The 56822-nt window shown below is 71.2% G+C and carries 50 protein-coding genes (2 of these 50 only partly in view); 14 read left to right on the top strand and 36 right to left on the bottom strand.

What is annotated here, in order from left to right:
* The 7 genes from HNR30_RS33205 to HNR30_RS33175 form a co-directional block, all read right to left on the bottom strand.
* Positions 1 to 430, bottom strand: the 5' end (the start) of a protein-coding gene (locus tag HNR30_RS33205) for an ABC transporter permease (RefSeq protein WP_181614068.1). The gene continues 575 nt to the left of window position 1, outside the view; the window shows 430 of its 1005 coding nt (coding positions 1-430); the start codon lies at positions 428 to 430; the stop codon falls past the left edge of the window.
* Positions 431 to 2128: an ABC transporter substrate-binding protein gene (locus tag HNR30_RS33200; protein ID WP_181614067.1), complete on the bottom strand. Its 1698-nt coding sequence runs from the start codon at positions 2126 to 2128 to the stop codon at positions 431 to 433.
* Positions 2129 to 2156: 28 nt separating this feature from the next.
* The gene (locus HNR30_RS33195) at positions 2157 to 3332 is read right to left on the bottom strand and encodes a Gfo/Idh/MocA family protein (protein ID WP_181614066.1); all 1176 of its coding nucleotides are present in this window, start codon (positions 3330 to 3332) and stop codon (positions 2157 to 2159) included.
* A 20-nt stretch (positions 3333 to 3352) separates the two neighbouring features.
* Entirely contained in the window at positions 3353 to 4969 is a 1617-nt protein-coding gene (locus HNR30_RS33190) for a type 2 periplasmic-binding domain-containing protein (protein WP_181614065.1), read from the bottom strand.
* Positions 4970 to 5025: 56 nt separating this feature from the next.
* Positions 5026 to 5907: a carbohydrate ABC transporter permease gene (locus HNR30_RS33185; protein ID WP_181614064.1), complete on the bottom strand. Its 882-nt coding sequence runs from the start codon at positions 5905 to 5907 to the stop codon at positions 5026 to 5028.
* Positions 5904 to 6866: an ABC transporter permease gene (locus HNR30_RS33180; protein ID WP_220134288.1), complete on the bottom strand. Its 963-nt coding sequence runs from the start codon at positions 6864 to 6866 to the stop codon at positions 5904 to 5906. Before HNR30_RS33180 ends, HNR30_RS33185 begins: the two co-directional genes overlap by 4 nt.
* A gap of 111 nt (positions 6867 to 6977) precedes the next feature.
* The gene (locus HNR30_RS33175) at positions 6978 to 8132 is read right to left on the bottom strand and encodes an ROK family transcriptional regulator (RefSeq protein WP_181614063.1); all 1155 of its coding nucleotides are present in this window, start codon (positions 8130 to 8132) and stop codon (positions 6978 to 6980) included.
* 122 nt (positions 8133 to 8254) lie between these two features.
* Between HNR30_RS33175 and tdh the strand changes: the two genes are divergently transcribed.
* Genes tdh through HNR30_RS33155 form a run of 4 tightly spaced genes read left to right on the top strand, consistent with a single transcriptional unit; the run spans position 8255 to position 13890 of the window.
* The gene (gene tdh / locus HNR30_RS33170) at positions 8255 to 9283 is read left to right on the top strand and encodes an L-threonine 3-dehydrogenase (RefSeq protein ID WP_181614062.1); all 1029 of its coding nucleotides are present in this window, start codon (positions 8255 to 8257) and stop codon (positions 9281 to 9283) included.
* A complete protein-coding gene (locus HNR30_RS33165) occupies positions 9283 to 10452 on the top strand; it encodes a glycine C-acetyltransferase (protein WP_181614061.1) in 1170 nt (389 codons plus the stop codon). The genes tdh and HNR30_RS33165 overlap by 1 nt, the downstream gene beginning before the upstream one ends.
* A gap of 31 nt (positions 10453 to 10483) precedes the next feature.
* Positions 10484 to 13012, top strand: a complete 2529-nt coding sequence (locus HNR30_RS33160; RefSeq protein ID WP_181614060.1) for a hypothetical protein — start codon at positions 10484 to 10486, stop codon at positions 13010 to 13012.
* The gene (locus HNR30_RS33155; RefSeq protein WP_181614059.1) at positions 13009 to 13890 is read left to right on the top strand and encodes a LysR family transcriptional regulator; all 882 of its coding nucleotides are present in this window, start codon (positions 13009 to 13011) and stop codon (positions 13888 to 13890) included. The genes HNR30_RS33160 and HNR30_RS33155 overlap by 4 nt, the downstream gene beginning before the upstream one ends.
* On the opposite strand, the gene HNR30_RS33150 is transcribed toward HNR30_RS33155, so the two are convergent.
* Genes HNR30_RS33150 through HNR30_RS33135 form a run of 4 tightly spaced genes read right to left on the bottom strand, consistent with a single transcriptional unit; the run spans position 13850 to position 16611 of the window.
* Positions 13850 to 15061, bottom strand: a complete 1212-nt coding sequence (locus HNR30_RS33150; protein WP_181614058.1) for an MFS transporter — start codon at positions 15059 to 15061, stop codon at positions 13850 to 13852. The genes HNR30_RS33155 and HNR30_RS33150 overlap by 41 nt on opposite strands.
* Positions 15042 to 15593, bottom strand: a complete 552-nt coding sequence (locus tag HNR30_RS33145) for a winged helix-turn-helix domain-containing protein (RefSeq protein ID WP_181614057.1) — start codon at positions 15591 to 15593, stop codon at positions 15042 to 15044. The genes HNR30_RS33150 and HNR30_RS33145 overlap by 20 nt, the downstream gene beginning before the upstream one ends.
* Positions 15594 to 15646: 53 nt before the next feature.
* Complete coding sequence (locus HNR30_RS33140; protein WP_181614056.1) at positions 15647 to 16009, bottom strand: hypothetical protein; 363 nt, start codon at positions 16007 to 16009, stop codon at positions 15647 to 15649.
* Entirely contained in the window at positions 16006 to 16611 is a 606-nt protein-coding gene (locus HNR30_RS33135) for a hypothetical protein (protein ID WP_181614055.1), read from the bottom strand. The genes HNR30_RS33140 and HNR30_RS33135 overlap by 4 nt, the downstream gene beginning before the upstream one ends.
* 177 nt (positions 16612 to 16788) lie before the next feature.
* Between HNR30_RS33135 and HNR30_RS33130 the strand changes: the two genes are divergently transcribed.
* The 3 genes from HNR30_RS33130 (at position 16789) to HNR30_RS33120 (ending at position 21448) form a co-directional block, all read left to right on the top strand.
* Positions 16789 to 18807, top strand: a complete 2019-nt coding sequence (locus tag HNR30_RS33130; RefSeq protein WP_181614054.1) for a sensor histidine kinase — start codon at positions 16789 to 16791, stop codon at positions 18805 to 18807.
* A 34-nt stretch (positions 18808 to 18841) separates the two neighbouring features.
* A complete protein-coding gene (locus tag HNR30_RS33125; protein WP_181614053.1) occupies positions 18842 to 19501 on the top strand; it encodes a response regulator transcription factor in 660 nt (219 codons plus the stop codon).
* A 117-nt stretch (positions 19502 to 19618) separates the two neighbouring features.
* Complete coding sequence (locus HNR30_RS33120; RefSeq protein ID WP_181614052.1) at positions 19619 to 21448, top strand: hypothetical protein; 1830 nt, start codon at positions 19619 to 19621, stop codon at positions 21446 to 21448.
* On the opposite strand, the gene HNR30_RS33115 is transcribed toward HNR30_RS33120, so the two are convergent.
* Genes HNR30_RS33115 through HNR30_RS33085 form a run of 7 tightly spaced genes read right to left on the bottom strand, consistent with a single transcriptional unit; the run spans position 21445 to position 29879 of the window.
* A complete protein-coding gene (locus HNR30_RS33115) occupies positions 21445 to 23187 on the bottom strand; it encodes a GTPase (protein ID WP_181614051.1) in 1743 nt (580 codons plus the stop codon). The two genes, HNR30_RS33120 and HNR30_RS33115, sit on opposite strands and share 4 nt — an antisense overlap.
* Positions 23184 to 24938, bottom strand: a complete 1755-nt coding sequence (locus HNR30_RS33110) for an ABC transporter (protein ID WP_181614050.1) — start codon at positions 24936 to 24938, stop codon at positions 23184 to 23186. Before HNR30_RS33110 ends, HNR30_RS33115 begins: the two co-directional genes overlap by 4 nt.
* A 10-nt stretch (positions 24939 to 24948) precedes the next feature.
* On the bottom strand, positions 24949 to 25620 hold the full coding sequence (locus tag HNR30_RS33105) for a response regulator transcription factor (RefSeq protein WP_181614049.1): 672 nt from the start codon (positions 25618 to 25620) through the stop codon (positions 24949 to 24951).
* A gap of 41 nt (positions 25621 to 25661) precedes the next feature.
* Positions 25662 to 27050: a sensor histidine kinase gene (locus HNR30_RS33100; protein ID WP_181614048.1), complete on the bottom strand. Its 1389-nt coding sequence runs from the start codon at positions 27048 to 27050 to the stop codon at positions 25662 to 25664.
* Positions 27050 to 27742: a response regulator transcription factor gene (locus tag HNR30_RS33095; protein ID WP_181614047.1), complete on the bottom strand. Its 693-nt coding sequence runs from the start codon at positions 27740 to 27742 to the stop codon at positions 27050 to 27052. The genes HNR30_RS33100 and HNR30_RS33095 overlap by 1 nt, the downstream gene beginning before the upstream one ends.
* 17 nt (positions 27743 to 27759) lie before the next feature.
* Positions 27760 to 28908, bottom strand: coding sequence for an L-2-hydroxyglutarate dehydrogenase (gene lhgD, locus HNR30_RS33090; protein WP_181614046.1), 1149 nt, complete (start codon positions 28906 to 28908; stop codon positions 27760 to 27762).
* Positions 28905 to 29879, bottom strand: coding sequence for an NAD-dependent epimerase/dehydratase family protein (locus tag HNR30_RS33085; protein WP_181614045.1), 975 nt, complete (start codon positions 29877 to 29879; stop codon positions 28905 to 28907). Before HNR30_RS33085 ends, lhgD begins: the two co-directional genes overlap by 4 nt.
* 59 nt (positions 29880 to 29938) lie before the next feature.
* Between HNR30_RS33085 and HNR30_RS33080 the strand changes: the two genes are divergently transcribed.
* Complete coding sequence (locus HNR30_RS33080; RefSeq protein WP_181614044.1) at positions 29939 to 30313, top strand: hypothetical protein; 375 nt, start codon at positions 29939 to 29941, stop codon at positions 30311 to 30313.
* On the opposite strand, the gene HNR30_RS33075 is transcribed toward HNR30_RS33080, so the two are convergent.
* The 9 genes from HNR30_RS33075 to HNR30_RS33035 all read right to left on the bottom strand — a co-directional run bounded on the left by HNR30_RS33075 (position 30285) and on the right by HNR30_RS33035 (position 40173).
* Positions 30285 to 33179, bottom strand: a complete 2895-nt coding sequence (locus HNR30_RS33075) for an SCO7613 C-terminal domain-containing membrane protein (protein WP_181614043.1) — start codon at positions 33177 to 33179, stop codon at positions 30285 to 30287. The genes HNR30_RS33080 and HNR30_RS33075 overlap by 29 nt on opposite strands.
* A 116-nt stretch (positions 33180 to 33295) precedes the next feature.
* Positions 33296 to 34315, bottom strand: a complete 1020-nt coding sequence (locus HNR30_RS33070) for a YjiK family protein (protein WP_246379926.1) — start codon at positions 34313 to 34315, stop codon at positions 33296 to 33298.
* Between the two features lie 428 nt (positions 34316 to 34743).
* Positions 34744 to 35349, bottom strand: coding sequence for a response regulator transcription factor (locus tag HNR30_RS33065; protein WP_181614042.1), 606 nt, complete (start codon positions 35347 to 35349; stop codon positions 34744 to 34746).
* Positions 35346 to 36413: a sensor histidine kinase gene (locus HNR30_RS33060; RefSeq protein ID WP_181614041.1), complete on the bottom strand. Its 1068-nt coding sequence runs from the start codon at positions 36411 to 36413 to the stop codon at positions 35346 to 35348. Before HNR30_RS33060 ends, HNR30_RS33065 begins: the two co-directional genes overlap by 4 nt.
* Positions 36413 to 37126 (bottom strand): ABC transporter permease, encoded by a 714-nt coding sequence (locus tag HNR30_RS33055; protein ID WP_181614040.1) that lies wholly within the window; start codon positions 37124 to 37126, stop codon positions 36413 to 36415. The genes HNR30_RS33060 and HNR30_RS33055 overlap by 1 nt, the downstream gene beginning before the upstream one ends.
* Positions 37126 to 37998 carry an ABC transporter ATP-binding protein gene (locus HNR30_RS33050; RefSeq protein WP_181614039.1) on the bottom strand — a complete coding sequence of 291 codons (873 nt, stop codon included), beginning with the start codon at positions 37996 to 37998 and terminating at the stop codon, positions 37126 to 37128. Before HNR30_RS33050 ends, HNR30_RS33055 begins: the two co-directional genes overlap by 1 nt.
* Positions 37999 to 38069: 71 nt before the next feature.
* The gene (locus HNR30_RS33045) at positions 38070 to 38771 is read right to left on the bottom strand and encodes an ABC transporter permease (RefSeq protein ID WP_181614038.1); all 702 of its coding nucleotides are present in this window, start codon (positions 38769 to 38771) and stop codon (positions 38070 to 38072) included.
* Positions 38768 to 39442 (bottom strand): ABC transporter permease, encoded by a 675-nt coding sequence (locus HNR30_RS33040; RefSeq protein WP_181614037.1) that lies wholly within the window; start codon positions 39440 to 39442, stop codon positions 38768 to 38770. The genes HNR30_RS33045 and HNR30_RS33040 overlap by 4 nt, the downstream gene beginning before the upstream one ends.
* A gap of 5 nt (positions 39443 to 39447) precedes the next feature.
* Positions 39448 to 40173, bottom strand: coding sequence for an ABC transporter ATP-binding protein (locus HNR30_RS33035; protein WP_181614036.1), 726 nt, complete (start codon positions 40171 to 40173; stop codon positions 39448 to 39450).
* Positions 40174 to 40282: 109 nt separating this feature from the next.
* On the opposite strand from HNR30_RS33035, the gene HNR30_RS33030 reads away from it, so the two are divergent.
* Positions 40283 to 41539, top strand: a complete 1257-nt coding sequence (locus HNR30_RS33030) for a sensor histidine kinase (protein ID WP_181614035.1) — start codon at positions 40283 to 40285, stop codon at positions 41537 to 41539.
* A gap of 3 nt (positions 41540 to 41542) precedes the next feature.
* Here HNR30_RS33030 and HNR30_RS33025 read toward each other — a convergent pair whose 3' ends face one another.
* Both HNR30_RS33025 and HNR30_RS33020 read right to left on the bottom strand, forming a co-directional pair.
* Positions 41543 to 42196 carry a response regulator gene (locus HNR30_RS33025; protein ID WP_181614034.1) on the bottom strand — a complete coding sequence of 218 codons (654 nt, stop codon included), beginning with the start codon at positions 42194 to 42196 and terminating at the stop codon, positions 41543 to 41545.
* Positions 42197 to 42205: 9 nt separating this feature from the next.
* Positions 42206 to 43525, bottom strand: a complete 1320-nt coding sequence (locus HNR30_RS33020; RefSeq protein WP_181614033.1) for an MATE family efflux transporter — start codon at positions 43523 to 43525, stop codon at positions 42206 to 42208.
* Between the two features lie 76 nt (positions 43526 to 43601).
* On the opposite strand from HNR30_RS33020, the gene HNR30_RS33015 reads away from it, so the two are divergent.
* On the top strand, positions 43602 to 44570 hold the full coding sequence (locus tag HNR30_RS33015; RefSeq protein ID WP_181614032.1) for an aldo/keto reductase: 969 nt from the start codon (positions 43602 to 43604) through the stop codon (positions 44568 to 44570).
* Positions 44571 to 44872: 302 nt separating this feature from the next.
* On the opposite strand, the gene thpR is transcribed toward HNR30_RS33015, so the two are convergent.
* The 3 genes from thpR to HNR30_RS33000 are packed head-to-tail and all read right to left on the bottom strand — an operon-like array spanning position 44873 to position 47143.
* Positions 44873 to 45415, bottom strand: coding sequence for an RNA 2',3'-cyclic phosphodiesterase (gene thpR, locus HNR30_RS33010; protein WP_181614031.1), 543 nt, complete (start codon positions 45413 to 45415; stop codon positions 44873 to 44875).
* A gap of 31 nt (positions 45416 to 45446) precedes the next feature.
* The gene (locus HNR30_RS33005) at positions 45447 to 46673 is read right to left on the bottom strand and encodes an MFS transporter (RefSeq protein ID WP_181614030.1); all 1227 of its coding nucleotides are present in this window, start codon (positions 46671 to 46673) and stop codon (positions 45447 to 45449) included.
* 20 nt (positions 46674 to 46693) lie between these two features.
* Positions 46694 to 47143 carry a MarR family winged helix-turn-helix transcriptional regulator gene (locus HNR30_RS33000; RefSeq protein ID WP_181614029.1) on the bottom strand — a complete coding sequence of 150 codons (450 nt, stop codon included), beginning with the start codon at positions 47141 to 47143 and terminating at the stop codon, positions 46694 to 46696.
* A 151-nt stretch (positions 47144 to 47294) separates the two neighbouring features.
* Between HNR30_RS33000 and HNR30_RS32995 the strand changes: the two genes are divergently transcribed.
* Positions 47295 to 47831 (top strand): DM13 domain-containing protein, encoded by a 537-nt coding sequence (locus HNR30_RS32995; RefSeq protein ID WP_181614028.1) that lies wholly within the window; start codon positions 47295 to 47297, stop codon positions 47829 to 47831.
* On the opposite strand, the gene HNR30_RS32990 is transcribed toward HNR30_RS32995, so the two are convergent.
* Both HNR30_RS32990 and HNR30_RS32985 read right to left on the bottom strand, forming a co-directional pair.
* Complete coding sequence (locus HNR30_RS32990) at positions 47821 to 48837, bottom strand: fatty acid desaturase family protein (protein WP_181614027.1); 1017 nt, start codon at positions 48835 to 48837, stop codon at positions 47821 to 47823. The two genes, HNR30_RS32995 and HNR30_RS32990, sit on opposite strands and share 11 nt — an antisense overlap.
* A gap of 70 nt (positions 48838 to 48907) precedes the next feature.
* Positions 48908 to 50347 carry an NCS2 family permease gene (locus HNR30_RS32985; protein ID WP_312894808.1) on the bottom strand — a complete coding sequence of 480 codons (1440 nt, stop codon included), beginning with the start codon at positions 50345 to 50347 and terminating at the stop codon, positions 48908 to 48910.
* Positions 50348 to 50416: 69 nt separating this feature from the next.
* On the opposite strand from HNR30_RS32985, the gene HNR30_RS48440 reads away from it, so the two are divergent.
* Both HNR30_RS48440 and HNR30_RS32975 read left to right on the top strand, forming a co-directional pair.
* Positions 50417 to 50629 carry a DUF2530 domain-containing protein gene (locus tag HNR30_RS48440; RefSeq protein WP_181614026.1) on the top strand — a complete coding sequence of 71 codons (213 nt, stop codon included), beginning with the start codon at positions 50417 to 50419 and terminating at the stop codon, positions 50627 to 50629.
* Between the two features lie 69 nt (positions 50630 to 50698).
* Complete coding sequence (locus tag HNR30_RS32975; RefSeq protein WP_181614025.1) at positions 50699 to 52168, top strand: alpha/beta hydrolase; 1470 nt, start codon at positions 50699 to 50701, stop codon at positions 52166 to 52168.
* 46 nt (positions 52169 to 52214) lie between these two features.
* Here HNR30_RS32975 and HNR30_RS32970 read toward each other — a convergent pair whose 3' ends face one another.
* Both HNR30_RS32970 and HNR30_RS32965 read right to left on the bottom strand, forming a co-directional pair.
* On the bottom strand, positions 52215 to 55289 hold the full coding sequence (locus HNR30_RS32970; RefSeq protein ID WP_181614024.1) for a sacsin N-terminal ATP-binding-like domain-containing protein: 3075 nt from the start codon (positions 55287 to 55289) through the stop codon (positions 52215 to 52217).
* A gap of 31 nt (positions 55290 to 55320) precedes the next feature.
* Positions 55321 to 56115: a DUF3027 domain-containing protein gene (locus HNR30_RS32965; protein ID WP_181614587.1), complete on the bottom strand. Its 795-nt coding sequence runs from the start codon at positions 56113 to 56115 to the stop codon at positions 55321 to 55323.
* A gap of 56 nt (positions 56116 to 56171) precedes the next feature.
* Here HNR30_RS32965 and HNR30_RS32960 point away from each other — a divergent pair, with 56 nt between their 5' ends.
* Positions 56172 to 56822: the 5' portion of an MFS transporter gene (locus tag HNR30_RS32960; protein ID WP_181614023.1), read on the top strand. 903 nt of this gene lie beyond the right edge of the window; the window shows 651 of its 1554 coding nt (coding positions 1-651); it begins with the start codon at positions 56172 to 56174; its stop codon lies beyond the right edge, outside the window.

Genomic DNA, 56822 nt, shown 5'->3' with positions numbered 1-56822 from the left:
ACCCGTCGAGCCGCCCGCCCGGCTTCCACCCGGCGGCGATGCCCAGCCCGGTCCCGATGGCGAACGCCAGCAGCGTGGTCGTGCCCACCAGCAGCAGCGTCCAGGGCAGTCCGGCCCCGAGCAGCTCTCCGACCGGGGTCGGGAAGCGGCTGATGGACAGCCCGAAGTCCAGGCGGGCGACGCTGCCGAGATAGTCCCAGTACTGCTGGAGCAGCCCGGCGCGCGGATCGCCGAACAACTTCTGGATCGCCTCGACCGCCTCGGGCGGGATCGACTCGCCCGACTGTTTCTGCAGCTGCCTGACGATGACCGAGGTGGGATCCCCCGGCATGAGCCGGGGGATGAGGAAGTTCAACGTGATCGCCGACCAGGCGGTGGCCACGTAGAAGGCCACCCTCCTGGTCAGGAACCGCCCCTTGCCCTGCTTCATCTACTGGCCCGCGGGCTTGAGGTTCTTGAGCGTGAGGATGAAGTCCGGTCCGAGCGCGCTGTGCGGCACGTGCGAGGCCGCGTCCGCCTCCGGCCAGCCGGTCCAGCGGGCGTTGTTCATCTCGATGAACCAGTCGGCGGTGAACATCGGGGAGTAGGGCACCTGTTCCAGCAGGATCTTCTGGAGCTGGTGACCCGCTTCCTTCTGCTTGGCGGGGTCGCCGACGTTGGTGCGGATCGTGTCGAGGAGCGGGGCGGTCGACTGGTCCTTCCACCGGCCCTGGTTCTGGTACTGCGCGTCCTTGCCGACGGGCACGTAGGTCTCGGGGTCGAGCTGGTCGGTGAAGACCGAGTAGAGGCCGTTGGAGCCGCCGGTCCAGTAGAGGGCCATGTCGAAGTCGCCCTCGTTGAGCTGCGGGTCGTAGTTCTCCTCCGGAGTCGCCACGACCTTCACGTCCAGGCCGAGGTTGGTCTTCCACTGGTCCTGCATGCCCTTGCCCCAGGCCATCCAGTTGGAGTACTCCTGCACGACCTTGACGCTCAGCGGGTAGGTCTTGCCGCCCTTGGAGAGCAGGCCGCCCTCGACGGTCCAGCCGCCGTCGGCGAGCGCCTTCTTGGCGCCCTCGACGTCGAGCGCCTGCGGCTTGCACTCGGGTGCCATGAAGTCGGCGTAGACCTGCGGCTCCAGGCCGCACGCGTTGGCGGGTTCCTGGCCGGTCGGAGCGAGTTTCAGCAGGGAGGAACGATCCACGCTCATCGCCAGCGCCTTGCGCACACCCGCGTCGGCGAAGGGCTCCTTGTCCAGGTTGAACAGCAGGGACTCCTCGCCGCCGGTGTGGAAGGTCCGGTAGACGTTGGCCTGGGGATTGCGGGCCATGTACTCCTGCTCGGCGTTCGGCCAGGACATGGTCGCGAAGTCGAGGTCGCCCTTGAGCAGGCGGGCCTTGGTCTGGTCGTCACCGCCCGCCGCGACGATCTTGATCGCCTTCATCGGGAACTGGCCGCCCCAGTAGTCGGCGCGGGTCTCCAGCGTGAACTGCTGCGGGGTGAACTGGGTGAGCTTGCCCACGCCCGTGCCGACCGGGTCGGGGTTGGTCCAGGTCTTCAGATCCTGGTCCTTCCACAGGTGCTCGGGCACGATCCGGGGCGCGTTGCTGGTGGCGCCGAGGGCGAAGCGGTAGAAGTCGAGCTGGCCGGGCTTCTTCCAGGTGACGACCACGGTGTGCTCGTCGGTGGCCTCGGCCGAGACGTAGGTCTGGCCGCCGGTGTTGAGCTCCGGGTACTTCAGCGGGATGTTCAGCGTGAACGCGACGTCCTTGCTGGTCATCGGCGTGCCGTCGGAGAACTTCACGTCGGTGCGGAGCTTGATGGTGACCGTCTTGTCGCCGTCGCTCCACTCCCACGACTCCGCCAGCCACGGCTCCAGCTGGCCGCCCTTGAAGACGTTGCGCCGCACCAGCGGCTCGTAGATCAGGCTCGCCTGGGGGGCGATGTCGGTGGAGGGCGAGTAGATGTTGAAGTTGCGCGAGTAGGTGGTGGCGTTGTTGACCCGCAGGCTGATCGCGTCGGACGCGCCGGCGGCGGCGCCGCCCGACGTGCCCGTCTGCGGGGCGCCGCCCGCGGTGCCCGGCGAGCACGCGGTGAGCAACAGCGCCAGACCCAGCGCGCCGACTGCGGCGGATTGCCTGACCATCTTCATGGGGGACGTTCCTTTCAGATACCGCTGTTCAGATGCTTTGCTGGCCGCCGTCGAAGTAGGCCACCAGGTCCGGGTCCAGGGGCGGCACGTCGTAGGGGGTGCCGCCGTCACGCAGCGACATCGTGGCCATGTAGCCGGCGGCGACGCTCATCCGGGCCGCGACCGGCGAGGTGTCGGTGACACCGCCCTCGCGTACGAAGCGGAAGAACTCGCCGAGGATGCCCGAGTCGGCACCGCCGTGCCCGCCCTTGGCGTCGGGCACCCGGTAGGAGATGTCGCTGTCGGAGCGGTAGCCCGTGGGGCCGGTGTTCCACACCTTGACCGTGTCGCCAGGCCCGTCGCCGAAGTTCTCCAGCCGGCCCTCGCTGCCGATGACCGTGTAGTTGCGGATGTAGTCGGGCGAGAAGTGGCACTGCTGGTAGGCGGCGATGACGCCGTTGTCGAGGCGCATGTTCATCACCGACACGTCCTCGACGTCGATGACGTGGTGCAGGTCCTTGCGGGCCGTCGGCGGCCAGTCGAACTCGCGCAGCCAGCCGTCGGGCCTGGGTGTGCCCGCCTCGCGGCGCGGCAGGTCGCCGTAGAGCATCAGGTCGCCCATGGCGTTGACCCTGGTGGTGTAGCCGCCCGCGAGCCAATGGATCACATCGAGGTCGTGCGCGGCCTTCTGCAGCAGCAGCCCCGTGGTCCTGTCGCGGTCGGCGTGCCAGTCCTTGAAGTAGTAGTCACCGCCGTAGGAGACGAAGTGACGTACCCACACGGTCTTGGGCTCGCCGATGTCGCCGCGCTGGATGATGTCGCGCATGGTGCGGACCACGCCCATGTGGCGCATGTTGTGCCCCACGTAGAGGCGGGTGCCGGTCCGCTTGGCCGTACGAAGGATGTTGTCGCAGCCCTCGACGGTGATGTGCATGGGCTTTTCCAGGTAGACGGCCTTGCCCGCCTCCAGGCAGTCGACCGCGATGCGCTCGTGCGTGTCGTCGGGGGTCATGACGATGATCGCGTCGAGGTCGTCACGGTCGAGCAGTTCGCGATAGTCCTCGGTCAGGAACGGGTCGTCGAACCGCTCGGCGCGCTTCTTGAGCACCTCCGGGTCGGAGTCGCAGATCGCGGCCACCACGGCGCCCCTGCCCGGCCGGTGCGCGTCCAGGGCGAGGTTGAGCCGAAGGCCGAGGCCCAGGACTCCGATACGCAGGTCTTCCACTAGCTTTCCTTCCGGTTCTTTCAGCCCTTGGCGAGAGAGGCTTCGTACTCCGCCTTCATCGCGGCGCCGCCCTTGGCCATCCACGACTTCACGAACTCCGGCCACTCGGACATGGACTTACGGCCCGAAACGATGTCGACGATCATCTCCGAGCCCATCGTCGACAGCTCGCCGCCCTTCTCGGTGTTGGTGTCGGAGAAGTGGCCGGTGGTGACACGCTGCTGCACCATCGGCGCGACCTTGGTCTGGAAGTCGTGGATGAGCTTGGTGCGGTCGGGCTGGCCGGGCAGGAACAGCGCCGACGGCGAGCCGACGACGAACGAGATGGGCTGCCACGTGGTCGGCACCTCGGTCTCGCCCTTGGAGGTGTAGACGAGGTCGCCGCCGGACTTGGTGAAGTGGGTGCCCTCGACGCCGTAGTTGATGAGCTGGTTCTCCTCGGTGCCGAACGGGGCGGCCATGAAGTTGAGGACGTTCAGCAGCATCTCGATGCGGCCCTTGTCGACCTTGTTGCTGACGGCGGTGAAGCCGACCGAGCCGAGCGCCATGTTGAAGACGGGCTTGGAGCTGGAGGTCGCGGCGAAGGGGACGATCACGCCGAGGTTGTAGTTCTGGCGGCGGGAGTCGTTGAGGAAGCCGGGGAAGGACTCGACGTAGGCGCCGATCTGGCCGTTGGCGGCCTTGTCCTTGACCGTGGCCAGCGTCGCGTCGGGCCAGAACAGGTCGGCCTTGAACGCCTTGACCGCGAACTCGATCGCGGCCTGGTACTCAGCCGTTTCGTACTGGTGGGTCAGCTTGCCGTTCTCCAGTTTCCAGGTGTTCGGCGCACCGTGCCACTGGCTGAACATGTGGACCATGTTCACGTAGGCGGGTTCGAGCGGGTACTTGTTCTTGCTCTTGTCGACGAGCGAGCCGGCCTTCTGCAGGAAGTCGTCGGCGCTGGTGAACGCGGTGCCGCCGACGGGCTTCCAGAAGTCCTCGTTGGTGAGCATGACCTGGCCGAAGCGGCTGTAGGCCACGGCGACGCCGTAGATCTTGCCGTTGGTGATGGCCGACTTCCAGGCCACGTCGCCGAGGTTGGCCAGGTTCGGGTACTTCTTGACCGCGTCGCCGCTGAGGTAGGAGGTCAGGTCGTGGAACTTGGCCGCCAGCAGTTCCGGCACCCGCTGCAGGCCCTGGTTCGGCGGGAACCACACCAGGTCGGGCAGGTCGTCGGAGGCGATGATGGCGTTGAACTTGTCGGGGTAGCCGTCGCCGACGACGATGTTCATCTCCCACTGGGCGTTGAGCGCCTTGTTGAGCGCCTGCAGATAGGCGCTGTCGGCGGTGCCGGGAGGGGCGACGTCCCAGGTCTGGGTGAGCGAGGTGATCTTGCTGCCGTCGCCGGGCGGGGTGGCGACCGACTTGACCAGGGTGTCCGGGTACTTCAGGTAGGCGGGGTCCTGACCGGCGTCGATGGGCAGGTCGGGGGTGGGGATCTTGGCGGCGGTGAAGGTGGGCAGCAGGAGCTTCTTGGACAGGTCCGCGCCGCCCTTCTTGACGGCGCCCGCCGTACTCGAGGAGCCGGAGCAGGCCGAGAGCCCGGCGACGGTGACTCCGGCCGCGACGAGCCCGAGGAAACCACGACGAGAGAGCACTGGTTCTCCAATAAACACAGCATCCCTTGGGATGACAGGCCGACGAAGGAGGGCTGTTAGCCCTTAATGGCGCCCGTGAGGACGCCCTTGGTGAAGTACTTCTGGAGGAAGGGGTAGACGATGACGATCGGGATCAGTGCGATGATCAGGACCGCCATCTGCACCGAGGCCGCGGGCAGGTTGCTGATCACCGCGATGTCGGCGCCGGCCTGGGCGTTGCCCCGGAAGATGTACTGGCGCAGCACCACCTGGATCGGGTGCTTGGCCTGGTCGTTGAGGTAGAGGATCGCGTTGAAGAAGGTGTTCCAGTAGGAGACGGCGTAGAACAGCCCGACCACCGCGATGACCGCCTTCGACAGCGGCAGCGCGATGCGCCACAACATGCGCCACTCGCCCGCGCCGTCCATGCGGGCGGCCTCGAACAGCTCCTCGGGCAGGTTCTGGAAGAACGCCCTGACCACGACCACGTTGAAGGCGTTGACCAGCACCGGCACGATCAGCGCCTGGTAGGTGTCGATCATCCCGAGTTCCTTGACCATCAGGTAGCTCGGGATCATGCCGGGGGTGAAGAGGAAGGTGGCCAGCACCATCAGCAGGATCGGCTTGCCGAACAACATGCCGCGGCGCGACAGGGCGTAGCCGAGGAAGACGGTGCAGAGCAGGCTGGCCGCGGTGCCGATGACGGTGATGCTGATGCTGATCAGCACCGCCCGGGTGACAGCTCCGCCCGACAGGACGACCTTGTAGGCCTCCAGCGTGGGGTGGAGCGGGAGGAGCACGTAGCTGCCGCCGTTGGCGATGCTCTCCTCTCGGCCGGTCAGGCTGGTGCCCAGGGCCAGGCCGAAGGGGTAGAGCACGGCCAGCGTGATCGCGGTGAGCACGACGAACTTGAGGGTGCGCCCGGCGATCGTGGGGCGCTCCATCCATGGCGGCCTCATCGGTAGATCCCCTGTTCTCCGAACTTGTGGGCGAGCTTGTTGGCGGCGTAGATGAGGGCCGCGCCGATGACGCCCTTCATCAGGCCGGCCGCGGTGCTCGCGCCCCAGTCGCCGTTGATCACGCCGTGGTAGTAGACGTAGGTGTCGATGACCTCGGAGGCCGCGGCTCCGACGGCGTCGCGTTGCAGCACCATCTGCTCGAAGCCGACGCTGAGGATGTCGCCCAGGCGCAAGATCAGCAGCATGAGGACGACCGGGCGGATGCCGGGCAGCGTCACGTGCCAGAGGCGGCGCTTCCAGTCGGCGCCGTCGATGGCGGCGGCCTCGTACTGGTTCATGTCGATCGCGGTGATCGCGGCCAGGAAGATGATCGTTCCCCAGCCGCAGTCCTTCCAGATGACCTGGGCTGTGGCCAGGAGCTTGAAGGTGTCCGGGTTCGACATCAGGTTGCCGATGGTGATCCCGTGCGAGTTGAGGAAGTTCGTGACGGTGCCGGCGCCGCCGATGACCTGCTGGAACATGGCCACCACGACCACCCACGACAGGAAGTGCGGCAGGTAGACGACGCTCTGGATGAAGCGCTTGATGCGGTGGCCGACCAGGGAGTTCAGCAGCAGGGCCAGGGCGATCGGCGCCGGGAAGTAGAGCACCAGTTGCAGCGCGGTGATCTGCAGGGTGTTGCCCACCGCGGTCCAGAACTCCGGTTCCGCCAGCAGCATCGTGAAGTTGTCGAGCCCGACCCAGGGGCTCTCGTTGATGCCGAGGAAGGGCGCGTAGTCCTTGAAGGCGATCACGTTCCCCAGGACGGGGACGTAGAAGAAGATCGCGAAGTACAGCACGCCCGGCAGGCAGAGCGCGAGCAGGGTCCAGTCCCGTCTCAGGCGCTCTCGCAGGCTCCCGCGCTGAGGACGGACCTCGGTCTCGACCTCCAGCGGCGGCGGTGCCGTCGTTGCAACCACGTCCACCTCCAGTGCTATGGCAGTGGCTGGAGGCTAATGCTCATTTATGAAAACAACTAGTGTTAATCGAGCAGAATCTACCGATTTGTGATGACTCTGTGACAGATCCTGCTAGGAAAACAGCAGCTTGTCTGCGTTATTCAGCGCCAGCTTGAGCGCTCCCACCACGATCGACTCCACCCCGAGCCGCGAGGCCACGACCTCGGGCGGGTAGAGGCAGACGCGGTTCAGGTAGGCCTGGATCGGCCCGGTCAGCAGCTCGCCGCCGCGCGACAACGCGCCGCCGATCACGACCATCTCGGGGTCGAGCGGGTTGACCACGGTGACCAGGCCCTCGGCCAGGCCCGTCGCGAACGCCTCGACGGTCTTGACCGCCCTCGGATCACCCTCCAGAGCACGCGTGAAGGCGAACTCGGCGGCCTGGCCAGGGGAACGCAACTCACCCGGCTCCACGGACATGGCGTAGTCGACGACGTGGCTCCAGACCTTCCACAACCCGCCCGGCTGCTCGCCGAGCTCCCCTGAGGCGCCGTGAGAGCCCCTGTACGGCACGCCGTCGATGAGCAGGCCCAGCGACATGCGGTTGCCGGTGAACAGGTAGACGACGTCACGGCGTCCGACCGCCACGCCGCGCCAGTGCTCGGCCAGGACGGCCAGGCGCATGTCGTTCTCGACCAGGACGGGGGCGGGGATCATGCGGGAGAGCTCGGCCTGCAGTTCGAGGCCGGTCCAGCCGGGCAGGGCGATGCTCTTGACCACCCGGCCGCGGGCGTCGACCACGCCCGTGGTGCCCACGCCGACCGCGGCGAACCGCCCGGCCCCGCGCCCGGCCAGAGCGTCGGCGTCCCCGAGGTCGGTGGCGGCCTGTTCCACCAGCCCCACGATGGCGGCCATGCGCTCGTCGGCCGGCATCTCCGGGTAGACCGCCATCCGGTGCGTGGCCACGACCCTGCCGCCGAGGTCGGCGACCATCGCGAACAGCCGGTACGCGCCGATGCTCACTCCCACCACGTGACCGGCCGAAGCGCGGAAGCGGAACCGTTTGGCCGGCCGGCCGCGCTGGCGCTCGGCGCTGTCCTCGCCGCACTCCTCGGCCCAGCCCTCGGCCAGCAGCTCCTCGACGACCGCCTCGGCCGTCGGGCGCGAGACGCGGGCGGCCTTGGCCAGCTCGGCGAAGGTCGCGCTCTCCGCGCCACGCAGGTGGCGGAGGATGGCGGCGGTGTTCAGCCGCCGCAGGAGGGAGGCGTCGCCGCTCTGCTGTCGCACCCAAACATCCTACTTATTCAAGCAAGTTGTGAAATATGTTGGCGGCGTGAAGCTGCGCTGTGGGGGCACTTAAGAAACCCTCGATGGACACCGGGCGAGGGTTCTGGAGGAAGATGGTTGGCATGAAAGCGCTGGTCAAGGAGCGAGCCGAAGCGGGACTGTGGCTGGTCGACGTACCCGAGCCCACGGTCGGACCGGGTGAGGTCAAGATCAGGGTGCTACGCACCGGCATCTGCGGCACCGACCTCCACATCCGGAAATTTGATGACTGGGCGAAGAACACCCTGAAGCTCCCGCTCATCGTCGGCCACGAGTTCAGCGGCGAGGTCGTCGAGGTCGCCCCCGGCATCGACGACATCAAGCCCGGCGACCTGGTCAGCGGCGAGGGCCACCTCGTCTGCGGCAAGTGCCGCAACTGCATGGCCGGCCGGCGCCACCTGTGCATCAACACCGTCGGCCTGGGCGTCAACCGCGACGGCGCCTTCGCCGAGTACGTCACGCTTCCCGCGAGCAACGTCTGGGTGCACCGGGTGCCGGTCGACCCCGACATCGCCGCCATCTTCGACCCGTTCGGCAACGCCGTCCACACCGCGCTGTCCTTTCCCATGGTCGGCGAGGACGTCCTGGTCACCGGTGCCGGGCCCATCGGGCTCATGGCCGCCGCCGTCGCCACGCACGTCGGCGCCCGCAACGTCGTCATCACCGACGTCAGCCCCGAGCGTCTCGACCTGGCCGGCAAGCTCGGCGTCAGCCTCGCGCTGAACGTCGCCACCAGCGACCTGCGCGAGGGCATGGGCCAGCTCGGCATGAAGGAGGGCTTCGACGTCGGCCTGGAGATGTCGGGCAACCCGCAGGCCATGCGCTCGATGATCGCCCACATGACCCACGGCGGCCGCATCGCCATGCTCGGCCTGCCCGCCGAGGAATTCGCGATCGACTGGGCGACCGTGGTCACCTCGATGATCACTATCAAGGGCATCTACGGCCGCGAGATGTACGAAACCTGGTACAACATGTCGGTCCTGCTGGAGAAGGGCCTCGACCTCTCCCCCGTGATCACCGACCGCTTCTCGTACCGAGACTTCGACGCCGCCTTCGACACCGCCGCGAGCGGCCGCACGGGCAAGGTCATCATGGACTGGAGCAAGTGATGTTCGACAACGTACGCGGCCAGCTGCGCCAGACGCTCTCCGAGATCACCCAGGCGGGCCTGCTCAAGCCCGAGCGCGTCATCAGCACGCCGCAGAGCGCGTCTGTCGAGGTCGCCGGCCGGAGCGTCCTCAACTTCTGCGCCAACAACTACCTGGGCCTGGCCGACAACCCCGAGGTGATCGAGGCGGCCAAGCAGGCGCTCGACCGCTGGGGCTACGGCATGGCCTCGGTGCGCTTCATCTGCGGCACCCAGGACATCCACAAGGAGCTCGAGCAGCGCCTGTCCGGCTTCCTCGGCCAGGAGGACACGGTCCTCTACAGCTCCTGCTTCGACGCCAACGGCGGCGTCTTCGAGACCCTGCTCGACGCGCAGGACGCGGTCATCTCCGACGCGCTCAACCACGCGAGCATCATCGACGGCATCCGCCTGTCGAAGGCCCAGCGTCTCCGCTACGCCAACCGCGACATGGCCGACCTGGAGGCCCGCCTGAAAGAAGCGGGCACGGCACGCCGCAAGCTGATCGTCACCGACGGCGTCTTCTCCATGGACGGCTACGTCGCCCCGCTCCGCGAGATCTGCGACCTGGCCGAGCAGTACGACGCCATGGTCATGGTCGACGACTCCCACGCCGTCGGCTTCGTCGGGCCCACCGGCCGCGGCACCCCCGAGCTCCACGGCGTGATGGACCGCGTCGACATCATCACCGGCACGCTCGGCAAGGCGCTCGGCGGCGCGTCGGGCGGCTACGTGGCCGCCCGCAAGGAGATCTGCGACCTGCTCCGCCAGCGCAGCAGGCCCTACCTCTTCTCCAACTCGCTCGCCCCGGTGATCGCCGCCTCGTCGCTGAAGGTCCTCGACCTGCTGCAGACCACGAGCGAGGCGCGCGAGCAGCTCAAGGCCAACACGGCCAGGTTCCGCGCGAAGATGACGGAGGCGGGCTTCGACATCCTGCCCGGCGACCACCCGATCGCCCCGGTCATGATCGGCGACGCCGCCCAGGCCGCGGCCATGGCCGATCGCCTGCTCAACCTGGGCATCTACGTGATCGGCTTCTCCTACCCCGTGGTGCCGCAGGGACAGGCCCGCATCCGGGTCCAGCTCTCGGCGGCCCACTCCGCCCACGACGTGGACCGGGCGGTGGAGGCCTTCATCCAAGCGCGGGGCTGAATTGTCGGTTTGATCCACTACGGTCCGGGCCATGACCGACGCCTGGGCCGTAGTACGCGCCGCCATCGACTCCGACGACGCCGAGGCCATCGCCGGCCTCACGCTCGACGACGGGCAGCGCAGGGAGATCGCTCGCGAGTTGCCCCGGTACCTGACAACCGGCCGTGAGCTGGGCCGGCACCGCTGGTGGGAGCAGCAGAACGCGCTGCAGCTCCTCAGGGCCAAGCGGAACGACTGGTGGGCGGTTCCCGACCCGGCCACGCACAGCTGGGCCGAGGCCATGCGTGTGGCCGGAGCCGCCGCGCTGCCCACCGCCGCGTCCATCGTCACCTGGCTCGGCAGGCGCGACTGGTGGTCCTCGGTGTGGGGCCCGGCCGACGATGTCGCGCTCCTCCTGCATGTTCTCGCCGACCGCCCAGCCGCTCTGCGCGAGGAGCTGGCCGTACGGCTGAGCCTGCGCCTGCGCGGTGCCCGCCCCGACCCCGACGACCGCATGACGCGCCTGGCACTGGCCCTGCTGGGCCAGACCGGCGTCACCCCGCCCGCCCACGAGCCCCTGACGCTCGCCTGGGTCGCCTCGAACGACGCGTCGGACCTCTACGACGACCCGCTACTGAACGTCATGGTGCCGCGACTGTTCACCGACCAGGGTGTGGGCCGGTTGCTGCGTGAGGGCGATCGCTGGCCCGGCGTCTTGAAGGAGCTGGCCGACCAGGGGCGCCTCGACCGTGCCCAGTTGCTCGCGGGCTGCCGCTCCCGCTTCCTGTACGGCGGCGACGCCGGCGGCCAGCGTTTCTTCGTCCTCCTCCACCAGTACCTCGCCCCGTCCGACGAGGAGGTCGCGCCGCACCTGCGCGACTACCTCGTCCTGCTTCCGGGCGCCCCCTCCAACGTCGCCGACCTGGCCGTAACGCTGATCCGCCGCTCCGGCCAGTCGCCGCCCTCCGACTCCGTCGAGGCGCTGCTCTACCGCACCGAGGGCAAGCTGGTCATGGCCGGGCTCACCTGGCTGCGTGACCTGATCGCGGCCGATCCCGACACCTATGCCCCGGCGCTGGCCGCCGCCCTCACCTGCCGGTCAGGCCAGGCCCGCGAGCGGGCCGTCAAGCTGGCGCTGAAGCACGCCGACCGCTTCGGCCCTGACGCGGCTCTGACCATCGCCGAGTGTGTGGCCCTGCTCCCCGCCGATCAGGGCGCCCGGCTGGCGGCATGCTTCGGAGGCGAGGTCGCCGAGGCGGCGCCCGGCCCCGAGACGACGCCGTTCGTCCCTGTGCCGCTGCCCCGTGCGGAGGAGCCTCCGCCGATGTGGGGGCTCGCTCGCGCTCCGGAGGACCTTCTCAGGATCGAGCCCTCGGAGTTCGACTGGCTCAACACCGAACGCTGGCTCGACGGCTTCGTCAAGCTCGTGGCCACCGATCGCGGCGAGGTGGCGCGGGTGCTCGCTCCCCGGACGCTCACCGACGACCGCTACCCGTGGCGGCCCTGGTGGCACCCCACGGAGTGGGCGGCCGCCATGGCCCGCGAGCTGGCCGACCCTGGAGCCGAGCTCCGGGTCCTGGGCGGGGTCTGGGTCGGCGAGCGGCTCCCCGAGATGACCCACGGGCCGCTGAACAGGCTGATGCCGCTCATGCGCTATGCCGAGGTCTACCGGGCGCTCGTCGAGGACCGGCTGCCGCCGTACCTCCTGGCCACACCGACACGCGGCAACGGCCTGATCGACACCGAGGTCCTGGTCAGCCGCCTCGAGGATTACCGACGCCGTGGGATCAGCCCCCTGCCGCTCGACCTGCGCCAGGCCCTGCTGCGCGTGCGCCGCGCGAAGGTCGGGACCGCGCTCACCGGCGAGGTCGCACGCTGGCTCACCGACCGCCCCGCCGACCCGCGGGTGACCCTGACCTGGAGCGAACACCAGGGTGACACCCGGATCTGGTCGGAGTTCGACCTCGGCCCCGAATACGGTGACCTCCTCGGAGATCTGCTCGTCCACCGCCTGCACGACGAGTCGTGCGCCCGCCTGACCGCGGTGCTGGCCGGGCACCGCGACCTGGCCGCGGCCCGGGCGGCCACCACCCTCTACTCCTCCTGGCCTCTGAACAAGCCGTCGATCGACGACCTGGAGTTGCTGGTCTCAGCCGAAGGGCCGGTCGGGCCGGGGCTCAGCGTGATTCTCGCCCGGTTCCTGCTCGTCGGTGAGGGTGTTCCTTCGTTGCTGCAGCTGGCGGCCCAGGGCGAGCTCAACGCGCCCGAGCTCGGCAGGCAGCTCGCCCGACGGCTCGATCCTCGATCGATGGGTGCGCTGATCACCGCGTTGCGCTCGGCGGCCGAGCAGGGCGCGCACAATGAGGTCTGGCAGGTGATGACCGGCTTGCTGCCCGCCTACCTGCCGGGCCGGGCGAGCGTCGCGATCACCCGGCTGGTGACCTTCGCCGCCGACGTCGCGGGCTGGGCAGGCGCACGTGGCGAGTTGTCCGTGATCAGCGATCTCGCCGCGCGCACGCGCGAGTCCGAGCTGGTACGCCAGGCACGGCGTCTGCACTCAAGGCTAAGCTCGGCCGCGTGATAGACACGCGCCGCCTGCGGACCCTGCGCGCGGTGGCCGACCACGGCACGGTGACGGCGGCCGCGGCGGCGCTGCACCTGACGCCGAGCGCCGTCTCCCAGCAACTGGCCGCGCTGGAGCACGAGGTGGGACACCGGCTGCTGACGCGCGACGGCCGAGGGGTGCGCCTGACCGCGGTCGGCAGGATCCTGCTGGAGCACACCAACGAGGTGCTCGCCCAGCTCGAACGGGCCCAGGCCGAGGTGGCCGCCTACGCCTCCGGTCAGGAGGGCGAGATCACGGTGGCGTCGTTCGCCACCGCGATCAGCGTCGTGCTGGCTCCGGCGATCAGGGAGCTGCGCGACAAGGCGCCCGACATCACGATCAGGGTGCGCGACGCCGAGGGCGACCAGGCCCTGACGCTGCTCCTCGACGAGGAGGCCGACATCGCGATCGCCGTGGAGTATCGCGGCGCGCCCGCCACGGGCGACCCCCGGCTCACCAGGATCCCGCTCTACGCCGAGCCGTTCGACCTGGTGCTGCCGCACGACCACGCGCCGGTGGCCAGGCTGTCGGACCTCCGGGACGAGCCCTGGATCGGGCCCTATCCCGGCAATCCGGTGCACGACCTGCTGACGGTGGCGTGCGAGCACGAGGGATTCACGCCCGCCTTCACGCACTACTCCGACGACTTCCGGGCGGTGGTGGCGCTGATCGGGGCGGGCGCGGGGGTGGCGCTGGTGCCTCGGCTGGCGCTGCGGCACCTCGACCTGTCGCTGGTGACCGTGCGAGCGGCTCCCGGCCCCGAGCGGCGCGTGTTCGCCGCGGTCAGGCGGGGGGCCGAGCACCATCCGCTGCTCACGCCACTGATTGAGGCTCTCGCGACCCGGACCCCATGACCTCGGGTACGGCAGGCGGCCGGATCAGCATGCCCACGCAGCTGGAGAGCGTGGCGACGGCCACGACGCCGAACATGATCCGCCAGTCGACGAACCCGATGAGCGCCGCCCCCACCGCGTTGGAAACGGTCTGGGCGCCGTTGACCAGCATGCCGGAGGCCGCCGCGACCCTGCCCTGGAGGCGGGCGGGGGCGTAGAGCTGCTGTGCCGTACCCAGAGCGACGAAGACCAGGGGCAGGCCCGCGCCGAACAGGACCGTGCCCAGGGTGTAGAGCGGCCAGAGCGGCACCTGGAAGAGCAGCACGCCGACGCCGGCGACGAGGAAGCCGAGGGCGGCGGTCCTGGCCTCGCCCAGCCGTTTGACGAGCCTGCCCGAGCCCAGTCCGCCGACGACCGAGCCGGCGCCCTGGATGATCATGAGCACGCTGAAGTAGGCGGCCTCGTAGCCCAGGCCCTGCTCGATGGCGGCGAAGGTGCCCGATTCCAGGAGTCCCGCCCCTGCCACGAAGAGCACGCACATCAGGCTGAGCCTGCCGAGCAGGGGCACCTGCCGCAGGTGGCGCATGCCGGCGGTGACCGAGCGGCGGAAGGGCTCGGCCGGTTCCGGCTGCGATTCGACGACCTTGACGGAGGCCACGCAGGCGATGGCCACCACGAAGGTCAGCGCGTCGGCGACGGCCAGGACCCAGCCGCCGAAGGCCAGGTAGATGCCGGCTCCCGCCGCGGGCGAGACGATCCTGAGCCCTTGGTGCACGGTGACCAGGAGGCCGCGGGCGGCGGCGGCGTTCTCCTCGGGCAGCAGGTCCTTGAGCAACGCGCTGAAGGCGGGGGTGGAGAAGAGCACGCCGTAGCAGAAGGCGACCAGGTAGATGATCCACACGTCGTGGGCGGTGCGCACGAGCAGCAGCGCCAGCACGATCACCGCCATCGCCGCCATCATGCCCATGAAGAGCTTCTTGCGGCTGACCCGGTCGACGAGGTGGCCGAGCAGGGGCGAGAGTAAGCCGGGCGCGTTGATGAACAGGAAGACCAGCCCCGCGGCGGCGTCGGAACCGGTCAGGTCCTTGGCCCAGACGGCCAGCGACAGGAAGAGCATGCTGTCGCCGAAGCTGGAGACCGCGTCGCCGAGGAGGATCCGGCGGAAGCGGGCGTCACGGAGCAAGAGGTTCATTGGGCGCTCCGTGCATGAAGATCCGGACGGCCTTGGCGTCGTCGGGGATCAGCGAGTGGTCCTTGATGCGGGCGATGTACGGCGCCAGCAGCTCCGAGAACTGCTTGCCGACCAGTTCGAGCTCCTGCGGGGTCATCGGGGCGGTCACGCCGCCCAGGAACGCCGCCCTCTGCCATTCCTCGGGTGTCGTGGTCCTGATGTCGGACCAGGCGGCCATGCGGGAGGCCTCGCGCTCGACGAAGACCTTCTCCAGTTCCAGCGCGGCCGGGTCGCCGTCGGCGCTCGACCACTGCTGTTCGTGGTCGGTGACCTGCCACAGGCGCTCGCGTTTGTCCTGCGACGGCTCGGCCTCCTCCACGTAGCCGTACTTGGCCAGCTGGCGCAGGTGGAAGGAGCAGGAGGCCTGCGAGGTGTCGAGGTGCCTGGCGCAGGTCGCCGCGGTGGCGGGGCCGATGCGGCCGAGCAGGTCGAGCAGGTCGATACGCAAGGGGTGGGCCATGGCTCGCAAGGCCTTGGGGTCGGTGATGCGCACGAAGCCAAAGATAGCTTTGACATCCCGAAGATGTCAAAGCATTCTTTGGCTTCTCAGCCCTTGAGGACCGACCGGGGCAGCACCCCCGAGACCGTCACCCCTCCTCCGGCCACGCCGTTGACCGACACGCGCCCGCCCGCCCGGCGGAAGGCCTCCTTCACCGCCTTCAGCCGTTCGACCGGCCACGACTCCCCGACGTCGTCATGGCTCACGGTCAGGCGCGCCCCGCTGACACCCGTCGTGAGCGCGACGCAGACCGCCGGCGGCGGCGTGCCCTCCTCCACCGCCGCCAGGACCGCGCCCAGCGCCTCCCGCATGCCGTCGGCGCCCGGCTCCCCGGCCATCCGGGTCCAGACCTCGACGGCGATCCCCGTACGCTCGCTCCACTCCGCGAGCAGCTTCTCCGCGATCGTCATGCCTGGACGCTGGGGCGGCCCGTGCTGAGGTCGTGCCGAGGCCGCGTTGACACGGCCAGGAGCACGCCGATGACCGCGTAGGTGCCGATCAGCCAGGCGGCGCTGACGAAGGTCGACGCCGTCGATCCGGCGACGATCGTGGTGAGCATGGTGACGGGGAACCACATCCCCGCCACCAGCGGCAGCCAGCGCAGCACGCCCTGGAACCTGCCGGTGACGGCGATCGCGATGCCCAGCACCAGCGTGCCGAGCTGGCTCAGCGGCCAGCAGGCGTCGAGGACCAGCAGCCACATCGGGAAGTCGTCGTAGGTCACGTAGCCGAACGACAGGGCGTTGACCAGGAAGGCGCCCGGCAGCAGCACCAGCAGGCCGAGCGGGACGATCCTGCCGATGCGCGTGCCTGCGGCCCCCGCGGCGTACACCCGCCACACGAAAGCCCACAAGCCCGTCACGTACATCATGCCGGTGATGGTGTCGAGGGTCTGGATGCCGAGCAGGACGTCCTCGCCCACGATGATGGTGGCCACGCCCCAGGCGGTCGCGCCGAGGGCGAGCAGGACGCCGGCGATCCGGTCGGCCGGGCTGGACAGGCTCTCTGCCATGAATGTCTCCTTCGTCGAGAGTGCGCGTCCACGGTCTCCGCCACGGGTCCCGGGCCGCCAGGGAGCGCCGCCACGGGCCGGGCTCGGCGAGGTCCCTGGCACCCGGGACAGGTGTCCCGGGTGCGATCGGGATACCGGTCACCTGCAACAACAAGCCGGACATGTCACCCTGGAGCCGTGTTCCGGTCCCCTCCGCGCCCCCACACCGGGCCCGCCACCGTCGTGGCGGTGCTCACGGTCGTCACCGCGCTGACCTCCACCTGGCTCGACCTCTCCTCCGGCGCCACCGCCCGGCCGGAGCCGCTCGACTGGGCGATCTGGTCGTCCACGGTGCCCGCCCTCGCGCTGGCGGCCGCCGGATACGTGCTGTCGACCCGCCTGCCACGCCACCTGATGACCTGGCTCCTGCTCGGCAGCGGCGCCGTCGCCGCGGCCAACGGCCTGGGCGCCGCCTACGCCGTGTGGTCGCTGGAGGCGCACGGCGGCACCCTCCCGCTGACCGCCGCCGCGCTGTTCGTCGGCGCGCGGCTCGGACCGCTGCTCAACCTGGTCACGCCCCTGGTCCTGCTCTACTTCCCCGACGGCAGGCTGCCCGGCCGAGGCTGGCGCGTCCCCGCCGGGCTGACGCTGGCCGCCGCGGGGCTGAGCGTCGCCGTCTTCATGACCATGCCGTGGCGGCTGCTGTCCGAACAGGGCACCGCCTGGCCCGGCGTCGACCTGCCCCTGCCCGACCTGCCCGACTCGCTGTGGCTGGGCGTGATGCCCGCCGTACCCGTGCTCCTGGCCGCCGGTACGGCCCTGCCGGTCGTGGCGTTCGTCAGCCGCTTCCGCGGATCCACCGGAGTGCTGCGCGCCCAGCTGCGGTGGATGGCGCTGGCCGCGGTGATCAACGGCCTGCTCATCCTGCTCCCGCTGGCCTGGGACGGGCTGCCGCAGGACCTGACCTTCGTGCTGTCGCTGGCGGCCATCGCCGCCGCCGTCCTCATCGCGGTGGGGCGCTACCGGCTCTACGACATCGACCCGCTGCTCGGCTGGACCCTCCTGTACGGCGGGCTGGCCCTCGTGGTCGTCGCCATCGACGTGCCCATCTTCGTGGTGCTCGGCGCCCTCATCGACGAACCGGCCGCCGCCGTGCTCGCCGCCGTGGCGGTCGCCGTGATCTACACGCCGGTGCGGGAGCGGGCCAGGCGATGGGTCAACCGGGTGGTGACCGGCCGCGCCGAGCCGTACGAGGTGGTGTCGGCGCTGGCCAGGCGGCTGGAGGAGGCCACCAGCCCCGACGGGCCCCTGCACGAGACGGCGCGCGCCGTCTCCCTCGCCTACGGCTCGTCGTACGCCAGGGTCGAGCTGGACACCGCCGACGGGACCACGCTGGCCGCCGAGTGCGGGGTCCCGCGCGACGACGCCGTCGTGCTGCCCATCACCTACCGCGGCGAGTCCATCGGCAGGCTGTCGCTGGTGCCGCGCGGCCGGCTCGCCGAGGCCGACCAGCGGCTCCTGGCCGACGTCGTACGGCAGACCGCGGCGGCCGTCAGGGCGATCGCGCTCACCGAGGAACTGCAGTCCAGCAGGACCAGGCTCGTCTCGGGCGTCGCCGAGGAGCGGCGCAGGCTGCGGCGCGACCTGCACGACGGCCTCGGCCCCTCGCTCGCCGCCGCCGCGCTGAAGGTCGAAGCCGCCTCCAACCTGCTCGGCCGCGACCCCGCCACCGCCCGGGACGTGCTCGGCCAGGTCCGCTCCGACCTGGGGTCGGTCATCGACGACGTGCGCCGGCTCGTGCACGACCTGCGCCCGCCCGCGCTCGACCGCTGGGGACTCGTCGAGGCCGTGCGCCAGGAGGCCGCCAGGTTCGGCGACGGAGGGCTGGAGGTGCGGGTCCACGCGCGCGGAGAGGCGGCGGGGCTGCCCGCGGCGGCCGAGGTCGCCGCCTACCGGATCGTGTGCGAGGCTCTGGTGAACGTCGTCAGGCACGCGAACGCCTCGACGTGCGAGGTACACCTCGCCATGACGGGCATGAGGCTGGAGGTCGAGGTGATCGACGACGGCCGCGGCATCACGCCGGGGTCGGCGCCGGGCGTGGGGCTGATCGCGATGCGCGAGCGGGCACGCGAGCTGGGCGGCGACTGCGTCATCGCGCGCCGCGCCGACGGCGGCACCCGCGTGCACGCCACGCTCCCGCTGGGGGTGACGGTATGAGCACGCGAGGGCCCGTGCCGCTGGGGGTGGCGCGATGAGCGGCGTCCCCAGGGTGCTGCTGGCCGACGATCACCCCGTCTACCGCGACGGCCTGCGCCTGATGCTCTCCTCCACCGGCCAGGTCGACGTCGTCGGCACCGCCGCGGACGGCCACGAAGCCGTCGCCAGGGCACTCGACCTGCGCCCCGACGTGGTCGTGCTCGACCTGCAGATGCCCGGCCTCGACGGCCTCAGCGCGACCGAACGCATCCTGGCCGACGCCCCCGACACCGGCGTCCTCGTCCTCAGCATGCACGAGGACGACGACACCGTGCTCGCCGCCATGCGCGCCGGCGCCCGCGGCTACCTGCTCAAGGGCGCCGACCAGACCGAGATCCTGCGCGCCATCACCGCCGTCGCCGGCGGCGAGATCATCTTCGGTCAGGCCCTCGCGACCCGCGTCAGCGGCTACTTCTCCCGCCTGGCCCACGGCGGCCTCACGCGGGCCGAGCCGTTCCCGCAGCTGACCCCGCGCGAACGCGAGGTCCTGGAGCTGATCGCCGCCGGGCTGAGCAACTCCGAGATCGCCGAGCGGCTGTTCCTGTCGCCCAAGACCGTGCGCAACAACGTGTCCAACGTCTTCGCCAAGCTGCAGGTCAACGACCGGGCCCAGGCGATCGTCCAGGCGCGCGAAGCCGGCCTCGGCAGGCGCTGAGCCCCCGGCTGTCCCTGGTGGCACGGGACATCGAACGGGTCAGCGTGCCCTGGTGACCCGGGACCCGCTGCCCCGATCGTGGGTGTCCCGATCATCGCCTACCAGAAGGAACACCCCGTGAAGAGGACAGCGTTGCTGCTGAGCGCCATGCTCCTCGGCGGGCTGCTGGCCGCCCCGCCCCCGGCGTCGGCCGCGCCCGCCCAACCCGCCGTGGCGAAGGTCAGGGCCACCCCCGCCCGCTACGCCGGCGCCTGCCCCGTCACCGTGGGCTTCTCGGCGACCGTCGCCGCGCGCGGCACCGTACGTTACCGCTGGGTGCGGGAGGACGGGAGCAGGAGTGCCCTCAGGACCGTGCGTCCGGGAGCCTCGGGCAAGGCCGTGGTCAGAGACCGGCGCACGTTCGAGAGCTCCACCTCTGGCTGGCAGGCCGTCCAGATCGCCGGGCGCAAGGGCCTGTCGGCCAAGGCACGCTTCACCGTGGCGTGCGAGGGAGCGCCCGTCGTGTACACCACCGCCAACCCGCTGCCCGCCGACACCGCCGGTCCCGTCGTGGCCTCGGCCGACGTCCAGGTGAGCCACGGCGGCACGGCCTGCCCGGTCACGCTGACCTTCACCGGCACCCTCCAGGTCTCCCGCACTCCCGCGCGGGTCGCCTACCGGTGGGTCGACAGCTCGTACGGCGAGAGCGGCGTGCGCTACCTGGACTTCCCGTCAGGAGGGCCACGGGTGCGCACCGTCACGCTCCCGATGACGGTGGAAACGTCGCGGAGCGGCTGGAAGGCCATCGACATCGTGGGCTCCGGGCAGGATTCCCGCCGCGCCGGCTACGCGGTGACCTGCGGCCCCACGCACACACCATCCCCGACGCCCACGCCGACACCTTCCGGCAGCCCGACACCCTCAGCGAGCCCGACGGCGTCGCCCACCACGTCACCCACCACGTCACCCACCACGTCACCCACCACGTCACCCACCACGTCACCGACGCCCACGTCATCCCCCACGCCCGGTGCCGTGATCCAGGTGTCCACAAGCTTGTGGACACCCGGCGGCGACGCCAACCTCTGCCCGGTCGGCGGCATCACCGCCTACGCCGACCTCGTCTCGGACCGGGCCGCCACCGTCACCTACCGCTGGCTCGTCAACGGCGAGGCGCGCCCCGCCCAGACCGCCGCCTTCGGCGAACCCGGCAGGCGTACCGCCACCGTCGGCCCCCTGAGCGTCGACCGGACCACCGACGTCACCGTCGAACTCCAGGTCCTCGACCACAACCGGCCACGCTCGTCCATGACCAGGCAGGTCACCTGCTACGACGCCGTCGCCACCGGGATGGCGATCTCCCCGCAGAACTACGAGGGCGACTGCACCACCGACGCCGGCAAGCGGATCCGGATGAGCGCCGAGATCGCCGCCCGTGGCCGTACGGTCCGCTACCAGTGGCGCACCCGCGACGGCAAGGTTCTCGACGACAAGACCCACGAGGTGAGCGTCAACGGCGCGGCCACCGTCTCCGTCGTCGCCGAACCCGGCTCGTCGAGCAACGGCTACCGGCTGCACATCGTGGAACCGGCCGCCGCCAAGGACTCGGCGACGGTCGACTTCGTGCACGACTGCTGGAACTCCACCATCGCCTCCGTCCGCGCGACGAAGACCGGCGGCGGCTGGCCCGACTGCGGTCGCAAGCCCGTGGAGTACACGCTGTCGGCGCGATTCCACACCAACCGGGCGGCCCCGACCCGCTACCGGTGGCTGCGCTCCAGCGACGCCACCGCAGGCCGCTGGAGCGCCGAGCCGTGGCAGCGGCTGACACCCGACCATGGCGCCTACACGACGATCGAATACCGCTGGAAGTCGTACCGGAGCGAGTCCGGCTCCTGGTACCTGGAGATCGACCGGCCGTACGCCAAGGTGACCGAGCCCGTGACGTTCGCCCACACCTGCCCCTAGCCGCGGGCCGTCTTCAGGGCCTCCTCGAAGGCGCCGAAGCGCGCCAGCTCCTCCGCGACAGGTTCGAGCACGTAGGCCGCGGACACCTCACCGACCGCGGCCTGCAGCGACCTGGCCGCCCGGCTCGCGCGCCGTCTCCCGCCGAGCCAGGCGGCCAGCCGCGACAGCAGGGCGACCAGCAGCCCCGCGACGGCGCCGCCGAGCAGCAGGACCGTCGGCCAGGGCAACTCGCCCACGGTCGGCGTGGGCGGCTCGGGCAGCTGCAGGTAGCCCATGGCGAACAGCACGCCCAGCCACACCGCGCCCGCCACCATGGTCGCGAAGATCAGCCACTGCAGCAGGCCCACCGCCTTCCACCAGCGGGGTCGGCGCGCGGCCTCGACGGAGGTCCTGCCCACCACCTTGTCGAGGGCGGCGGGCAACTCGCCCGACCTGGCCGCCGCGGCCCGCCGTACGGCCGCGGCCCAGGCCGCGGGCAGTCCCTCGCCCGCCTGGCCCGCGACGTCGCGGATCGCGGTGTCGACCTGCGCGGTCTGTACGGCGGTGGCGGCCGGGATCGAGCTGCGGCCGGGACCCTCGACCCGCAACCGCCGAAGCGGATCGGGACGGAAGCGGCGCAACCACCGCGTGACGGGCCAGCCGGTGGCGGCGATGGCCCGGTGCGTGTGCGCCTTGGCCACGGCGTTGACGACGAGCGGCACCCCGGCGGCCTCGGACAGGGCACGGGTGAGCCGCTTGTCGAGCCCGGCCGTGCGCTTGTCGCCCACCGCCATCCGCTTCGCGCCGGTCTCCACCGCCCGACTGCTCGCCGCACCGGCGCCCGGGGGCAGGGGCAGCGGCGAAGAGCTCGCCCCGGCGCGGGCCTCCTGGGCGGCACCCCTCTCGATGGCGCCTCCGCCCCTCGCCTGCCCGGGGGACGTCACCGGGGCGAGGGTGTGGGCGGAGGCGGCGAGGGCGTCGGCCGCGGTGACCGTGTCGGCGGCCAGGCGCTCCGACCAGGCGCGACGCCGCCCCGTACGGTCGGCGAGCAAGGTGCGGAGCTCGCCGAGCCCGGCCCCGGTGCGGGCCGAGACGCCGAGCACCGGCACCCCCTCCAGCCCGTCGTCGGCGAGCAGGCGCCGCAGGTCGGCCAGGCACCGTTCGACCGCGTCAGGCGGAAGCCGGTCGACCTGGTTGAGCACCACCACCATCACGTCGCGGTGCCGCGCCAGCGGCCGCAGGTAGCGCGAGTGCACAGCGGCGTCGGCGTACTTCTGCGGATCCACCACCCACACCAGCAGGTCGACCAGCTCGACGAGCCGGTCCACCTCCATCCGGTGCGACAGCTCGATCGAGTCGTGGTCGGGCAGGTCGAGCAGGATGAGCCCGTCGAGCCCGTCGCCGGTGACCTCGTGGCGGGTGGGTACGGCCAGCCAGTCGAGCAGCGGCCCGGATCCCTGCCCGTCCCACAGCGCGGCCTGGGCGGAGGAGGTGGTGGGGCGGCGGACGCCGACCTGGGCGAGTTCGGTGCCGGAGAGCACGTTGAACAGCGACGATTTGCCGCTTCCTGTGGCTCCCGCGAGGGCAGCCACGGTGTGGTCGACCGACAGGCTGCGCCGTACGCCGGCCCGGTCGGTCACGGCGAGCGCGCCGGAGACGGCCGTCGCGGGCAGCCGCCCGTCGGCGAGGCCGGCGGCCTGCGCCAGTGCGGTCAGCCGGTCGTCGAGCGAGGGGCCGTCCTTGCGCCGCAGGAGTTTCATCGCTCCTCCTCCGGACGCGGCAGCTCGGCGGTGACGGCGGAGGCGCCTGGCGGTAGTTCGGCCCGGTGGTCGCGCACGGCGCGGGCGGCCTCCCGCAGCGCCGGCGCCACCCCTGGCGGTGGCTCCAGCCCGTCAACCAGCGCGTAGTAGCGAGCCGCCTCCATGTCGAGCAGTGCCCTCACCCGTTCCCTGAGGTCCTCACGAGCCTTGGCCGTCAGCGTGCGCACGGCCTGGTCGCCGAAGACCGCCTCCAGCAGCTTCTGCGACAACACGCTGGTCCCGCCCGCGATCCCCACCTCGATCCCGGTCAGGCCCCCTGTCGAGGCGAAGACGGCCAGCATGAGCAGCAGCCCCGCCCCGTTGACGCCGAACGACGCGACCCTGGCTGTGGTGCGCCGCGAGGCGCCCTCCTCGCGCACGAGCTCCAGCACGTAGTCCTGCCACCCTCGTACGAGCGCCTCGGCGCGCTCGCCGACGTCGGGTGAGGCGCGGCCGAGGCGGGAGGCGGCGACGGCGCCGACGGAGTCGAGCAGGGCGGGCCCGCCGGGTGCGGCCGACCAGCCTTCGATCGCCCGCTCGGCGGCCTGGTCGGCGCTGCCCCTGATGAGGGTGACGACGCCGCTTTCCAGGGCGACGCGCAGCTTGGCGGAGGCGGCGGGCCTGCCGGTGAAGGCGCCGACGATGCGGTCGCGCAACCATCCGACCCTCGACTCCAGGGAGCGCATGAGGTCGCCGGTGCCGATGAAGTCCTGCCAGCGGGCCATCACCTCGCCGCGCAGCAGTGAGCCGTCGCGCAGGCCTTCGTCGAAGGCCGACATGCCGCCCCCGTAGGCGCCGGAGACGATGGAGCGCAGCCCTTCGAAACCGTCCTGCTGCCGCTCGACGGCGTCGGCGAGCGCGGGCACCCTGGTCGACAGGCTGTCGAGCGCGCCGGAGAGGGTCTGGCGGACGATCCGCGCACGTTCCGCGGCGTCGGCGGCCAGGCCGGTGAGCCAGGCGACGATCGGCTCGACGGACTCGCGCGGCAGCCTGGCCTTCTCGGTGGGCAGGGCGGCTTCCGGCACCGTGAACAGGGGTGTTCCGGCCAGGCCGTTGTCTTCCAGGAGGCGGCGCAGGTCGGCGGAGACGGCTTCGATCGCCTCGGACGGCACCCGGTCGAGGACGACGGCGAGGGCGGTGGATCGTTCGCGTGCCGTACGGAGGAAGCTCCACGGCACCTCGTCGGCGTAGCGTGCGGCGGTCGTGACGAACAACCACAGGTCGGCCGCGGCGAGCAGTTGCGCGGCCAGTTCGCGGTTGGCGGTGACCACGGAGTCGATGTCGGGCGCGTCGAGCAGGGCGAGCCCGGGCGCGAGCGCGGAGGCGACCGTGACGCGCAGGGTGCCGGGTTCGGAGCGTCCGGTGCTGCGCGGCAGGCCGGGCAGCACGTTCTGGGCCATGAACCAGGCCTCGTCGGAGGCGCTGACGACCAGGGTGGGCGAGAGGGTGGTGGGCCGGAGCACGCCCGGCTCGCAGACGTCGTCGCCCACCAGGGAGTTGACGAGCGTCGACTTGCCCGCCCCTGTGGATCCGCCGACGACGGCCAGCAGCGGCGCGTCGATCGCGCGCAGCCGCGGCAGCAGGTAGTCGTCGAGCTGCCCGGTCAGCTCGCGTGACAGGGACCGCGAGGTCGCCGTGTCGCCGAGCTCCAGCGGGAACAACTCGCGGTCGAGGCGGCCGCGCAGCTCCTGCAACGCACCGAGCAGATCCATACCCCCAAAACTACGCTGGCGGCTCCCTCAGCACGTAACCGACGCTGCGCAAAGTGTGGATCAATCGGGGTTCCACGTCGTCGACCTTGCGGCGCAGGTATGACACGTACGACTCGACGACGCCGGCGTCGCCGCCGAAGTCGTAGTTCCAGACGTGGTCGAGGATCTGCGCCTTCGACACCACCCGCCCGGCGTTGGTCATGAAGTAGTGCAGCAGCTTGTACTCCGTCGGCGACAGCCGTACCGGACGGCCGGCCCGCCACACCTCGTGCGCGTCCTCGTCGATCACGAGGTCGGCGACCTGCAACCGCTGGCCGGGCACCAGCTCCCCCCTGGTACGGCGGAGCACGGCGCGGATGCGGGCCTGGACCTCCTCCAGGCTGAAGGGCTTGGTGACGTAGTCGTCCCCGATGCCGAGCCCGAGCAGCTTGTCCTCGGTGCCGTCGCGGGCGGTGAGGAAGACCACCGGGTTCGACAGGCGCTTGGCCACCTCGAAGCCGTCGAGGTCGGGCAGCATGACGTCGAGGACGACCAGGTCGGGCTGCATGCGTTCGGCGACCTCGATGGCCTCGTACCCGTCGGCGGCGGTGACCACGTCGAAGCCGGAGTAGCGAAGGCTGGCCGACAGCAGGTCACGGATGCTCGGCTCGTCGTCGACCACGAGGATGAGCGCCTCAGTCATTCCAGCAGGGTGCCAAAGTCACCTGAGGGAAAGCTGAAGCCTCACTCCAAGGCGAGTGGGAGTTCGACGCGGAAGGTGGTGCCGGAGCCGACGCGGCTGCTGACGCCGACGGTGCCTCCGTGCGCCTCGACGAGGGCGTCGACGATGGCCAGGCCCAGGCCGCTGCCGCGGTCCTCGCCCGTGCGGCGCGAGCGGGCGGAGTCGGCGCGGTAGAAGCGCTCGAAGACCCGCTCGGCCTGCTCCGGGGTGAGCCCCGGCCCCTTGTCGGCGACCTCCAGGAAGACCCGCTCGCCGGTCAGGCCGACGCGCACCGTGACGGGGGTGGCCTCGGGGGTGTGCACCAGGGCGTTGGACATGAGGTTGCCGACGACCTGGCGCAGCCGTACCTCGTCGCCCGAGACGATGAGAGCGGCGCCGCCGACCACGTCGAGGCGGATGTCGCGCTCCGGCGCCAGGATGCGGCCGTCGTGGACGGCGTCGGCGGCCAGGGCGAGCATGTCGACGGGACTCTTGCGCAGCGGCCGGTGCTGGTCGACGCGGGCCAGCAGGAGCAGGTCGTCGACGAGCAGGCCCATGCGGGCCGCGGCCTCCTCGATGCGCTTGAGCATCGCGGCCGAGTCGGCGTCCGGGTTCTGCCTGGCGAACTCGGCGAAGCCGCGGATCGAGGTGAGCGGGGTGCGCAGTTCGTGGGAGGCGTCGGCGACGAAGCGCCGCATGCGGTCCTCCGAGCGCCTGGCGGCCTTCTCCGACTCCGAGCGGGCCTGGAAGGCCGACTCGATCTGGGCCAGCATGCTGTTGAAGGCCATCGAGAGGCGTCCGACCTCGGTGCGCGGGTCGCTGTCCGGCACGCGCCTGCCCAGGTCTCCTGCGGCGATGGCCTCGGCGGTGCGCTCGATCTCGTGCAGAGAGCGCATGCTGCGGCGCAGGGTCGCGACGCCGACGACGGCCAGCACGGCGAGGATGACGCTGCCGCCGAGCAACTCGATGATCACCAGCTGGCGGGTGATGTCGGAGACCTCACGCAGGTCCACCGCGACCAGCAGCTGCGACTCGCCGGCGGGCATGAGCTTGGCCCGCCACTCGCCTCTGCCCTGGACGGCGTGGACGGTCATGTTCTCCCCCATGGCCGGCGGCAGGCCGGGCGGGGGCTGCGCGTCGACGTCGCGAAGCTCCTTCACCATCGACTCGCGTGTGCCGTCGGGGCGGACGAGCTGGACGACGACGTCCTCGGCCATTAAATTCAGCTTCGGATCGAACTTGTCGATCTTCAGATGGGCCTTGTGCATGACCTGGTCGACCTGCAGGTCCACGCGCTCGATCAAATACCCGTGCAGCATCGAGACGCTGGCCACGCCGATGAAGACCAGCCCCACCGACAGCAGGGCCAGCGTGAGCGCGGTCAGCTTGATCCGCAGGGGCAGCGCGCGCATCAGGAGTCCGGCGGGGTGCGCAGGACGTAACCCACGCCCCGCAGGGTGTGGATGAGCCGGGGATTGCGGTTGTCGATCTTGCGGCGGAGCACCGACACGTAGGACTCCACGATGCCCACCTCGCCGCGGAAGTCGTAGTCCCAGACGTGGTCGAGGATCTGCGGCTTGGACAGCACCCGCCCGGCGTTGGCCATGAAGTAGCGCAGCAGCTTGAACTCCGTCGGCGACAGCGACACCGGCCGGCCGCCGCGCCAGACCTCGTGGCTCTCCTCGTCGAGCTCGATGTCGGCGAAGGTGATCCTGGGCGGCGGGCCGCCGTGGTCCCCGCTCGTACGGCGGAGCACCGCGCGGATACGAGCGACCGTCTCCTCCAGGCTGAAGGGCTTGGTGACGTAGTCGTCGCCGCCGATGGTCAGCCCGTGGATCTTGTCCTCGAGCGCGTCACGCGCGGTGAGATAGACCACTGGGGTCGCCGATCCGATGCTGCGCAGACGGCGCACCACCTCGAAGCCATCCATGTCGGGCAGCATGACGTCGAGCACGACGAGGTCGGGCCGGTGGCGCTGCACGGCGTTGACCGCGTCCACGCCGTTCTTGGCCGTCGAGACGTCGAACCCCGCGAACTTCAGGCTCGCGGAGAGCAATTCGAGAATGTTCAGGTCGTCTTCGACGACCAGCAGTCGCGCTTCCATCGCCTACCAGCATGCCGTCAACCTGAGAGTGCTGGAACAATCCCCGCAATATGTTTGGCGATTGCCAGGCTAGACGTAGCCGCTGGAGAAGGAGCGTTTCTCACCAGAACGATCGGCCCGTGGACATCGACGACGAAATCGTCGACCATCCGGCCGTCGCGCGCGACCGCCTGAGCGCGCACGCCTCCTTCGGCCTCGCGCAGGTCGGCGGCGGTCAGCGCGGGCACGTAGCGCTGGGCCGCGCGGACGAAGGCTCCCTTGACCAGCGAGCCGTACAGTTCCCTGACGCCGGTGCGCCAGTGTTGCCCGGCCAGCCGCCAGGTGCCCGGCCATCGCAGCGCGCGCAGGTCCATGACGGCGTTCGGGCCGACCAGCACCTCGCCGTCGATGTGCCGGGTCAGGTGCACGCCCAGGAACGGGTAACGCGGGTCGGGAACCGGGTAGATCAGCCCTCTGACCAGGGATCTGGCGCCTTCTCCGAGGGAGTAGTACTCGCCCTTGAAGGGCACGATCCGCACGTCGCCCTGATGCCCGGCCATGGCCGCCACCCGGTCGGTGCCCAGGCCGGCGCAGACCACCAGGCGGTCGAAGGTGAAGCGGCGCATGGCGGCGATGAGCTCGACCTTGCCCGCCCGCTCGCGGATCGCCCGCACGGGGTGCGACAGCCGCACGGAACCGCCCAGCTCGGCCACCTCGCGCGCCAGGCTGCGCGCGACGGCGGGGAAGTCGCAGATCGCGGTGTGCGGCGAGTGCAGCGCGGCGACGCCGACGGCGTGCGGCTCGACCTCGCGCAGCGCCAGCGCGTCGAGCTCGGCCAGCCCCGGCACGCCGTTGGCCCTGGCCCGCCCGGCCAGGGCGCGCAGCCCCGCCCGCTCGGCCGTCGTCGAGGCGACGACCAGCTTGCCGACCTCTTCGTACGGCAGGCGGTGCTCCTGGCAGTAGGCCCGCAGCAACGCCACCCCCTCGCGGCACAGCCGCGCCTTCAGCGAGCCCGGCGTGTAGTAGATGCCGGCGTGCACCACTCCGCTGTTGTGGCCGGTCTGGTGGGCGCCGACCTGATTCTCCTGCTCCAGCACGGTCACCACGGCGCCCCGGGTGCGCGCCAGTTCCCTGGCCACCGCGAGGCCGACGATCCCCGCGCCGACGACTGCGATCCTCTCCGTCACGGGGCCAGTCTGCCGACTTCGTGTGCTTTCAGGTGACCCTCGGCGGCCAGCCAGCGAAGTGTGTCCGAAATGGTGTCGAGGACGGGGCGCAGCTTCAGGCCTTCGTGGTTGTCGGCCGGGACCATCGTGAGCATGAGGTCGGCGGCGTCGCGGGTGAGGGGGTATTCGATGGGGACGGCCTTCTTCACCTGGTCCAGCCCGCTGCCCATCGCTCTCAGGAGGCCTCCTGGCACCCTGTACCTTCTCACCTTCCTGCCGAGTGCCTGCTCGCATAAAAGCGCCATCTCCGGCCAGGTCACGAAATTTCCGGCGAACATCAGCCGCCGCGGATTGCCCGTCGCGAAGCCCCCCGCCCCGAAGCCCTCCGCCAGTGCCGTCGCCAGGTCCCGCACGTCGATCACGCACACGCCGCCCGGCACGATCGGCCAGCCCTGCCGCACGCCCGCCCTGATGCCCTCGTTGAGCGCGTCGAGCGTGGGCTGCCCAGGACCGGCGACCCCGCCCGGGTAGACGATCGTGACCCCGCCCAGGCCGCGCGCGTAGGACTCCCCCGCGACCTTCGAGCGACCGTAGTCGTTGCGCGGGCTGGCCAGCGGGCTGTCCACGGTGATCGTCGAGCTCGACGGCGGGACGAACACCGCCACGGTCGAGACGTGCACGACCGGGTCCAGGCCGAGCTCCACCGCCTGGCCCAGGACGTTCTCCAGCCCGAGCACGTTGGCGCCGTGCAGGTCGGCGCCGCGCCCGGTCACGCCCATGTCGGCCGCCGCGTGCAGCACCGCGTCACAGGTGTCCAGCGCCCGCCGTACGGCATCGGCGTCGCGGATGTCTCCCTGCAGCACCTCCGGGGCGATCCTCCGAGCCCGCTCCGGGCTCCTCGCCAGCAGGACGCACTCGTGACCCGCCTCCCTCAGGGCGGACACCGCGTGCGACCCGACGAAGCCCGTTCCACCCGTCACCAGGACTCTCATGGCTGAAACCTAGCGCTTGCTAGACTCGTCACGGAATCGAACATGAGTACGATGGTTCCATGTACGTGCCGCCCGAATGGCCGCAGGAGGTCAGGCCGCCCAGCGTGCCCGACTGGGAGACCTCGGCGGTGAACTGGTTGCTCGACGCCGTCCCGCCCGACTACCGGGCCTACGACGTGCTGCGCCGCCACCCGCTGGCGCTGGCGCGCATGGCGATCCACCACGTCAACGCCGCGGTGACGGCCGCGCGCGCCGGATACCGCGGCGCGCAGGTGGAGCTCAAGGGCCACCTGCCGCCCCACGCGATCGACGCTGTGCTCGACGTCTACCGCGAGGAGGGCCCCCGCCTGGTCAGGCTCGCCCGCTCGATCGAGGTGGTCGAGCGGGCGCTGCGCGGCGAAGGCTTCACCGCAACCCTGCGACAGCGGTCCTGAGCCTGACTACGTCACGCTTGCGTGCCTCGTAGGTCGCGCCGACCACGATCAGCAGCAGCCCGCCCACGGCGATCGGGATCCACTTCGGCACCACGACCATCAACTCGGCCAGCCACGGCGACAGCTCGCGCACCGCGACGACGCCCAGGGTCAGCGACCCGAGCACGACCGGCGCCTGCAGCCGCATGCGCGCCCCCGACACCACCACCGCCAGCGCGGCCGCGCCGAGCATCAGCGACCGGATCGGCGTGGGCTCGGCCAGCAGCGACGGCAGGAAGGTGAACAGCAGGCCGGCGCCATAGGCGCGCCACGACGACACCTCGCGGGCATGCCACCAGCCGATGCCCAGCAGCACCACCGAGAAGGGCAGCGTATAGGCCTCGACCACGTCCACGCCGTCCGCCCACAACCGCATCCACGAGGCCGACAGCAGGAAGGCCGTGCCGAGGTAGCCGATCGCCCGGTTGCGCACGGCGAAGCCTGCGGCGATCGTGACCACGCCCACCCCGGCGCCCACCAGGCTCGCGGTGCGCAGGCCCGCCGCCTCGGCCACCGCGAACACCTCGGCAGCCGCCAGCCCGGCCGCCAGGGTGACCGACAGCTGCTTGGCCCGTCCGACGTAGGCGGCGACCGCGGCCAGGACCGCCAGCAGCGGCAGCACGGCCAGCGTGGCGTCGCGCTCGGCCAGCGACGTGAGCACCGCGATCGAACCCAGGCCGATCGCCGCCGCCGCGAGGACCACGCCCGCCCCCGCTGGACGCGGACCGGGCCGCATGGCGGCGGCACCCGCCGCGAACGTCCCGGCGACCAGCACCACCAGCTGCGCCCAGTACGGCAGGGCGAGAGTCACGGGGATCGCCGCGACCACGATGGCTCCCGCGACCACCCCGGCGGCCTGCATCCAGGCGCCGGGCGCGCCCCGCACCTTCATGGCGGCCACGGCGACCGCTCCGGCCAGCAGCAGCGCGCCCAGCACCAGCGGCCGCGTCGTCACGGCCGCGTTCCAGCCGCTCCAGGGGAAGATCACGTACTGGAGGGGGGAGGTGACCGCCTCCACGACGACGTCGACCGCCACGAGCGCGGATACCCCGGCCAGGATCTGGGCGGGCGACACCCTGGTCTTCCGGCTACCGCCGTACTCACCCAGGAGCGCGAGGAGCGACGCGACGGCCAGCCCGGCAGCACACGACTCCACCATCAGCATCCCGGCATGGCCCACCAGCGCCCACGCCAGCCCGCCGCCGGCGAGGGCCGCGCCGACCAGCGCGGGCGTGCGGCGATAGAGCGGCGCCCACAGGGCAAGCAGCAACGCCAGGCACGCGTAGGTGAACCACTCCCTGGCCTGCGCCCACATCACCGCCTCCACGGCGCAGACACCGGCGGCGAAGGCGAACTCCGGCCTCGTCCTGGCCAGCATGGTGCAGACCACCGCGAGTGCCAGCGGCACGCCGACCAGGAACACCAGGCTCAGGACGAAGCCCTGCGGCAGGCCGATCGGCAGGCTCGGGGCGAACGCCGGCGCCGCCAGCAACCCAGCCGTCAGGCCCGCGCCCGCCACCCCCCACCACGCCTCGGGGCGGCGCCGCGTCAGCGCCCACGACGCCACCGCGAGCAGGAGGAACGCCACGACGGCCGGGCGAGCCGCGGGGACGGTGGACCACCCGCCCGTGACGACATGGGAGGCCGGGACGAACAGGGCCTTCATCACCGGCTCGGCCAGCGGCAGGACCGCGATACCCGCCAGCACCGCACCCGAGATCATCCCGGCGCGCCGCAACCCGGGACGGAGCCTGATCGCCGCCAGGACGACCGCCAGCGCCGCGACCTCGAACGGCAGCACCTGCCAGCCGCCCGGCAGCGCCGTACGCGGCAGGACGCCCATGGCGAGCACGCCCGCCGCCGCTGCCAGCGGGATCGCCACCTGGCCCGCCTTGGTGGCGTGCGCGGCGAACAGGGCGACCGCGGCCAGCAACATGTAGGCCAGCGCGTACGGCAGAGCATCGGCCACGGTCGCCGAGCCGAGCGACTGCAGCGCGCCCAGCCACGCCACCGTCCAGGACAGGCCCAGGCAGATCGCGGTCACGATCTCGACCGCGCCCTTCCAGGCACGCTCCCGGCCTCCGGCGAAGAACCAGATCACCACGTCGACGGCGGCCGTCACCGCGAAGGCGCCGCTCAGCAGTTCCTGCGACGGGCTGATCGCCGCCAGCGGCAAGGGGATCTGCGCCAGCACGATCGCGATCGGCAGGGGCGCCTTCAGCCTGGCTACCCGCGCGTAACCGGCCGCAGCCAGCGCCACCAGGCCGATCAGCAGCGCCGCGTAATCGTCGCCGGCCATCCCGGGCAGCAGTCCCACCCGCCTGGCCGCGTACCCGTCGAGCAGCAGCAGGGCCACACCCAGCACGCCGATCGTCTCGGCCGTCGCGTTGAGCCCGCGCTTGAGCAGCAGCAGCGGCACGGCGAGCGTGATCGCCGTCAGCGCGGCCATGATCGCGCTGCGGCCCGCCAGGCCCAGGAAGCCCCAGCTGACCACGGTGAAGACGATCGCGGCCACGGCCATCAGCAGGCCGCCCAGGATGAGCAGGGTGTTCTGGGCCGTGCGCCGCGACACCTCGGGACGCGGCGCGGGCGGCGGCACCGTGCGCACGGGCTCCGGCATCCGGAGCGGCTGCTGCTGCCTGAGCAGGCCGATCAGCTCCACCCTGCGCCTGCCGAGCACCTCCTGCCTGGCACGCAGCCTGGACAGCTCCGTGTCCACCTGCCACAACTCGGCCGCCACGGGCCCCGTCAGGGTCAGCGCGCAGCGGGGGCAGGCGGGGGCGGCGGCGGGAAGAACCGCACCACAATCGGGACAAACCGGTGACATGGTGCGAGCATGTCGCACGATCATTGCAGGACGCTTGAGGATTCGTGCTCAATTCGACCTAAGCACTTCAGCGGGTACTCACGCCAGCGCGAGCACCCGACGCATATGCGGCGACCTTATCGGGTGCGTCGTGCCAGGAAGACGATGACCCCGATCGCCCCCATCGCCGCGGCCACCCAGGTCAGCACACCGCCGATCGACAGGCTGGCCCGCTGTACCGGCGCTTCGGCCGCCGCCTGCGCGGGCTGCGTCTCCACCGGCGCCGGCGCACTCGCCGACGGCTCCGGCAGCGCCCGCTCGGGCACCGGCACCCTGTACACCGGACTCGACGGCCCCTCGGTCCCCGTCAGCAGCCCCTTGCCGTCACGCGTGAACGCGATCGACTCGGCCTGCTCAAGCTGCGGCATCGACACCTGGGTGATCCTCTCTCCCTCGGTGTCGAAGATCGTGGCGGAGAAGTAGGTCCGCACCACGTAACTGTTGCCATCGGGAGCGTAGGCGGCGTCCGTCGCCATCAGCGGCGCGCTCGCCACCCGCCGCAACACGTTCGGCCGGTCGGCCCGCAACCGCCTGGGCGCGGCGTACACCCCGCCGGAGAACTCCTTCGACACCACATACAGCCGCCCGGTCCTCGGGTTGACCATGATCCCCTCGGCGTTGCGCCCGCCGTCCTCGTAACGGAAACGGAACCGGGTCGCCGGCACCACCGCGTCCTTCAGAACGGCCGGCTCCATCACCCGGTACACCGACACGTCAGGCCAGGCGCCGTCGAGGTTGTCGCCGATGTCGGCGAACCACAACACCCCGCGACCGGTCTCGGGATCGGTCGAGGCCGCCATCGCCTCCCAGTCACGAGCCTGCGCGCCCCGCACCGTGAACCGCGCCCTCGTCCTGCCGTCCTCACCGACCGCGAAGAACTCGGGGGCGGCCGAGCTGTCGTTGTGGGTGTAGTAGACGCCCTCGTGCCCTGGCGAGAGGGCCAGGCCGCTGGACTCGGTGATGCGCCTGTCCTTGAAGGTGAACAGGCGCTCCTCCTCGTCGTCGGCACCGGCCGCCTGCGCGGCCATGGGCGTCAGGCAGACCAGCACGGTGGCGATGAGCAACCGGGTCAGGACAGCCGCCGGCTGCCAGGTCATCGTCACGCCGCTCCCCCTCACCCATCACGGCGATTCAGTCCCAGGCTAGCGCGAGGTTCGACATCAGGGCTCGAACGCAACGAACGGCCTCAAAGGCGGCAGCGCCCCGGGCACGCACTCAGCGCGGACCTTTCTCCTGTCGTTCCACGCCCTCGACTCTCACGCTCGCCCCGCGCCCTCGCGCTCTCACCCTCGCTCTTGCCCCGCGCCTTCGTTCGGGAACCGCGGCCCGCCGATCCACTCAGCTCGGGCCTCACCCCTCACGGGCCCCGCGGCTCGGCGCCTCGACCCCCAGACCCATGGCCATCGTGTCCTCAGCCCCACGCCCTCTCCACTACGTGGCAGACCCTCCCCTCAACCCGCGATGGTGGTCACTGCCGGAGGTGGCCCACCAGCGCAGGACCGGGGGCGGACAGGGGAAGGCGGGGTCACAACCACCCGTGGTGCCGGGCCGTGCGGGCGGCCTCGATGCGGTTGCGGGTGCCCGTCTTGCTGATCGCAGAGCTGAGGTAGTTGCGTACCGTGCTCTCCGACAGATGCAGCCGCGACGCGATGTCCGCCACCGTCGCCCCGTCGGCGGCCACGGCGAGGACCTCGCGTTCGCGGTCCGTCAGCGGGCTGGCTCCCGCGCTCAGCGCCGCGGCCGCCAGCGCCGGGTCGATGACCTTCTCCCCCGCGAGCACCTTCCTGACCGCCTGTGCGAGTTCCTCCACGGGACCGTCCTTGACCAGGAACCCGGCGGCCCCCGCTTCCATGGCGCGGCGGAGGTAGCCGGGCCGTCCGAAGGTCGTCAGGATCAGCACCCGGCAGGAAGGCAGCCGGTCGCGCAGGTCGGCGGCGACGTCGAGCCCGCTGCGCCCCGGCATCTCGATGTCGAGCAGCGCCACGTCGGGCCGTTCCGCGAGCGCGGCGTCGAGCACCTCGTCACCCGCCGCGACCTCGGCGACGATCTCGATGTCGGGTTCGAGTCCGAGCAGCAGCGCGAGGGCGCCGCGCATCATGCCCTGGTCCTCGGCCAGCAGCACTCTGATCACGGCAGCTCGATCCGTAGCAGGAACCCGCGGTCACCGGTGGTGCGCAGGGTGCCTCCGGCGGCCTCGACTCGTTCCGCGAGACCGCGCAGGCCGTGACCATGGCCGGAGGCGTGAGCGGGTGCTCCCCCACCGTCGTCGTGGATCTCCAGCACGGTCCCATCTTCCCCGTTGGTCAGGCGGATGAGGCAGTGTCCCGCTCCGCTGTGCCGTACGACGTTGGTGACGCCTTCGCGTACGGCCCAGCCGAGGAGCGCGTCGACCTCGGGTGTGAGCCGTCCGGCTGGAGCGGCGACGGTGACGTCGATGCCGGCGTCGGCCAGGGCGTGGCGGGCGGAGTCGAGTTCGGCGGCGAGCCCGCGCCCGCGGTAGCCGGTGACGGCGGCGCGCACCTGGGTCAGCGCGTCACGGCCGATCTGCTCGATGTCGGAGGCCTGCGCGGCGGCGGCGCCGGGGTCGCGGGTGGCGAGCCTGCGTACGGCCTCGGCCTTGACGACCATGACCGACAGCGTGTGCCCGAGCAGGTCGTGCAGGTCGCGGGAGAAGCGCAGCCGCTCCTCCGCCACCGCGGCCAGCGCCAGCTTCTCGCGGGTCGCCTTGAGCTCCGCGATGGTTTCGTGAAGGTGGAGGATGACGGCCAGCACCGCCCCGGCGCCGAGCGTGCCCCAGCCGAACGCCATGATCTCGCCGAGCCCGCCGCCGTCGAGCCACACCAGCAGCCCGGTCAGGGCGACGAACGGGAACATGACGCGGCTGAACAGCCGGGGCGGCACGGTGATCGCACACGCCAGCCCGACCAGGGGGAACAGGTAGAACCACTCCTGTCCCCACCCGAGTCCCGCGCCGGCCACGACGGCGGCCAGCGCGACCAGGCAGGCCCGCGCCTCGCGCCGGCGCCCGGCGAAGGCGAGCAGGACGAGCGCCGTGTAGAGCGCCACCGCCACGGCCAGCACCGTCCAGGCGAGCCAGGCCGGCTGGAAGACGCCCAGAACGGTGTCCCAGGCCGGCGCCAGCCCCAGGAAGACGAAGCCGACCAGCGGCTTGACGTCTGGCGGGCGGTAGTCCATCAGCTCAACCTAGCGCGGCGGTAGCCGAAGACCGCGTAGCCGCAGAAGATCACCAGCCATCCGCCGAGCACCGCGAAGGCCATGGCCGACGGGCTGCCGCCCAGGACGATGTCCCATGACAGCTCGGCGTAGCGGTTGGTCGGCGTCCAGCTCGCCAGCGTGGCCATCCAGCCCGGGAAGTCGGACGTGGGCAGCCACAGCCCGCCCAGGATGGCCAGCGCCAGGTTGAGCACGCTGTTGGCCAGCGGGGCCGCCTTGCCCGACAGCAGGAAGCCGTTGCCGAGCGCGAACAGCACGATCGGCGCCACTCCCAGCCACAGCAGCGTCCCGATCGACAGCCACTGCCAGGGGGCGAGCTCGACGCCCTTGACCAGGCCGCCGACGGTCAGCACCGCCACCACGGCGGGCAGCACCACCAGCATGCCGACCACCGCCCTGGACACCACGACCTGTACGGGCCCGAGCGGGGTCACCCGCAGTTGCCGCAGCCAGCCCACCGCGGCGTCCTCGGCGACTCCTGAGCCGTTGTTGAAGGCCGCGCCGGACGCGCCGAAGGCCGCCATCGCGACCAGCATGTACAGCCCGCCGTCCTCGTCGATGAGGCCGAGGCTGGAGAAGATCAGGTACATCGCCACCGGCAGCGTGATCGCGATGACCATGTAGCCGCCGTCGCGAACCGTGCGCCGCAGTTCGAGCCCGATGTAGCCGAGCATCACGCCACCTCCGTCAGGGCCAGGAACGCCGACTCCAGGTCCACCCCGGTGACCTCCAGGTTGTGTACGGCACGCGCCCCCGCCAGCGCCATCACCGTGGCGTCGGCGTCGCGGGTGTGCAGCCTGGCCCGCTCGTTGCGGATCTCGACCTGGACCACGCCGGGCAGCTCGGCCAGCTCGGCCGCGGTCAGCTCCTTCATGTCGACGGCGACCGTGCTCCCGCCGACCACGTTCTTGATCTCGGCGCTGGTGCCGTCGGCGATGACCCGCCCCCGCGCGATCACCACCACCCGGTCGGCCTGCTCGTCGGCCTCCTCCAGATAGTGCGTGGAGAACAGCACCGTACGGCCGCGCTCGGCGAAGGCCCGCATGCCGGTCCAGAACCCCTGCCTGGCGCGCACGTCGAGGGCGGCGGTCGGCTCGTCGAGCACGATCAGCTCGGGGTCGCCCACGAGCGCCATCGCGAAGCGCACCCGCTGCACCTGCCCGCCGGAGAGCCGGTCGGCCCGGCGCCCGCCGAGCCCGTCGAGCCCGGCCAGCTCCAGCGCGTGGCCGACCGGCATGGGCGCCGGGTAGGTGCCGGCCACGCAGCCCACGAGTTCGCGGACGGTGACCCGCTCGATGAGCCGGCCTTCCTGCAACATCGCCCCGACCTTGCCCTGCCGTACGGCCTGGACGGGGTCGAGCCCGGCCACCCGCGCCCGGCCGGAGTCCGGTTCCACCAGGCCGAGCATCATCCCGATCGTGGTGGACTTGCCCGCGCCGTTGGGCCCGAGCAGCGCGACCGTCTGGCCGCGCTCGATCGTCAGATCCATCCCGTCGACGGCCCGCGCGCGGCCGTAGCTCTTGGCCAGCCCTGTCAGCTCAATCATGGGTTCAACGCTAGAAACCGCGGCCGTTGGACGGCAGAGCCGTCGATCCACGCTCGGACAGGACAAATGTCCTACCGGCTGACCCTGCGATGGAACTGCCAGATGCCCGCGGTCATGAGCAGGGCCGCGAACACCGCCAGCATCCCGATCGGCGGCCACGGGTTCCCGCCCGACAGCACGGCGGTGAAGCCCTTGTGCCCCCAGGCGTGGGGGGTCAGGTGCGCGAAGGTGCGCAGCGGTTCCGCCATCCGTTCCAGCGGAGGGTAGAGGCTGCCGCCCAGTGTCGGCAGGCCCAGGCCCAGCACCATGGCCAGGCCGAAGACCATGCCCTCGCCCTTGAACGACGATCCGATCAGCATCGCCGCGCCGGCCCCGGTGAGCACGAACAGCACCAGCAGCGCGGCGGCCGGCACCGGGTCGCCCCACCTGGCCCCGAACAGCAGGCTGGAGCCGATCATGATCACCAGCCCCTGGAAGAGCGCGATCAGGACCTGGCCGAACGCCTCGCCCAGCACGATCTCGGCCGTGGAGGTCGGCGTGGCCCTGATGCGGCTGACCACGCCGGAGCGCAGCGCCTGCTGCAGCGCCAGCGCGATGATCAGCGGCATGAAGAACACGAACATCAGCAGCAGGGAGGACGCCTGCACGCCGAGCCGGCTGCCCCGCCCCAGCAGGTAGACCAGCAGCAGCGGCATCACCACCATGTAGAACACGTTGCTGCGGACCCTCAGGGTCCTGCGCAGCCCGGCCAGGCCCATCCAGACGATCTTCATAGCGTCAGCGTCCTCCTCGCTCCGGCCAGCGCGATCGACCCCGTCACCAGCGCGATCCCCGACAGGACCGCCACAGGCGCCAGCACCTCGGCGTCCGGGCCCAGGCCGCGCAGGAACCAGTGGTGCGGGGTGAGGCGGCTCAGCCACTCCAGATCGGGCACCGGGAACAGCGCGCCGCCCACGATGCCCAGGACCACCGCCAAGGCGCTCTGCTGGTTCATCGCCTGCTCCGCCGTACGGGCGAAGGCGGCCGCCACCGACGACAACCCGCAGGCCGCCGCCACGAGCGCCACCACCAGCACGGCCACCTGGAGCGGCGGGCCCCAGTCCGCGCCCAGCAGCAGGCTCGTCGCCAGGATCAGCACCGCCATCGACGCCAGCGCCAGCACCATCCCCGCGACCAGCTTCGCCGCCAGGATCGTGCGCCTGCCGACGGGGGCGGCCAGCAGTCTGGCCAGGGTGCCGTTGCGCTTCTCCGCCAGCAGGCCCGACATGCCGGAGGCCAGGAAGAACAGGAAGAACGTGGCCGAGCCCGCGGCCAGCTCCGTACTGCGGCCGACGCCCGCCAGCGTCAGCACGAAGGTCAGCGTCAGCGGCAGGACCAGGCCGAACATCAGCAGGTAGCCGTCCCTGACCTGCTGTCTCAGGTCCTTGACCAGGATGGGCAGCATCGTGGTCAGTCCCGCAGCGCACGGCCGGTCAGGTGCAGGAAGACGGCCTCCAGGTCCGCCTCCCCCGCCTGCGCGCGCAGCTCGTCGGGGGTGCCCTCGGCGATCAGGCGGCCGTGGTCGAGGATGCCGACCCGGTCGCAGAGGCGCTCGGCCTCCTCCATGTAGTGCGTGGTGTACAACACCGCCGCGCCCTCGTCGGCCAGGGCGCTCACGGTGCCGAGGATGGCGTTGCGGCTCTGCGGGTCGACCCCGGCGGTGGGCTCGTCGAGCACCAGCAGCCGGGGGCTGTTCAGCAGGCCGATGGCGATGTTCAGGCGCCTGGCCATGCCCCCCGAATACGTGGACACCACCTCGTCGGCCCGCTCGGTCAGGCCTGTGGCCTCCAGGACCCGCTCGACCCTGGACCTGTCGCGCATGCCGTACAGGCGGGAGAAGAAGCGCAGGTTCTCCCTGGCGGTCAGCTCCATGTAGGCGCCGACCTCCTGCGGGACGTAACCGATCAGCGCTTTCGTCCTGGTCGAGGGCTTCTGACCGTCGATCAGGATCTCACCCCCGTCCCTGTCGACAACGGTGACGATCATGGAGATCGCGGTGGTTTTGCCCGCTCCGTTGGGACCCAGCAGGCCGTAGGTCTCGCCCTCGGCGATGGTGAAGCTCAGATGGTCGACGGCGGTGGTCGTGCCGTATCTCTTCGTGAGGCCCGCGCAGGCCAGGACCGGTGATCGTGCCATGCCACCCAGTCCAGCCGGGCCACCCGGTCACCTGCCCTGGCCGACCGGCCACGCCCCCTGGCCATCCGGCCAAAGCCGCGACGCGGCACGCGCACATAGGCTCTGGACCATGGCCCCCTGGCTCCTGCCCGGCGAGCCCTCCCCGGGCACGGCCCGCCGTACGGCCAGGGACTGGGTCGCCGACACCACCCTGTTCGCCTTCGCCGCCTGGATGTGGTTCCTCGGGACCCACGACTTCCCTCCTCCGGGCGTCGACTTCGTGCCCCCGTGGATGGTGGCGGTCAACCCCTGGATCGGCGCCCTGGCCTGCCTGACGGTCTGGTGGCGGCGGCGGGCTCCGGTGACGCTCGCCCTGGCGCTGGTCCCCTGCCTGCTCGTGGCCGCCTCCAGCCTCGGCGCGACCATGGTCGCGGTGCTGACCGTGGCCGCGTACCGGCACTGGTCACGCGCGTGCGCGATCACCGCGCTGTACCTGCTGATCACCAGCTACTACGCCTTCTTCGCCGAGCCGCCCGGCATGACCCGCCCGGCCGTGGTGGGCTGGACGGCGATGTACTTCCTGGCCCCGCTCACGGTGGGACTGATCGTGCGGGCCAACCGGCTCGTCATGGACAGCATCAGGCGCGAGGCCAGGGTCCGCGAGCGCGAGCACCTGGTGCGGCTGGCCGAGACCCGGCGGGCCGAGCGCGAGCAGCTGGCCCGGGAGATGCACGACGTGCTGGCGCATCGGATCTCGCTGCTCAGCGTGCACGCGGGCGCCCTCGCCTACCGTACGGCTCGCGCGGGCGACGGCCAGGCTCCGCCCCTGGAGACGGCCGAGGTGGACGAGGCGGTGCGGGTGATCCAGACGAACGCCCGCCTGGCACTCGACGAGCTCGGCGAGGTGCTGTCGATCCTGCGCACCGACCCTCCCGGCACCAGCCCTCCCGGCACCGGCTCGCCCGACCCTGACCCGCCCGGCGCCGCTCCTCCCCGCCCTGAGCCGGCCCCCTCTCGCCCGTCTGGGCTCGATCGGCTCGTCGCCGAGGCCCGCGCGGCCGGTCAGCCCGTCCACGTGACCAGCACGGGCCCTCTCGACGAGCTGCGCCCCTCCGCGCGGCGCACCGCCTACCGGGTCGTCCAGGAAGCCCTCACCAACGCGCGCAAGCACGCGCCGGCCGCCGACGTCACCGTACGGCTCGACGCCACCGCCGGCACCGGCCTCAGCGTGCACGTCTCCAACCCCGTCACCCCCCGCCCCGACGCCGACACCGGCAGCGGCTACGGCCTGGTCGGCCTCGCCGAGCGCCTCCACCTCGAGGGCGGCACCCTGGAGCACGGCATCAGCGGCGGACGATTCGTCCTCACCGCCCACCTGCCCTGGTGAGACTCACTCGGCAACGGCGTCGTGGGCCAGGACGGCCAGCTGGATGCGGTTGGCCAGCCCCAGCTTGGCCAGGGAGCTGGAGATGTGCACCTTGACCGCGCCCACCGACAGGTAGAGGCGCTCGGCGATCTCGGCATTGGACAGGCCCTCCGCCACCGCCCGCGCCACCTCCTGCTCGCGCTCCGACAGCTTGCCGAAGCGCTCCCTGGCGCGCAGGGTGCGCGAGTCGGCGCCGGTCGCGACGTGGGTGATGAGACTGCGCGCGACACCGGGCGACAGCACCGGCTCGCCCGCCGCCGCCTGCCGTACGGCTTCGACGATCTTCTCGGGCGGGGTGTGCTTGACCAGGAACCCGGCGGCGCCCGCGCGCAGGGCGTCGAGCACCGTCGCGTCGGCGTCGAACGTGGTCAGCACGATCACCGACGGGCCCTTCCGCGCGGCCAGCGCCCGGGTGGCGGCGATGCCGTCGAGGTACGGCATGCGGATGTCCATGAGGACCACGTCGGGACGCAGCCGCTGCACCGCGTCGGGCACGTCGGCGCCGTCGGCCGCCTCCCCGACCACCTCGATGTCGGCCGCCCCGCGCAGCATCAGCCGCAGCCCGGCGCACACCAGGGGGTCGTCGTCGACGAGGAGGACGCGGATCACCTCGGTCATGCTGCCAAGCTAACTCCCCGCCCGCTCCCGCGCAGGAGGCGCCGGAATGGCGGGCGCGAGGTCCCCGAGTCGCGCGCTGTGCCGTAAGAACCCCGAGCCCTGCAACACCACCAGCGTCACGTTGTTGCCGATCAACGCCACCCACAGCCCCGTCAGCCCCCACGTCGCGGCCACCGGGTGGGCCGCCACGGCCAGCAGCCCGTAGGCCACGGCGAAGGACGCCAGGCTCCAGCTCGACCGTTTGAGCCCCGCCAGCCCGAACCCCATGACCGCCTGGGCCGCGTCGGCCAGCGTGGAGACCACCAGCAACGGCACCAGCGACAGGGCCAGCGCCTGCACCGCGGCATCAGGCGTGAACAGCCGGAAGATCCACTCCCCGAACAAGAGCAGCACCGACCCGCCAAGCCCCGCGCCCGACAGCCCGAGGATCAGCGCCGCCCGGTTGACCCTGCGCACCTCGGCCGTCGTCGTGGCCCTGGCCACCTCGGGCACGCTCGCCTGAGCGACCGCCAGCGCGGCGAGGAACAACAGCCCGATCGCGGAGTTGAGCACCGCGTGCGCCGCGGCCCCGATGAGCCCGGTGCGCGCCGCGGCATAGGTCACCACGGCCAGGACGCCGAACTTGATGAGGATCGTCCCCGCCAGCGGCAGCCCCACCCGCGCCAGCCTGACGATCTCGGTCACCCGCGGCCGCCCGGGCCACTGCGAGAAGCGGCCCAGGCCGGGCACCCTGCGCAGGCAGAAGACCGACACCTGGGTGCTCGCCAGCGCCGACACCACCATAGCCAGGCCCGCTCCCGAGGGCCCCATCACGGGGACCAGGGCGAAGGTGAGCACGATGTCGACGACGGTGCCGGTCAGGCTGGACCAGAGCACCTGCCTGCTGCGGCCCAGCGCGACCAGGACGGAGTTGGCCCCTCCGCTGGAGGCGAAGACCAGGACGTAGAGCGCCAGCAACCACGGGAGCGCGCCCATCGCTTCGACGACCTCGGCGGGCGTGCCGCTCACGCGCGCGATCAGGGGGACGCAGGCCACCAGGGCCGCGCCCACGGTGCCGACCGTCAGGGTCAGCCAGCGGGCGTCACGCAGGATCGGCAGGGCGGCCGCCGGGTCGGCCCGGTGCGGGGCGATGAACGGCACCATGCCGCGCAACGATCCCGCCACGGCCGCCGTCGCCGGGCCGAGCACGGCCATCGACAGCGCGAAGGCCGCGAGCGACTCGGTGGCGTGGTGGCCCAGGGCGATGGTGAAGACGACGCCGCCCACCATCGAGGTGATCATGGACAGGAAGAGGGGCACCGCGGAGCTCAGGAGGGGGCGGAAAGGCACGGGGGCAAGTCCACCACACGCCACCGACGAAATGCGCTCGCCTGGAGTCCACTCCAGGTGCTTAGGCTGGAGGGTTATGGACTACGTGAATCTCGGACGAAGCGGACTCAAGGTCAGCCCTCTCTGCCTCGGCACGATGAACTTCGGGCCGCAGACGACGGAGGACGACTCGTTCGCCATCATGGACCGGGCCCTTGAGGTCGGGATCAACTTCTTCGACACGGCCGATGTCTACGGCTGGAAGATGGGCGAGGGAATCACCGAGAACATCGTCGGCCGGTGGTTCGCCCAGGGTGGCGAGCGCCGCGAGAAGACGGTGATCGCCACCAAGTTCAACGGCCGGATGAGCGAGTGGCCCAACGACAGCCTGCAGTCGGCGCTGCACATCCGCCGCGCCTGCGAGGCCTCGCTCAAGCGGCTGCAGACCGACTACATCGACATCTACCAGGCCCACCACATCGACCGCACCACCCCGCTCGAGGAGTGGTGGGAGGCGATCGAGGTGCTGCGCCAGCAGGGCAAGATCATCTACGCGGGTTCGTCGAACTACGCGGGCTGGCACATCGCCAAGTCGCAGTCGTACGCCGACCGGCGCGGCCTGTTCGGCCTCGTCTCCGAGCAGACCCACTACAACCTGCTCACCCGCACCCCTGAGCTGGAGCTCCTGCCCGCGTGCGAGGACTTCGGCATCGGCGTCATCCCATGGAGCCCGCTGGCCGGGGGCCTCCTCGGCGGCGTGCTGCGCAAGATCGACAAGGGCCGCTCCGCCGCCGACCACATGGTCAAGCAGCTGGAGAAGCACCGCGACAAGATCGAGCGCTACGAGAAGCTCTGCGATGAGCTCGGCGAGGACCCGGCGTTCGTGGCGCTGGCGTGGCTGCTCAAGCAGCGGGCGGTGGTGGCGCCGATCATCGGGCCGCGCACGCTGGAGCAGCTCGACGGCACGCTGCGGACCCTGGAGATCGACCTCGACGAGTCGGCGCTGGCGCAGCTCGACGAGATCTTCCCCGGGCACCGCACGGCGCCCGAGGACTACGCCTGGTAGGTCCGAGGCCCCGGCTCCGCCGTACGGCCGCCCAAGAGGCCGTACGGCTCACGCCATGACGCCCGGGGCCAGCCAGGAGGCCGGTCAGGAGGCCGGTTGGGAGGCCGGTCAGGACACCCGGGGCCGGCCAGGAGGGTGGGTGCGGCCAGGGCGGGGCCGTTCAGGAGGGCGGGGCTCGCCCGTCACCACGACCGCCAGGCCGTACGGCTCACGTCAGGACGGCGCCGAGGACGACGATCACGAGCAGAAGGCCGAGCACGAGGGGCAACAGCCAAGGACGAGGACGATCCACGCAAGGGAGCCTAGCCGAGCGCCCAGGATGCCAGTGACTCGTACCTGAGCGGCGGCCCCAGGTGACTGCGCACCAGATGCACCTCGGCCGCCCGCCACGGCGAGCTCGCGAACGGCCCGAGCGCCTCGATCAGCGGCCGCAGGTCCTGCTCGGCCTTCGACCGGGCGAGCGTCAGGTGGGCGTGCAGCCGCTTGTCGTCGGTCTGCGCGGCCCCCGCGCGCCGCGCGCCCGCCTTGACCGAGTCGGCCAGGCGGTGCGCGGGGTCGCCGGTCATCCCGGTCCACAGCACCCTGCCCCGGCGCGGCGAGGAGAAGGCACCGAAACCCTCGAAGGCCACGTCGAGAGCCTTGTGCCTGGACACGGCACGGGCGAGGCGGGTCTCCAGCTCCGGCAGCGCCCGGTCCGGCACCTCGCCGAAGAATCCCAGCGTGACGTGCCAGGTCTCGCGGGCGGGCCAGCGCAGCCCCGGCACCCGGCCGGAGAACGGCGCGACGGCCCGCTCGACCTCGTCGAGAACATCCTCGGGCGGGATCAGCGCGGCGAACAGTCTCACGGCTGCCACGTTAACCCCGCCCGGGGTCGACTCATGCTCCGACGGCGGCGAGGGCCGGGCGGTGCACCCGGGCCCCAATGATCTTGCTCAGCAGGACGGCCAGCCCGGTGCCGACGAGCACCAGCGATCCGGCCAGGACGACGCCCACCCGGGGGCTCGCCAGTTCCGACAACCAGCCCAGCATCCAGGCCCCGACGGGCGCGCCCGCCGTGAAGGCCAGGAAGTAGATGCCCATGACCCGTCCCCGCATCTCCGGCGAGGTGGCCAGCTGCACGGTGGCGTTCGCCGCGGTGTTGACCGTGATCAGCGCGACTCCGGCGGGGACCAGCACCGCCAGGTAGAGCGCGTACGACGGCATCAGCCCCGCCACGGCGGTCGCGACGCCGAACGACACCGCTCCGCCGTACAGGAGCTTGCGCGACGGCCGGGTACGGCGGGCGGCCAGCAGGGCTCCGCCGAGCGCTCCGACCGCGAACATCGTCGAGGCGAGCCCGAACGACGAGGCGCCCGAGCCGAAGACCTCGCGGGCCATCAGCGCGATCGACGTCATGAACGCCTGGGCGAACATCGAGACGAACCCGATGAGCAGCACGGGGAAGAGCAGCGCCTCGTTGGCCAGCACGTAGCGCAGGCCTTCGCGCAGCTGCCCCTTGGCCCTGGGCACCGGCTCGGCCGGGTTCAGCTCGGCCTTGCGCATGAAGACCAGGCTGGAGATCACTCCGGCGAACGTCAGCGCGTTGAGCAGGAAGATCGGCCCGGCGTCCATCGCGAACATGAGCAGACCGGCGACCGCCGGGCCCACGACGCGGGCGAGGTTGAAGCTGGAGGCGTTCAGGGCGATGGCGTTGGGCAGGTCTCTGCGGCCGACCATCTCCACCACGAACGCCTGGCGGGTGGGCACCTCGGCGCAGGAGATCACACCGAGCACGAGGGCCATGACGTAGACGTGCCAGACCTGGGCGGTGCCGGTGATGGCGAGCACACCCATGGCGAGAGCCAGCACGGCCATCAGCGCCTGGGCGACGATGAGCAGCTGCCGCTTGGGGTAGCGGTCGGCCATCATCCCGCCGAACATCCCGAAGATCACCATCGGGGCGAACTGCAGCGCGGTCGCCGTTCCCAGCGCCACGCCGCTGCCGTTGGTCAGGTCCAGGACCAGCCAGTCCTGGGCCGTGCGCTGCATCCAGCCACCGACGTTGGAGATCACGCTGCCGATGGCGAACAGGCGGTAGTTGAAGACCTTGAGAGACCGGAACATCCCGGTCTCGATATGTTCGCCTAGATCTTGCTGAGCTTCTCCAGAATCGGCGCGGCCTGTCGCAGAACCGCCCGCTCCTCGGGAGTCAGCTCCTTCAACCGTTGCGTCAGCCAGGCTTCCTTCAGCCTGCGCTCCTCCTTCAGCAGGGCCTCGCCCTGCCCGGTCACGCTCACGGTCACCTGACGCCGGTCGGTTGGGTGGGGTGTGCGCGCGACCAACCCGCGCTCCTCGAGCGCGCCGATCACCCTGGTCATCGATGGGGGCTGCACCTTCTCGAGCTCGGCCAGCTCTCCGGGCGAGATCCCGGGATGCCGCTCCACGGCGGCCAGCGTCGCGAACTGCGTGGGTGTCAGGGAGTGTGCCGCTGCCTGTCGTCGAAGTCGCCTGGTCAGCCTTGCGAGCGACACGCGCAAAGCCGAAGCCAGGCCTGCGTCGCTGCGCAGGTCCAACTTTGGGGGATTCGTTAGCATGAGTCATTACCCTTGCTAACTATCACAACTGCCACGCATATTCCCCTTAGATTCGGATATGTCTCGCTATTTGATACCCACTCCAGGCCCCCGCGTGAAGCCGTAAGCAGCACGTAATCACATGACTTCGCTCACGTTGGATCCTGAAGACATGAAGAGACTCCTGCTGGCCGGGCTCGTCGTCGTGGTGAGCGTCGGACTCTACCTGTTCCAGCCGTGGCGGCTGTTCACCACCGTCGAGGTCGACGAGGCCCTGCCCACGGGCCCCTCGACGACCACCTCGGCGACCACGGAAACCACCACGAAAGCCGCCGCCGAGCCCACCGCGAAACCCGCCGCCGGCCCCGAGGTCCTGGCCACCGGCGCCTTCCGCTCCCACGAGCACAGCACGAGCGGCCAGGCACGCGTCCTGCGCCTGTCCGACGGCAGCCGCGTCCTGCGCATCGAGAACCTGCGCACCTCCGACGGCCCCGACCTTCGGGTATGGCTCAGCGACCAGCCCGTGACCGGCAGCTGGTTCAACCTCGACGACGGGAGATGGCTGGAGCTGGGCGAGCTCAAGGGGAACAAGGGCAACGCCAACTACGCCATCCCCGCCTCCGCCGACCTCGACCGCTTCACCAGCGTCACCATCTGGTGCAAACGCTTCAAGGTCTCCTTCGGCGCGGCCTCGCTCGTCACCGCATGACGGGTTCCGAGGCGGGCTTGGCGCGCAGTTGTGCTCCGATGGCGTGCATGTGGCTCAGCGCTATGCCGTACGACTCGAACAGGCCCGCCTCCGCGTAGGAGATGCCCAGAGCGTCGCAGTGGGCGCGCACGAGCGGCTGGGCCCTGCGCAGGTTGGGCGTGGGCATGCTCGGGAACAGGTGGTGCTCGATCTGGTAGTTCAGCCCGCCGAGCAGGACGTCGATGAACCTGCCGCCGCGCACGTTGCGCGAGGTGAGCACCTGCTTGCGCAGGTAGTCGTAGGAGTCGGCACCGGTGAGCACCGGCATGCCCTTGTGGTTGGGCGCGAACGTGCATCCCAGGTAGACGCCGAACACCGCCTTCTGCACGAGCACGAAGACGATCGCCTTGCCCGCCGGCAGGACGGTGAAGACCAGGGCGAAGTACCAGACGAAGTGGGCGAGCAGCAGCACGGTCTCCAGCCGGCGGTCCCGCAGCCTGGAGAGCGCGCGGACGCTGGAGACGTGCAGGTTCCAGGCCTCCAGGGTCAGCAGCGGGAAGAACAGGTAGGCCTCCCACTTGGCGATGAAGCGCGACAGCCCGCCGGCCCGCGCGGCCTGGTCCTCCGACCACACCAGCAGCGACGGGTCGACGTCGGGGTCGTGGTCCTCGTGGTTGGGGTTGGCGTGGTGGCGGGTGTGCTTGTCCATCCACCAGCCGTAGCTCATGCCCACCGCGAGGTTGCCGGCTACGCGTCCGGCCACGGCCGACGCCCGCCGGGTACGGAACACCTGCCGGTGCGCCAGGTCGTGGGCGATCAGCGCCACCTGGGCGAAGGCGATGGCCAGGACGATGGCGACGAGGAGTTGCCACCAGGAGTCGCCGAGCGACACGAAGGCCGCCCAGCCGCCGGCGAAGGCGAGGGCGACCAGGGACAGCCGCAGGGCGTAATACGCAGGACGCCGGTCGAGCAGACCGGCGTCCTGGATCACGCGGGACAGGCGGGCGAAATCGCTACCGTGAGTCACCGCACAAGTGTGGCGATCACGGCAGACCGGGTAAACCCCGTGCGCCCCCGCAATCGCGGTAGTGCCCGCCCTACTGAAGGCCGAGCAGGACCTTGACGGGGCCGAGCGCGAAGTAGAGGGCGAACAGGGCCGCCACCACCCACAGGAGCGGGTGCACCTCGCGAGCCTTGCCGCGCACCGCCTTGATCAGCACGTAGCTGACGAAGCCCGCGCCGATGCCGTTGGCGATGGAGTAGGTGAACGGCATGAGCACGATGGTGAGGAAGGCCGGGATGGAGATCTCGAAGTCGTCCCACTCGATGCTCTTGACCGAGGTCATCATCAGGAAGCCGACCACGACCAGCGCCGGGGCCGCCGCCTCGTACGGCACGACGGAGACCAGCGGCGACAGGAAGGTCGCCAGCAGGAACAGCAGACCGGTGATCACGCTGGCCAGACCGGTGCGCGCGCCCTCGCCGACACCGGCGGCCGACTCCACGTAGGTGGTGTTGGAGGAGACCGAGCCGGCGCCACCCGCGGCGGCGGCGATCGAGTCGACGAAGAGGATCTCGCGGGTGCGCGGCAGCGTGCCGTCCTCCCTGACCAGCCCGGCCTGGGTGCCGACACCGACGACGGTGCCCATGGTGTCGAAGAAGTCGGTGATCAGCAGCGTGAAGACCAGCAGCACGGCGGCCAGCACGCCGACCTTGCCGATGCCGCCGAAGAGGCTGAACTGGCCGAGCAGCGACAGGTCAGGAAGGCCGAAGACGTCGCCGAAGGTCGGCACGTTCAACTGCCAGCCGGCCGGGTTCTTGGTGCCGTCGGCCAGGGTGGCGGGGCCTACCTTGGCGATCGCCTCGACGACGATCGCGAGGATGGTCGCGCTCACAATGCCGATGAGGATCGCGCCCTTGACCTTGCGCACGAGCAGCACGATCGTGGCCAGCAGGCCGACCACGAAGACGAACATCGGCCAGCTGATGATCTCGCCCGCGATGCCCATGGTCAGCGGCGGAGCGGCGTTGCCGCGCACGAAGCCGGAGTCGACGAAGCCGATCAGGGCGATGAACAGGCCGATGCCCACGCTGATCGCCGTCTTCAGCTGGGCGGGGATCGCCTGGAAGACCGCCATGCGGAATCCGGTCAGCACCAGGACGGCGATGATGATGCCCTCCAGCACCACCAGGCCCATGGCGTCTTCCCAGGACATGTCCGTGGCGATGCCGAAGGCCACGAAGGCGTTGAGGCCGAGGCCGGCCGCGATGGCGAAGGGCGCGCGGGCCACCAGTCCCATGAGGATGGTCAGCACACCCGCCACGAACGCGGTCGCCGCGGCGATCATCGGGATGTTGGGCGCCGAGCCGTCACCCAGGACCTGACCGTCGGCGTCCTTGCCGAAGCCCAGGATGAGAGGGTTGAGCACCACGATGTAGGCCATCGTGAAGAAGGTGGCCAGGCCGCCGCGGATCTCGCGGGAGATCGTCGAGCCACGCTCGGAGATCGAGAAGAAACCGTCAAGACGTGTATTCACGCGCGAAGAGTGACAGGAGTGACCAAAGGGCGAAAGGTCCGGTGATCGGATCGAGATAGTGTTGATGCCGTGGAGAAGCAATGGCACCCGGATCCCGAGCCGATCGAGACCAACGACCAGGCCACGATCTGGGTCGGCACCGCCGCGTGGGCGATCGCCCTGGTGGCGCTGTTGATCTTCCAGCCCGCTCCCGAGCACCAGTGGTGGGTCTGGACCTGCGTGGCCGGCATCGTCGGCGGCCTGTTCGGCATCTGGTTCGTCCGCCGGTTCCGGCGTAGTTGACACCTGTCATACGGAAGTGCTGTTTTCCACCACTACATAGGTCAACGCCGGATCAACCATGCTTAAAGCATGAAGAAGACGCTGACCACCACGATCCTCTGTGCGCTCGCCCTGGCCGCCTGCAGCACGCAGACGCCGCCGCCCAAGCAGGCCCAGAAGGGTGGCAGCACCTCCACCCCCACGCCGACCAGCGCCATCGCGTGGGCGCCTTGCACCGACGTCCAGGGTCCTGACGGCAAGACCATCAACGATCCCGGCATGGAGTGCGCCAAGCTCCCGGTGCCCCTTGACTACGCCGCCCAGGGCGGCGAGAAGATCGACCTGGCGCTGGTCCGCATCAAGGCCACCGGCGCCAAGCAGGGCTCGCTGGTCTTCAACTTCGGCGGTCCCGGCGGCTCTGGCGTCGACACCCTTCCGCTGGCCAAGGCACTGTTCGCCGGGCTGAACTCCAGCTACGACCTGGTCAGCTTCGACCCGCGCGGCGTCGACCGCAGCGCCCCGGTCAAGTGCGGCGACACCGAGAAGTACGTCAGCGAGAGCTTCGAGGACGACGACAAGATGGCCGAGCAGTTCGTCGCCGACTGCCAGAAGGACTCGGCCAAGGTCCTGCCCCACCTCGGCACCGTCAACGCCGCCCAGGACCTGGAGCAGATCCGGGTGGCGGTGGGTGACGACAAGCTCAACTACTTCGGGATCTCGTACGGCACGCACCTCGGCGCCGTCTATGCCACGAAATATCCGCAAAAGGTGGGCCGCTTCGTCCTCGACGCCGCCCTCGACCCCACCATCACCTTCGAAGAGCGCGCCATCGCCCAGACCAAGGGATTCAAGCAGGCCTTCGAAGCCTTCGAGAAGGATTGCGCCGCCCGCAAGTGCAAGCTCGGCGGCGACGTCGAGCCGGCCGTCGACAAGCTGATCGACCAGCTCGAGGCCAAGCCGCTGAAGGTCAAGGACCGCGAGCTCACCGCCGATCTGGCCAGCACCGGCATCTTCGCCGCCCTCTACGCCAAGCAGACCTGGCCGCTGCTGGAGCAGGGCGTGACGGCAGCCCAGCAGGGCGACGGCACCATGTTGCTCCTGCTCGCCGACTCCTACACCGGCCGCAAGCCCGACGGCACCTACTCGACGATGATGGCCAGCATGCCCGCGATCAGCTGCCTCGACAGCTCGGAGCGGCCCGACGAGGCCACCGTCGACCGGGTCGAGCAGGCCACGGAGAAGATCTTCCCGCTGGTGGCCTCCGGCGGGCTGGGCTCCATCTGCCGCCACTGGCCCGCCAAGGGCAGCGACGAGGCCAAGCGCATCGACGCCACCGGTTCCGCGCCCATCGTGGTCGTGGGCGGCAAGGGCGACCCCGCCACGCCGTACGAGTGGGCGCCCAAGCTCGCCGCCCAGCTCAAGACCGGCGTGCTGCTCACCTACGAGGGTGAGGGGCACGGCGCCTACCTCAGCGGGAGCAGCTGCGTGACGCGCGCCATCGACGCCTACCTGCTCAAGGGCGAGGTGCCCCAGCAGAACACCACCTGCCCGGCCGCCTGACCCACCTGCCCGGGCCGCAACATCGGCCCGGGCACCATCTCATGCCCTACGACAGATCGGCCTCGGCCAGCAGCAGCGGCACCGCGTCGGGGTCGCGCAGCAGCGCCGCCACCGCCAGCCGGTCACCCCACTGCCCCGTCGCCCACGCCAGGCCGCGTGCCAGCCCCTCGATGCCGGTGCAGTGCACCTTCCCGTCGAAGAACCTCCACGCGCACTCCACCCCGTCGACCAGCAGCTTCTCGTGAAGCACGTAGGTCGCGGGAGCCGCGGGCAGCAGCGAGCGCACCTGCGCGGGCACCTGCTCCTCCGCGCCGGACGACGTCACCTCGCCGGTGGCCAGCTCGCCGGCCAGCGGCAAATCGAGCAGCTCGGACAGCGCCTCGGCCAGGTCGAAGGGCGCCAGCACCAGCGGCCGGTCGGCGACCAGCTGGAGCAGGTCGGGCGCCTCCACGACCACCGCGTCCTCGGCGTCGGCCACCACGATCACGCCGTCTCGCACGGCACGCACCCGCTCGGGCGGCGACACCCGCGACGGGTCGACGCCGGCCAGCGCCATCCACAATCCGCGCAGCTGCGCCCGGTCGAGCTCGACGGCCGGGTCGGCCATGCGCTCCAGCAGCTCTTCCGGCCCGCCGTGCGACTCCAGCAGGGACGCCAGGGTGGTGCGCACGCCGATCATCGCCAGCGCCGCCTCGTCGAGGCCGGTGGGCGCGTCGCCGTACAGCCCGTGGAGCAGCGGGTCGGCGCCGGGCAGGCGCAGGGCGCGCGGGCGCCGCCCGTCGAGCACCGGGTGCTCGGCCAGCCACCACGCGGTGTAGGACGGCACCTCGGCCCCCTGCACCCGCAGCGGCATCAGCGCGCCACGCAGCGGCGGCCTGGTCAGCAGCGCGAGCGCGGCGGGCCAGTCGGCGACCAGCTCCAGGTCGCGCACCGCGGTGAACTCGGGCGCGACCGGCGGCAGGTCGCCGTCGAGGAGGTCGAGGACGTCGTCGAGCCAGTCGTCCTCGCCGTCGAGGTCGTGGTCGCAGTCGTCGTGGTCGAGCAGGACGTCGGAGTCGTTGACGACCGCGAAGCCGTCGAGCACGCCGGCGGCGACCAGCGCCCGCGAGCCGTACGTGGAGACCAGCTCGTCGGCGGCCAGCGGCCCCTCTTCGAGGATCTCCGACAACGCGCCGCCCGGCAGGAGCAGGTCGCCGGCGGAGTAGAGGTCGCCGTCGGCGCCGCGCAGCGCCAGCTCGGCTAGCCACGGCAGCTCGCCCGCGGCCAGACCGGCCGCGTCGACCAGCGCCAGCACGGCCCGCGCGATCTCCTCGTGGTCGGGGTTGTCGAGCGACTCGGACACCGCCGCCTTGGTGACCGGGTCCTCCAGCACCGTGCGCGGGGTGGCCTCGGCGGAGCCCAGCCGCAGCAGGAGCGGATGCGCCGCGTCGGGATGCACGATGCGCAGGCCCAGCGGGCCCAGGTCGAGGCTGCCGCTCAGCATGAGCGTGCCGCGCGGCCCGCGCACCAGGCGCCCGTCGGCCAGCGGCACCGGCAGCGCGCCGAGCGACTCGGGGTCGTCGGCGGGCAGCACGTCGTAGAGCTCGCGCCACCACGACGGCTCGCGCCCTTCGACGGCCTCGCCCGACAGCAGGTCGGCCACGTCGGCGAGGCCCACCTGGCGCACGCCCAGCGTCACGAGCGCCGGGTGCCTGGACGGCCAGCCCGCCGGCAGCAGGCCGGGCACGATCTCGGCGACCCGCTGCAGCAGCTCGGCGGATCCGGGCACCACGGCGGCCTCGCGCCCGGTGACGACCCAGCCGTCCTCGCCCTGCTCGCGCACGGGATGCTCGACGGTCCACTCGGCGTCGGGGTCGTAGAGCGCGGAGTCGGCGAACGTCGGCGTCTGCACGGCGGGAGCGGGCGCGGACAGCGCGGGCAGGAACGGGGCGTCGGGCAGCCGTCGCAGGATCGCGCGGCGGATCATCGCGTCGAGCTCGCCCTTGCCCATCAGCGCGGGCACGAGGTCGAGCAGGCGCGGGGTGCGCGGCAGGTCCTGGACCAGCCGCACGTAGGCCTCGGCGGCGCGCTCGACCAGGAAGTCGGTGAGGGGCCCCTTCGCCACGTGGCGGCGGTCGGTGGCCATCGGGAAGGAGGCGATCAGCAGCGCGGGCAGGTCGAGCGGCTCGTCGGAGGGTGTCGGCGCGTGCACGACGGCCCGCACGCTCGACGGCAACGCCAGCCCCCGCGAGCCGGACAGCGGGTCACCGCCACGCCGCCGCTCACCGGAGAGCCCACCGCCGCCCTCCAGCGCGCCGTCGACCTCGGACGGCACCGCCCATCTCACCGACCAGTACGGCCGGGCGCGCTCCTCCGTCGGCCGGTCGGCGAACAGCTCGGCCACCTGCTCGGCGGTGAACTCCCCCGACTCCGACCACACCTGCCAGGAGCCGGGCTCGACGACACGCTCCTGCCCGTCGAGCTCGATCTCGATGCGGGTCAACGCGGGCATGCCCAGCAGGAGCGCCGGGCTCGCCTCGTCGAGCATCCGCCGCACGGCCTCGGCCGCCTGGGCGTCGCGCAGCGGCAGCCGTACGAGGGTGTCGAACCCGTCGGGCACCGGCAGCGCCTCGGTGATGTACGGCAGGCGCAGCAGCGGCACGTGCCCGCCGCGGTCGGCCAGGTGCCCGGCCAGCTCCGGCACGGCGGCCACGGCAGCGGCCGTCTCCGAACGTGACCAGCGCACGCCGGCGGCCCCGCGCGACCCGATGGCCGGGGAGTCGGAGACCGACACGACCGCCGCGAAGCCGACGCCGAACCGGCCCACGGCCCCGGCGTCGTCGCGTTTGGCCGACACTCGCAGCGTCGACAGTCCCTCGACGCCCGCGGGGTCGAGGGGCGCGCCCGTGTTGGCGGCGAACAGCACGTTGTCGCGCAGCGACAGGCGCAGCACCCCGGGCCTGCCGGCCCGCAGGGCGGCGTCGGCGGCGTTCTGCGCCAGCTCGACGATCAGTCGATCACGGTAGCCGCCGAGCGCGAAGTCTTCCTCGGCGTTGGCGTCTTCGCGGAACCGGGCAGGTGAAGCCTTCCAGGCCGCCAGCACGGCGGCCCGCATGCGATCTGTGCCGAAGAAGTCATCCATCACAAGGTCGGTAGGCTAGCGGCCCCCACCGTCAAGAATGACCGAGCTCTTCGCCCTCGCTGTCGCCGTCGACGGAGCCGAGATCGTCGTAGCCCAGGTCATCGAGGATGGGCACGGGCTGTTCGAAGGTCGGCGGCATGACCGCGGCCTCGGAATGTGCGCCGCAACCGTGATCTGCGGAGACCACCTTGCCGTCGTCGGGGGCGTATTCATTGGCGCACACCCCGAACTCCGACTTCAGCGCGCCCGCGAGCGGCCAGAAGAAGCCGCAGGTGGAGCATTGCGCGGGTGCGGCGTGCGCGATCGGCGTGTGCGGCCCGTGATCGCCGGAGTACCAGCGCCTTGAGGCCCGGTCGCGTCCGATGGCCGAGAGCACGCGTGCTCGGCCGAGGCCGTATTCGAAAACCGCCTGGTGGTCGGTCTCGTCGTCGTCGGACTCGTTGTAGCCCGGCACGAGCCGATCGTCGTCGTCGGCCGTCGGCAGCAGGTCGCCGACGCCCAGGTCGCCGGGGCGCAGCCGCTCGCTCCATGGCAGCCACTGGGGCGCCAGCAGGGCCCCGGTGCCGGGAAGCAGCACGGCCTCGCTCACGGTGACCTTCTTCGCGCGCGAGGCGCGCGTGACCGTCACCGCCCAGCGCCAGCCCCGGTAGGCCCTGTCGAGGCAGGCGAAATAGTGGGTGACGATCCTGTCGCCTTCGCCCTCGACGCCGAGATGCTCGCCCACGGGGCTCGGAGCGGCGAGTTCCTCGGCCGCCTCGCGCGCCAGCTCCACGGCGGCGACGCAGGCCTGATCGGGCGCGGCGGCACGGCTCCTGGTCCGCATCATCGGTTGGCTCACACTCCATTGTCACCTATTCCGGCAACCAGGTAAGACTGTTAAGCGTGGCGGATGGATGGGAGAAGGCGGGCGAAGTCTCGCGGCGCGTCGGTCGCGGGCTCGCCGACGCGGGCCGCGCGACCGCTCGGGGCGCGCGCAGTACGGCACGCGGCACGGCTTCCGCCGCCCGGAGTACGGCACGCGGCACCGCTGCCGCCGCCAAGGGCACCGCTCGCGGCGCCCGCAGGGTCGGCCAGGCCACGCGCCGCCTGACCCACGCCGACGGAGCCGACCGCACCGGGCTCGGCCGCCTCATCGAGCTGACCGCCACCCACAGCGTCGGCGACGCCCTGGTCACGGGCGCCCTGGCGACCACGATCTTCTTCGGCCTGCCGGTCGGGGAGGCGCGCGGCTCCGTGGCGCTCTACCTCGTGATCACCATGATCCCGTTCGCGCTGGTCGCGCCGTTCGTCGGGCCGATCCTCGACCGGTTCCGCTCGGGCCGCCGCTACGTCATGGCAGGCACCCTGTTCGGCCGGGGGCTGCTCTGCTTCGCCATGGCCGCGGCCGTGGGCCCCAACGATCTGGTGACGCTTTTCGCGTCGGCGCTCGGCGTGCTGGTGCTGTCGAAGGCCTACAACGTGTCGCGCGCCGCGATCATGCCTTCGGTGCTGCCCGCCGACATCACGCTCGTCAGCGCCAACGCCCGCGTCGCC

The organism is Nonomuraea soli (assembly GCF_013761175.1).
In the GTDB taxonomy this organism is placed as follows: Bacteria; Actinomycetota; Actinomycetes; order Streptosporangiales; family Streptosporangiaceae; genus Nonomuraea; species Nonomuraea soli.
The sequence above is the reverse complement of the archived record's forward strand: the minus strand, read 5'-3'. Positions and strand labels throughout refer to the sequence as shown.

Bases quoted from the DNA above. Each gene is read 5' to 3' on its own strand.
- HNR30_RS33125 (WP_181614053.1), top strand. From the start codon at position 18,842: ATGAGCGGCGTCCCCAGGGTGCTGCTGGCCGACGATCACCCCGTCTAC.
- HNR30_RS33040 (WP_181614037.1), bottom strand. From the start codon at position 39,442: ATGCTGCCCATCCTGGTCAAGGACCTGAGACAGCAGGTCAGGGACGGC.
- HNR30_RS33140 (WP_181614056.1), bottom strand. From the start codon at position 16,009: ATGACGATCGCGGAGAAGCTGCTCGCGGAGTGGAGCGAGCGTACGGGG.
- HNR30_RS33035 (WP_181614036.1), bottom strand. From the start codon at position 40,173: ATGGCACGATCACCGGTCCTGGCCTGCGCGGGCCTCACGAAGAGATAC.
- HNR30_RS33070 (WP_246379926.1), bottom strand. From the start codon at position 34,315: ATGACCTGGCAGCCGGCGGCTGTCCTGACCCGGTTGCTCATCGCCACC.
- HNR30_RS33095 (WP_181614047.1), bottom strand. From the start codon at position 27,742: ATGGAAGCGCGACTGCTGGTCGTCGAAGACGACCTGAACATTCTCGAA.
- HNR30_RS33045 (WP_181614038.1), bottom strand. From the start codon at position 38,771: ATGAAGATCGTCTGGATGGGCCTGGCCGGGCTGCGCAGGACCCTGAGG.
- HNR30_RS32970 (WP_181614024.1), bottom strand. From the start codon at position 55,289: ATGGATGACTTCTTCGGCACAGATCGCATGCGGGCCGCCGTGCTGGCG.
- HNR30_RS33050 (WP_181614039.1), bottom strand. From the start codon at position 37,998: ATGATTGAGCTGACAGGGCTGGCCAAGAGCTACGGCCGCGCGCGGGCC.
- HNR30_RS33110 (WP_181614050.1), bottom strand. From the start codon at position 24,938: ATGGATCTGCTCGGTGCGTTGCAGGAGCTGCGCGGCCGCCTCGACCGC.
- HNR30_RS32995 (WP_181614028.1), top strand. From the start codon at position 47,295: ATGAAGAGACTCCTGCTGGCCGGGCTCGTCGTCGTGGTGAGCGTCGGA.
- HNR30_RS32975 (WP_181614025.1), top strand. From the start codon at position 50,699: ATGAAGAAGACGCTGACCACCACGATCCTCTGTGCGCTCGCCCTGGCC.
- HNR30_RS32965 (WP_181614587.1), bottom strand. From the start codon at position 56,115: ATGATGCGGACCAGGAGCCGTGCCGCCGCGCCCGATCAGGCCTGCGTC.
- HNR30_RS33160 (WP_181614060.1), top strand. From the start codon at position 10,484: ATGACCGACGCCTGGGCCGTAGTACGCGCCGCCATCGACTCCGACGAC.
- HNR30_RS33085 (WP_181614045.1), bottom strand. From the start codon at position 29,879: ATGAGAGTCCTGGTGACGGGTGGAACGGGCTTCGTCGGGTCGCACGCG.
- HNR30_RS33150 (WP_181614058.1), bottom strand. From the start codon at position 15,061: ATGAACCTCTTGCTCCGTGACGCCCGCTTCCGCCGGATCCTCCTCGGC.
- HNR30_RS33100 (WP_181614048.1), bottom strand. From the start codon at position 27,050: ATGCGCGCGCTGCCCCTGCGGATCAAGCTGACCGCGCTCACGCTGGCC.
- HNR30_RS33060 (WP_181614041.1), bottom strand. From the start codon at position 36,413: ATGGACTACCGCCCGCCAGACGTCAAGCCGCTGGTCGGCTTCGTCTTC.
- HNR30_RS33185 (WP_181614064.1), bottom strand. From the start codon at position 5,907: ATGAGGCCGCCATGGATGGAGCGCCCCACGATCGCCGGGCGCACCCTC.
- HNR30_RS33135 (WP_181614055.1), bottom strand. From the start codon at position 16,611: ATGGCAGAGAGCCTGTCCAGCCCGGCCGACCGGATCGCCGGCGTCCTG.
- HNR30_RS33080 (WP_181614044.1), top strand. From the start codon at position 29,939: ATGTACGTGCCGCCCGAATGGCCGCAGGAGGTCAGGCCGCCCAGCGTG.
- HNR30_RS33005 (WP_181614030.1), bottom strand. From the start codon at position 46,673: ATGTTCCGGTCTCTCAAGGTCTTCAACTACCGCCTGTTCGCCATCGGC.
- tdh (WP_181614062.1), top strand. From the start codon at position 8,255: ATGAAAGCGCTGGTCAAGGAGCGAGCCGAAGCGGGACTGTGGCTGGTC.
- HNR30_RS33105 (WP_181614049.1), bottom strand. From the start codon at position 25,620: ATGACTGAGGCGCTCATCCTCGTGGTCGACGACGAGCCGAGCATCCGT.
- HNR30_RS33115 (WP_181614051.1), bottom strand. From the start codon at position 23,187: ATGAAACTCCTGCGGCGCAAGGACGGCCCCTCGCTCGACGACCGGCTG.
- HNR30_RS33200 (WP_181614067.1), bottom strand. From the start codon at position 2,128: ATGAAGATGGTCAGGCAATCCGCCGCAGTCGGCGCGCTGGGTCTGGCG.
- HNR30_RS33075 (WP_181614043.1), bottom strand. From the start codon at position 33,179: ATGTCACCGGTTTGTCCCGATTGTGGTGCGGTTCTTCCCGCCGCCGCC.
- HNR30_RS33000 (WP_181614029.1), bottom strand. From the start codon at position 47,143: ATGCTAACGAATCCCCCAAAGTTGGACCTGCGCAGCGACGCAGGCCTG.
- HNR30_RS33030 (WP_181614035.1), top strand. From the start codon at position 40,283: ATGGCCCCCTGGCTCCTGCCCGGCGAGCCCTCCCCGGGCACGGCCCGC.
- HNR30_RS33025 (WP_181614034.1), bottom strand. From the start codon at position 42,196: ATGACCGAGGTGATCCGCGTCCTCCTCGTCGACGACGACCCCCTGGTG.
- HNR30_RS33055 (WP_181614040.1), bottom strand. From the start codon at position 37,126: ATGCTCGGCTACATCGGGCTCGAACTGCGGCGCACGGTTCGCGACGGC.
- HNR30_RS33165 (WP_181614061.1), top strand. From the start codon at position 9,283: ATGTTCGACAACGTACGCGGCCAGCTGCGCCAGACGCTCTCCGAGATC.
- HNR30_RS33015 (WP_181614032.1), top strand. From the start codon at position 43,602: ATGGACTACGTGAATCTCGGACGAAGCGGACTCAAGGTCAGCCCTCTC.